Here is a 44820-nt window from a genome sequence, read left to right on the forward strand (position 1 = left end):
GCGGGCGGCGACCCGGAACCGGCGCCGCACCTCGGCGCGGGTGATGCGCAGGCGTGACCACAGCAGGTCGGTGAGCTTGGTGTCGGCCGGCAGTCGAGGGTCGTCGGGGCCGTCGGGTGGGTCGGCCAGTTCGCCGAACATGCGGAAGGACAGGCCGCGGTTGACCCGATGCTGGGTTTCGAGGCGCTCGGCGATCTCGACGCGGAACGCATTGCCCACGATGTCGGTGTCGGCCGCCCGCAGCCGGGACTGGGCGTCATCGATCAAGGCCAGCTCCGCCCGGATGGCCGCGCGGGCCGCCGCGGCGGGAGGCAGGACCTGATCGGTGGCGGACACCCCTCCAACGTATCGAACATACGTTCGCATACGGCGGCGTCGGGCGACCATCTGTGGATGAACCGGCAATTGTGGATAACGCCCGTCCAGCGGCCTGCAGACAGCTGCTCGCCACCTGTGTGGGGCGGCATCGTAGCCAGCCTGCGCGCACCCGATAACCACGCCGTGCCGCACCCGGGACCTGTCCGCGGCGTTCGGTAGGGTCCGTCGGCGTGACAGCGAACGTAACCCTGAAACCGGTAAACGCCCGTCTCGCCGAGGAACTCGCGGTGGCCGAACGACAGGTCGCGGCCGCTGTGGCGCTGCTCGACGAGGGGGCCACGGTGCCGTTCATCGCGCGCTACCGCAAAGAGGCCACCGGCAGCCTCGACGACGGTCAGCTGCGCACCCTCGAAGAACGGCTGCGCTACCTGCGCGAGCTCGACGACCGCCGGGCCGCCGTGCTGTCCTCGATCGAGGAGCAGGGCAAGCTCACCGACGAGCTCAAAGCCGCGCTGCTGTCGGCCGAGACCAAGGCCCGGGTCGAAGACATCTACCTGCCCTACAAGCCCAAGCGCCGCACCAAGGCGCAGATCGCGCGCGAGGCCGGCCTCGAGCCGCTTGCCGACCGGCTGCTCGCCGACCCCACGCTCGACCCCCAGCAGGTCGCCACGGAGTACACCGGCGAGGAGGTCGCCGACGCCGCGGCAGCACTGGAGGGCGCCCGCGCGATCCTGGTCGAGCGGGCCGCCGAGGACGCCGAGCTGGTGGGCGCGGTGCGGGAGAAGTTCTGGTCGGCGGGCTCGTTGCGAACCATGCCGCGCTCGGAGGATGCTGCGAAAAGTCCCTCGGCACAGAAGTTCCGGGACTACTTCGAGTTCAGCGAAGCCCTGGAGACCATGCCGTCGCACCGGGTGCTGGCGGTGTTGCGCGGCGAGAAGGAGGACGCCCTGGCGCTGGCCTTCGACGGCGGCGAGAACGAGTTCTACCACGCCATGATCGCCCGGTCGCTCGGCGTGGACATGGGCGCAGCGGGGCCGGCCACGCCCTGGCTGGCCGACACGGTGCGGTGGGCCTGGGACACCCGGCTGGCTTTCTCCGCGGCGGTCGATGCCCGGATGCGGCTGCGTCAGCGTGCCGAGCAGGACGCGGTGGCGGTGTTCGCCAAGAACCTCAAGGACCTGCTGCTGGCGGCGCCGGCGGGCAACCGCACCACGCTGGGACTCGACCCGGGCTTTCGCACCGGGGTGAAGGTCGCCGTCGTCGACGGCACCGGCAAGGTCGTCGACACCTGTGCGATCTTCCCGCACCAGCCGCAGAAGCAGTGGGATCAGGCCAAGGCGGTGCTGGCCGCGCTGGTCGCCCGCCACGGTGTGGACCTGATTGCCGTCGGCAATGGCACCGCGTCGCGTGAGACCGACGCCCTAGCAGCCGAACTGATCGCCGACCTCACCAGCGCCGGCGCCCCCGCGCCGGTCAAAGCGATGGTCAGCGAGGCCGGGGCGTCGGTGTACTCGGCGTCGGCGTATGCCGCACACGAACTTCCCGATCTGGACGTCACGCTGCGCGGCGCGGTGTCGATCGCGCGGCGGCTGCAGGATCCGCTGGCCGAACTGGTCAAGATCGAGCCGAAGTCCATCGGGGTCGGCCAGTACCAGCACGACGTGACGCCGGGCATCCTGGCGCGCAGCCTCGACGCCGTGGTCGAAGATGCGGTGAACGCCGTGGGTGTGGACCTCAACACCGCCTCGGCCCCGCTGTTGGCCAAGGTGTCGGGGGTGTCGGAATCGCTGGCCGAAGCCATCGTGGGGCACCGCGACCAGAACGGGCCGTTCCGCAGCCGGGCCGCCCTGCTCGACGTGCCACGCCTGGGGCCCAAGGCCTTCGAACAGTGCGCCGGGTTCCTGCGCATCCGCGACGGCGATGACCCGCTGGACTCCTCCGGCGTGCATCCCGAGGCCTACCCGGTGGTGCGGCGCATCCTGGACCGCTCCGGAGTCTCGCTGGCCGAGATCATCGGCGACGAGCGACTCCTGCGGTCGCTGCAGCCCGGCGATTTCGCCGACGACCGGTTCGGGGTCCCGACCGTCACCGACATCCTGGCCGAACTGGAGAAGCCGGGACGCGATCCCCGGCCGGCGTTCTCCACGGCGACGTTCGCCGCAGGCGTCGAGAAGGTGGCCGACCTCAAGGTGGGCATGATCCTCGAGGGCGTGGTGACCAATGTCGCCGCGTTCGGAGCCTTCGTCGACGTCGGTGTGCACCAGGACGGCCTCGTGCACGTCTCGGCCATGGCGGACCGCTTCGTCTCCGACCCACACGAGGTGGTCCGTTCCGGTCAGGTGGTGAAGGTCAAAGTCATCGACGTCGATGTCGAACGCCAGCGCATCGGGCTGACCCTGCGGCTGGGGGACAAGCCCGGCGACAAGCCCGCGCGGGGTGGGGCGGCCAAACCGGCTGCACGCGGCGGCAACGCCAAGCAGAATCGTGGGAGGGGTCCCGGCAACGGGACGGGGCGCCGGGACGCGGCACCGGCTGGCGGGTCGATGGCCCAGGCGCTACGGGACGCCGGATTCGGAAAGTGAGGGCCGGCATGGGCACCACGGAGGGCGCACCCGACGACATAGCAGCACGCTTCAGCAAGATCGTGGGGGAGACCGGGCTGCTGACCGGCGACCAGATCAGTCCCGACTACGGCCACGACGAGGCGCTGGTCGGTGCGCCGGTCACGCCGCGCTATGTGGCCCGCCCCGAGACCGCCGAGCACGTCGCCGCCCTGCTGGCCGCGGCGACCGAAGCCAAGGTCGCGGTGACCGCACGCGGGTCCGGCACCGGGTTGTCGGCGGCCGCACGCCCGTGTCCCGACGGTCTGCTGATCTCCTTTGAGCGGATGAACGCGATTCTGGAGGTCGACACCGAGAATCAGGTCGCGGTGGTGCAGCCCGGCGTCACGCTGAGCGATCTCGACGCCGCGACGGCCGATGCGGGTCTGATGTACACCGTCTTCCCCGGGGAGTTGTCCGCCAGTGTCGGGGGCAACGTCGGTACCAACGCCGGGGGTATGCGCGCGGTCAAGTACGGGGTGACCCGGCACAACGTGCTCGGGCTGCAGGCCGCCCTGCCCACCGGCGAGCTGATCCGCACCGGCGGCCGAATCAGCAAGCTGTCCACCGGTTATGACCTGACGCAGCTGATCATCGGCTCGGAGGGCACCTGCGCCCTGGCCACCGAGGTCACCGTGCGGCTCTACCCGCGGCTGGGGCACTCCACCACGTTGCTGGCGCCGTTCGCCGACCTGCCCGCGGTGATGCGCGCGGTGCCGGCGGTGGTGCGCAGCGGTGTGAACCCGGTGATTCTGGAGTACGTCGACAAGCTCACGCTGGCGGCGATCAGCTACTCGCAGAAGCTGAACCTGGGCATCCCCGACTCGGTGCGTGACTCCGCGGAGGCATACCTGGTCGTGGGGGTGGAGGATCGCGACCGCGACCGCCTCGACGGCGACGTGGCCATGCTGGGCGAGCTGCTGGCCTCGCTCGGGGCCGTTGATGTCTATGTGCTGGAGGGTAATTCGGCGCATGCCCTGATCGAGGCCCGCGAGAAGGCGTTCTGGACGGCCAAGGCCGCCGGTGCCCACGATGTCATCGATACCGTGGTTCCTCGCGCGGCGATGGATCAATTCCTCACCAAAGCACACGAATTGGCCCAGGCGGTGGGTGCCGGCGTGGTGGGCTGCGGGCACGCCGGCGACGGCAACGTGCACCTGGCGGTGTTCTGCGCCGACGACGACGTCCGGCACCGGCTGCTGCACGACATCTTCGCGGCGGCGATGGCACTGGGCGGAGCCATCTCCGGAGAGCACGGCCTGGGACGGGTCAAGACCCAGCATTTCCTGGAACTCGAGGATCCGGTCAAGATCGCCCTGATGCGACGAATCAAGGACGCCTTCGACCCCGCCGGGATTCTCAATCCGGGCGTGCTTCTATAGGCAGCGGATCGCGCGCGACACCCATACCCCGGTGCCCGGCAAGAAAGGCAGCCACATGACCAACGGAGCACAGGCCCTGATCGCCACCCTGGTCGACAGCGGAGTTCAGGTCTGCTTCGCCAACCCCGGCACGTCCGAGATGCACTTCGTGGCCGCCCTGGACTCGGTGCCGCAGATGCGGGGGGTGCTGTGCCTGTTCGAAGGGGTGGTGACCGGTGCCGCCGACGGCTACGCCCGGGTGGCCGGCAAGCCGGCCGCCACCTTGCTGCACCTGGGGCCCGGGCTCAGCAACGGCCTGGCCAACCTGCACAACGCCCGCCGCGCGCACGTGCCGGTGGTCAACGTCATCGGGGATCACGCGACCTACCACAAGAAGTACGACGCCCCGCTGGAATCCGACATCGAACCGCTGACCGACTGGACCCACGGCTGGGTGCGCCGTACCGGCGCCGGCCGTGACGTCGGCCGGGATGCCGCCGAAGCCGTCGCGGCCTCAATGGCCAGTCCGGCGGTAGTGGCCAATCTGATTCTGCCCGCCGACATCTCCTGGGAAGACGGCGCGCAGGCGGCCGGCCCGGTCGAACCCGTCCCGGCCGCCGCCCCCGACGCCCGGGCCGTCGCCGATATCGCCGCCATACTGGGCAGCGGCGAACCGGCGGCCCTGCTGATCGGCGGCCCGGCCGCCGGCGCGGTGCGCGCCCTGGAGGCTACCGACCGGATCGCCGCCGCCACCGGCGCGCGCGCCCTGGTCGAGACGTTCCCGACCCGGCTCGTCCGCGGCGCCGGGGTCCCGGCGATCGACCGGCTCGGTTACCTGGCCGAGCAGGCCGCCTACCAACTCGACGGCATCAAGCACCTGGTGGTGGCGGGCACCCGGGCGCCGGTGTCGTTCTTCGCCTACCCCGGCAAGCCCAGCGACCTGGTTCCCGAGGGCTGCGTCGTGCACAACCTCGCCGGCCTCGAGACCGACGTCGTGGCCGCACTGGAACAACTGGCCGACGCGGTGGCCGCCGGCGTGCCGTCGCGGCCCGCACCGGCCGCCGTCCCGGCCCTGCCGAGCGGGCAGCTCACTCCGCAGAACTGGGTGCAGGTGATCGGGGCGCTGCTGCCGGAGAACGCGATCATCTCCGACGAGTCGAACACTTCGGGACTGATGCTGCCCGCGGCCACCGCCGGCTCTCCCCGCCACGACGTGCTCACGCTCACCGGCGGCGCCATCGGGCAGGGCCTCCCGGTCGCCGTCGGTGCGGCCGTGGCCGCTCCGGACCGGCCGGTGATCGCGCTGGAGGCCGACGGCAGCGCGGCGTACACCATTTCCGCGTTGTGGACCATGGCACGCGAGAACCTGAACGTGACCACGGTGCTGATCAACAACAGCGCCTACGCGATCCTGCGCCTGGAACTGGCCCGGGTGGGCGCCGAGGACGAGGGCGGCGGCCACGGCCCCAAGGCGGAGGCGCTGCTGGACCTGTCGCGGCCGAACATGGATTTCGCGAAGATCGCCGAGGGGTTCGGGGTGCCGGCGACGGTCGCCACCACCTGCGAGGAACTCGCCGAACAATTCGGCAGGGCACTGGCCGAACCGGGCCCGCACCTGATCGACGCGCGGATTCCGACCCTGTTCTGAGGCGGCTCGTTGGAGCCGTGACCGGCGGGCGCCGCAGCGTCAGTTGACGCTCTGGCCGCCCGTCACCCGATTCGCCGCGAACGTCGCGGCCTCCACGGCCTTGCCGTCCTGGACGTACATCAGGTGCGGGACGACGCTTCCGCTGTCCTCGCAGTAGATGTCGCCGGCCAGGCAGAAGTCGATGGTCTTCGGCTGGTAGGACGATGCCAGGACCGGCAGCGGACCGCCCCACAGCGACATGGAGTAGGGGCTCGACGGCGGACCGAACAGCGCCACGGCAACCACATGGTTGGCGGCCGAAGCCGGCAAGGCGTTGCTGGACATCGCGATGACGCTGGCTCCCTGGGAGTAGCCGCCGAGCACCAGCTTGGTCGTGGGGCAGTTGGCCATCGTCGCCTGAATGTGGGCGGTGGCGTCCGCCTCGCCGAGGACTGCGCTGTTGCGGTAGTCGGTGCTCGCCGGGTAGTTCACCGGGTACACGCTGACGTCCCGATCGGCCAGCTGGTCGCGGAGCGCCCCGACGAACGCATCGCCGACGTCGCCCAGGCCCGCGGGTTGACCCGAGCCGCGGGCGAAGACCACCTCGGTGTCCGGGCACGGCTCTGCGGCAGCCGACGGAATACCCGCCGGCGCGGCCACCAGGGCTCCGGTCAGCATGGCCGCGGCGGCGAAGGTGCGAACAGCGTCACGCGAAGTCATCCCTAAATGCTGACACGTCCCGGTGACGCCGGTGGCCCGCGGGTGGGGCAGCGACGCCCCACCTGGCCGTCGGTGTGGGGTGAACGCCGTGCTCAGAGCCGGTTTGCGGCGTAAGCCGCGCCCTCGTCCGCGATGCCGTCGTAGGCGCCGGGTGCGTGCGCGGAGAAGTTCAGTCCTTCCGAACAGACCGGGTCTTCGGGCGCGCACAACTGGATCGTCTTGGCGGCATAACCGGGCCCGATCGTCAGGGGCGGCTGGCCCAGGAAGCTCATGGCGCGGTCGTTCGGCGTTCCGAAGAGCACCACGGCGGCGACGTGGTCGGCCACCTCCGGGGGCATCGGCCGCGGAACGTCATTGCCGTCCACCCCATCGGGGATTGCGTTGGCGGTGGCGAAGCCCATCACCGCGGCGCCCTGCGAGAAGCCGCCGAGCACCATCTTGGTCTCGGGGCAGTTCGCCGCGGTGCCCTCGATGTGGGCGGCGGCGTCGCGGATGCCCTGAATGCCGGTCGGCCAGTCATTGGTGGCCGGGTAGTCGATCGCGTAGACATCCACCGGCCGATCCGGCAATCGGTTCCGCAGCGCGTTGACGAATGCGTCCCCGGTCGGCCCGAGTCCGGGTAGCTCGCCGGTGCCTCTAGCAAACAAAACTTGAACATCGGGACACGGTTCGGCGAAGGCGGGTGCAGGGGTGGTGGCGGTGCTGTGCAGCAGCCAGGTGAGGGCGAGAACAACACCGAGGGAGCGAAGGATCCGACGTGGGTTCATCGCTACATGGTGGCATAAGAACCCGTATCTCGCGACGCAGACAGCCTGGCAGAGGCCATTTTCAACGGATGTTAACCGGGCTGCTGGCGGCACGCTGAGTAGGTCATGTTGAGCATCTGAACGACGGCTGAGATGTGCGGGGAACCGCTCGGTTTCGTGAATATTTCCGAATTGTGTCAGTCAGATGGCCGCGCGTGATGGCTCGCAGAGCAAACTCGCAAGGGCTGGTCGAATGGCCCTGACGGGCCACCGTTCGGTGTCGCTGCGTCGCGCGCCGGCAACGCTGAACCCAGCGATCTCCCGGCCACCCGGTGAGCGGTGCGCACGGTTGGGCGCGGTCGGCATCGGTGGGCGCCGGACCGTTCCCACCGCCGCCGGGGGAGTTCTCCGGCGCACCAACGGTGCTGCAATGCGAGGTATATCGGATGGTCCTCGATAAAATTGCGCGACCGGTGCGTTCTGATGGCCGGCAACACCGGGGATGGGACACGATGGCGCAAGAGACAGGCCCAGCGTTGGGGATGTCCGTGGGGGCGACCACATTGGCGGCCGTCACCGCCGATCACGCGATCACCCGCCGGCCCGTGCTGACACTGTTTCGGGACCGGCCGTCCCAGGTCGGTATGCCGTCGGAGAACCCCTCGGCGAGTTCCGAACTTCGCGACCGCGGCCTGGTGGTCAGCGACTTCGTGGATCGCGTCGGCGGCGACGGCCCGGTGGTGGCGAGCGACGGCTCCACCCACCGCCCCGAGCAGTTGCTCGCCGACGCTCTGCACGCCCTGGCCTATGCCGTGACCGAGGGTCGTCCGATACCGCCCGCCGTGGCCGTCACCCACCCCGCGCACTGGTCGCCCGAAGCGGTCGCGGCACTGCGCACCGCGCTGGGACGGGTTTCCCAGTTCGCGCAGCATCAGGTGACACTGATGTCGGATGCTGCAGCGGCTCTCACTGCGCTACAAGCGAATCCGGGCTTGCCGGAGCAGGGGATCATCGCGGTGTGCGACTTCGGGGGCAGTGGAACCAACCTCACCCTCGTCGACGCCGGCCGCGATTTCGCGCCGATCGGCACCACTCGGCGCGTCACCGTCTTCTCCGGCGACGTGGTCGATCAGGCACTGCTGGACCATGTGGTGGCCGACCTCGGTGGCAACGGCGACGGTCCTCCGACGGTGGGGTCGCTGACCCGGCTGCGCAGTCAGTGCCGGGACGCCAAGGAGCAGCTCTCCGCCGAGACAGTGGCCGAGCTTGCCGGCTTTCACGGCGGGGCGTGGCTGACCCGCGTGGAACTCGACGAGGCCCTGCGGCAACCGCTGGAGGGCATGTTCACAGCGTTGCAGAGCGCCCTGGACGACAACGAGATCGGGCCGGATTCGCTGTCTGCCATCGTGTCGGTGGGCGGTGGGGCGAACATGCCCGCGGTCACGACCGGCCTGGCGCAACGCTTCGGGGTGCCCGTCATCAGCTCGCCGCGACCGCAGTTGACCGCGGCCATCGGCGCTGCGCTCAGCGTCGCCGGCAACGTTGTGGCCCTTCCGAAGAAGACGCCGCCGCCGCAGGCGCCGCACCAGTTCCCCGAGCCGGTCCCGCCCCCGGCCGCCGAGCCGCCGCCGGTGGCCGTCGACACGGCCCCGGACCCCGGACCGCAGGCGTGGGCACCGCCGCAGCCACCGCAATCGTCACCGCCGCCGCCTCCTGTGGCACCGGTCCACTCGGCTGCCGTTGCACCGCGCCCACCCGCGGTGGCCGAGCCCGAGCTGCCGGCCAGTCCCCATGACGCGCAGTGGTATCGGCGGCCGGTCCCGGTGGTGATCCTGGCCGCGCTGGCCGCCATGGTGCTGGGCACGGTCGCGGTGCTGGTCCTGCGGCACGCCGCCGACACCGGACCCGCCCCCAGCGAGCTCAGCACCACGGTGTCGTCCACCACCACCACCGCACCCCCGCCGGCATACGAGCCGCCGCCGGCATTCGCGCCCAGCCCCGAAGCCGTCGTGCCGCCCCTGCCGGAGCTACCGCCGCCGCCGCCCGAATCCAGCGAGAACCCGCTGGTTCCCTAACGCTGCTTGGCCAGGACCACCAGCGCCAACGGAATCTGCACCTGCTGAGGGCTGTTCGCGAGTCGAGCGGCAAGGCAGGCCTGGAGGTGCCGCAGCACCTCGGCCGTCGCCGGGTCGCCGGCCCGCCCGGTCACCGCCGCGGCCAGTGCCGGCGCGATCGCGGCGCTGATGAGCGCGGCCCAGCGGGCGCCGAGCGCGCCGGCATTCCCGTCGAGCAGATACTGGTCCCAGAACCGGTCCTCGGCGTCGAATATCTCCAGGTGCTCGATGGTCAGGGACTCGAACCGGCCGGCGGGGGCAAACGGCGCGCGCAGTTCCTTCTCGGTGCGGCCGAGCGCTGGGATCGACACCCGGGCGATCTCGTCGGCAGTCAGCCGCCCCTCGGCCATGTGCTCATCGAGAACCTCGGCGATCCCGTCGAGCAGCGGCCGGTATCCCGAGCGGCCCGCGGCGTCGACCGCCGGTGTCAACACCAGCAGCTTGCCGCCCGGACTCAGTTCCCGGCCCCGGAACGCCACGAAGTCATGCCAGTCCTGCGCCGCCTGCCGCCCATAGGAGCGCCGCGCGGCGTCGTCGGTGTGCTCGGAGAATGCGGGCAGCCCCGCGACGGGCCGGACCAGCCACATCGTCGTCCAGGACGACCAGCCCAGGGTGACGCTCTGCGAGGGCATGATCTGCGCGAAATATGACCGGCCGATCGCCGAGGGGAAGCTGGCGGTGTCCGTGCGGGCGTAGCTGTCGGGATCTTCGGCCAGCGTGGTGAACAGTGCGCTGAAGTCGTTGTCCGGCAGGTCCGTATGGGCCACCAGTACGGCATGGTCGGCCCGGGTGCGCCGGCGCAACGCCGCGATCGCGGCGCCGATCGGCAACAGTGAGTTGGCGCCGGTGGCCGCGCCGTAATCGGTGATGACGATCGGCCGGGGTGCGGCGGGCAGCGGCACGGTCGACGCGAGCTGCTCGAACACTCCGGTGGCATGGGCCAGCCCGGCCGCCTGCAACCTGCCCGAGGGTGTACCGCCGGGCTCGGGGCGGACGACGATGCGCGACTCTGGCATGGCCACCTCCGCCCCGGCGAACTGTGTATCGATAACCGTAGTGGCAACGACAATTCGTGGCACACTTCCGACGTGAGCACGAGCGGACGGCTCCGGGCCGGGGCGGCCGGGCTGATGACCATCGGGGTGATCGGTTTTGTGGTCACGCTGCTTCTCACCGTCTTCCTGCTGGACCGTTTCGACGCCTACGGCGAGGTCCCGATCCCAGGAACGGGCAGCCTGCACCTGCCGGCCGGCGAGGTGACGGTGAGCCTGCATACCCAGGTCATTTCCAGCCCCACCGGCGGAGGGCTACCGGTGCCCCCGATCAGCGTGTCGGTGACGCCGCCGGACGGTGTCGCCAATCCGGAGTTCGAGGAAAGCGTCGGGATGACCACCACCGTCAACAACGACACGCGACGCAGGCTGTGGCGGGTGCAGGTGGCCGAAGCCGGCGACTATCAGATCGCCACCGACGGGCAGGTCGGCGCGTACATCGCGCCGAAGCTGGCCTTCGGCAAGCCCGCGGGACGCCCGGCGGCGCTCTGGGTGTTCCCGGTGATGTTCGTGCTCGGTCTAGCGGGCCTGGTCGCACCGCTGCTGGCAGGCCGCCGGCGGCGCCCGAAGATGCAGACGGCCGGCACCGTCGCAGACGTGGACGACCAGCAGTTCGTGCCCGACGGGCAGGCGATCCGGATTCAGCAGCTCAAAACCATTACGGCACTGCGTGATTCCGGAGCGCTGACCGAGGCGGAGTTCGCCGAAGAGAAGCGAAGGATTCTGCGCGGGCACTGAGGGCGTCAGTGGCCGGGTCTTTGGGCCGCTTCCTCCTCGCCGCTCGTTCCTCGCGGCGCATCGTCAGTGGCCGGGTCTTTGGGCCGCTTCCTCCTCGCCGCTCGTTCCTCGCGGCGCATCGTCAGTGGCCGCGGGCCACCCACTCGTCGTAATGGACCAGCTCGTCACCGATACGGGTGCTGTCGCCGTGCCCGGTGTAGACCACGGTGTCGGCGGGCAGCTTGCCGAGCCGCCCGGAGATCGATTCCAGAATCGTCGGGAAGTCCGAGAACGAGCGGCCGGTCGCGCCCGGCCCGCCGCAGAACAGGGTGTCGCCGCTGAACACCGCACCGGCCTCCGGTGCGTGCCAGCACACCGAGCCCGGCGAGTGCCCGGGGGTGTGCAGGGCCCGCAACTCCAGGCCACCGACGGTGAGGGTGTCGCCGTCGGCAACGGCGCGAAAGTCGCTGTCCGGGTGGGTCATCTGCCACAGCATGTCGTCGCCGGGGTGCAGCAGCACCGGGGCGTCGAGGAGCCGGCCCAGTTCGGGAGCCACCGTGATGTGGTCATTGTGGCCGTGCGTGCACACCACCGCCACCACGTTGCGCCCGGCGACGGCCTCGACGATCGGGGCGGCGACGTGGGCGGCGTCGAAGACCACCACATCGGAGTCGTCGCCGACGATCCAGATGTTGTTGTCGACTTCCCAACTGCCGCCGTCGAGTTCGAAGGTGCCGTGGGTGACCACCCGCTGAATCGGGCTGCCGGTGCTCATAGCACCACGACCGAGCGCAGCACCTCGCCGCCGTGCATGCGGTGGAAGGCCTTCTCGACGTCGTCGAGTCCGATGCGCTCGGAGACGAACTTCTCCAGCGGCAGCCGGCCCTGCAGATAGAGGCTGATCAGGGTGGGGAAGTCACGTTCCGGCAGGCAGTCGCCGTACCACGAGGACTTCAGCGAACCACCGCGGGAGAAGAAGTCGATCAGCGGCATCTCCAGGGTCATGTCCGGGGTGGGAACACCTACCAGCACAACGGTTCCGGCCAGATCGCGGGCGTAGAACGCCTGCTTCCAGGTCTCGGGGCGGCCGACGGCGTCGATCACCACGTCGGCGCCGAAGCCGTCGGTGAGCTCCTGAATGGTCTCGACCGGGTCTTGGGTGCGGGCGTTGACGGTGTGCGTCGCGCCGAACTCACGCGCCCAGGTGAGCTTGGTGTCGTCGGTGTCGACGGCGATGATCCGCCGGGCCCCCACCAGTGCCGCGCCGGCGATAGCCGCGTCGCCCACACCGCCGCAGCCGATCACCGCCACGGTGTCATCGCGGGTGACGCCGCCGGTGTTGACGGCCGCACCCAGGCCGGCCATCACCCCGCAGCCCAACAGCCCCGCCACCGCCGGGTCGGCGCTGGGATCCACCTTGGTGCACTGCCCCTCGTGGACGAGGGTCTTGTCGGCGAATGCCCCGATCCCCAGCGCCGGCGTGAGCTCGGTGCCGTCGGTCAGGGTCATCGGACGCGAGGCGTTGAACGTGTCGAAGCACAGGTGCGGGCGGCCGCGCTTGCAGGCCCGGCACTGTCCACACACCGCACGCCAGTTCAGGATCACGAAGTCGCCGGGTGCCACCGCGGTGACCTCCGACCCGACCGACTCGACGGTGCCGGAGGCCTCGTGGCCCAGCAGGAACGGGTAGCTGTCGTTGATGCCGCCGTCCCGATAGGTCAGGTCGGTGTGGCACACCCCGCAGGCGGTGATCGCGACGACGACGTCGTGGGCGCCCGGCTCGGGGATGACGATGTCGGTCAGCTCGACCGGCTTGCCCTTTTCACGGGAGATCACCCCGCGCACTGTCTGACTCATGGGCTCAACCTTATGTTGCCGCCTGTGCGCCCGGTGCGCTGGCTTGCGCGGCCTGCGCCCCCGGGGCGGGGGTGCGGGTATCGGCCCGCAGGAAGCTTCCGGTGCGTTGCGTGCCGAGCACGCTGGTGGGCTGACCGTCGAGAACCACTGCGCGGCCGGACACCAGGACGGCGGTGACGGTTTCGTCGTTGCGGTTGACCATGCGCGACATCCCGCCGTAGGCGGCGAAGGACTCCTCGGCGTAGGCGTCGAGGGTGTCGTCCAGATGGGCGGGGTCGATCACCACGATGTCGGCGCGGTCGCCGATACGCAGGTGCCCGGCGTCGATCCGGTACCAGTCGGCCAGTTCACCGGTCAGCCGGTGCACGGCCTGTTCGACCGACAGGAACGGCTGTCCGGCCTGCTGGGCGTCCAGCACGTGGCGCAGCAACCGCAGGCCCATGTTGTAGAACGCCATATTGCGCAGGTGCGCGCCGGCATCCGAGAAGCCCATCTGGATACCTGGCTCGGCGGCGAGCTCCTTGAGCACGTCGGGGCGGTGGTTGGAGATCGTGGTGTGCCAGCGCAGCGCGGTGCCGTGCTCGAGCACCAGGTCGAGGAAGGCGTCGACGGGGTGCACGCCACCACGGTCGATGCCGACCTGGCCGAAGGACTTTCCGACCACCGAGGCATCGGGGCATGCGACGATCTCGGCGTCGAAGAAGTCGCGGTGCCAGACCCGCGGCCCGTACTTGTTTGCGTAGTCCTTGCGGAAGCGGCGCCGGTAGGACTCGTCGCGCATCAATGCGTCCCGCTCGAGCGACTCCCGCAGGTGCAGCGCCTCGGCGCCCGCCCCGAACTCCTCGAAGATCACCAGATCGATGCCGTCGGCGTAGACCTCGAACGGCACCGGCAGGTGCTGCCAGCGGAAATCGGCGCCCAGCCGGCTCAGCATCCGCGACGCCTTGACCATGGCCGGTATGGCCAGGCGGTTGCTCTTGACGTCGGCCGCGGCCAGCAGAGTGGTCTTGAGCGGCCGGCGGAAGATCCCCAGGGACTGGGCCAGCTGCGACACCACGTCGAACGGGTTCTTGACGTCCGGGCCTGCCTGCAGAATGCGCCCCGCGCGGCGCAGCTTCGCCTTGAGCCGGCGCAGTTCCCTGGGCTTGGCGTAGGTCGAGGGCAGCGTGCGCGAGCGGCAGACGTCGCCGTCCATCTTGTCGAAAAGCAACTGCTGGGAACTCATCCCGACGAATCCCGCCTGCAACGCCTCGTCGAGCATCTGCTCCATGCGGGCCTGTTCGGCCGCGGTCGGACGGGCGTCGGCGCGGGTGGCGCGGTCCAGTCCCATGGTCGCGGCGCGCATGTCGGAATGTCCGATGAACGCCGTCACGTTCGGGCCAAGCGGCAGCTTCTCGAGGCTGGCGATGTAGTCCGCACAACTCGACCAGGTCTTGTGCGCATCGATGGTGTCGACCACGTACTGGCGCGGGATGGCCTCCACCCGGCCGAACAGGTCCCCGGCGTCGGGGCCGTCGACATGGATGGTCGACAGCGAGCACGATCCGACCAGCACCGTGGTCACGCCGTGCCGTACCGACTCCGACAGCGCGGGACTCAGCAGAATTTCGACGTCGTAGTGGGTGTGGATGTCGAGCAGCCCGGGCAGCACCCATTTGCCGGCCGCGTCGATCACCTGGCTGCAGCCCGCCTCGTCGAGTGGTTCGGCGGAGATGGCGGCGACGTGCCCGTCGCGGATACCGATGTTGCGGATCGCCGACGGTGCGCCGGTGCCGTCGAACCACCGGCCGCCCCGGATCACGATGTCAAAACTCACAGGTGTTTCCTTTCCGACCGATACCGCTCCCAGCATGGCCTGCAACGCCGGCGAAGTCTCGACATCTGCCGACATTTCTCTACCCGGCCCGGCTGCGTCGCCGCCGCGGAGTCGCCCGGGCTCGCCGCTGTGCCTAGGCTGACTGCCGATGCCCGCCGCACAAGATCCCCTCGCCGCCCTTGCCGACTGGCCGGTCGGCCATGCGGCCGCCGCCGTCATCGCCCCCTCGGGGGTGCTGGCCACCCACGGGGACATCGCCCGGCCGTTCTACCTCGCCTCGGTGACCAAGCCCCTGGTGGCGCGGGCGGTGCAGGTCGCCGTGGAGGAGGGGGCGGTGGAACTGGACACCCCGGCCGGGCCGCCGGGCGCCACCGTGCGGCATCTGCTGGCGCACGCCTCGGGGCTCGCGCCGGACTCCGACCGGATCCTGGCCAAGCCCGGCACCCGGCGGGTGTACTCCAATCACGGGTTCGCGGTGCTGGCCGACGCCGTGGAGCGGGCGGCCGGCATCGAGTTCGGCCGCTATCTGAGCGAGGCGGTGTTCGAGCCGCTGGGCATGTCGGCCAGCCGGTTGGACGGGGGAGCGGCGGCCGCCGGCTACGGGGGCACCTCCACCGTCGCCGATCTGGCCGCCTTCGCCGGCGACCTGCTGAGGCCGATCACGGTGTCGCCGCAACTGCACGCCGAGGCCACCCGTGTGCAGTTCCCCGGCCTGGACGGCGTGCTGCCGGGCTACGGGCCGCAGCGGCCGAACGACTGGGGGCTGGGCTTCGAGATCCGCGACGGCAAGACACCGCACTGGACCGGGGCCGACAACTCGTCGCGCACCTTCGGTCACTTCGGGCAGTCCGGCACCCTGATCTGGGTCGATCCGGCGATTGAGCGGGCGCTGGTGGTGCTCACCGACCGCGACTTCGGGGACTGGGTCACCGGGCGCTGGCCGGCGGTGTCCGACGCCGTGGTGGCGGTCTACGGCCGGGACTAGCCAACAGGCGTCACACAAGGCACAATAGACACATACAACACTAAATACTCAGCTGCATCACCGCTCGGTTCGGTCCGCCAGGTCGTTGGGGAAGACGTCCCTCGTGGAGCCGAAGGAGCAATTGATGCGCGCGACGAATCAATTCGCCGACGTGACGAGCGGCGTGGTGTACATCCACGCCTCGCCCGCGGCGGTGTGCCCGCATGTCGAGTGGGCGTTGACCTCGGCGTTGGGTGCTCGCAACGGTCAGGCGAAGCTCAACTGGACGCCGCAGCCGGCCATGCCCGGACAACTGCGCGCGGTGGTCAACTGGGTCGGCCCCGTGGGCACCGGCGCTGTCCTGGCCAGCGCGCTGCGCTCCTGGTCGGTGTTGCGGTTCGAGGTCACCGAAGATCCCAGTGCCGGAGTGGACGGCCAGCGCTTCAGCCACACCCCGCAGCTCGGTCTGTGGAGCGGGACGATGAGCGCCAACGGCGACGTGATGGTCGGGGAGAACCGGCTGCGCGCCCTGATGGCCGGCGGTGCCGACGCGCTGGCAGCGGACCTGGAAACGGTGCTGGGCACCGCCTGGGACGAGGCCCTGGAGCCCTATCGGGACGGCGGCGATTCCGCGGAGGTCTCCTGGCTCAGCCGCGGGGTCGGCTGAGCGAGAGGCCGCGGCGGGCTAGGGCTGGGCGGCAGGATTGGGGGCCGGGCGCAGAATCGCCAGCGCAGCCGGCTCCGCCGACACCGTCACCGGCAGCGGGCCCACATAGTCGCCGTCGGCGTAGGCGTTGATGCCGGGGCACTCCACGCGCACCGATGCCGCCCGCCGGGTGCTCACCTCATCGAGATCCACGTGGGTGCCCTTGAACACGGTGGGGAACAGCCGGATCAGCTTGGTCCGCGAGCCGGAGTGCACCATGGTGACGTCCAGCAGACCGTCGGCGTGGTCGGCGCCCGGGCAGATCAGCATGCCGCCGCCGTAGCTGCGCGTGTTGCCGAACGCCGCCAGCGTCAGCGCCACGTCCACCGGATCGTCGTCGTCGAACGTCAACCGGAACGGCAGCAGGCGCAGCTGCGAAATCTCCGCCACCATGGCGAGGTTGTAGCGCATGCGCCCGTGCGGCCAGCGCATCCGGTTGACGCGGTCGCTGACCAGCGAATCGAAACCGGCCGCCATCACCGTGCCGAACCAGGTCACCGAACCGTCGTCGTGGGCGACCCGGCCCAGGTCGACGGTGTCGGCCCAGCCCTGGGCCACCACGTCCGCGGCCGCCTCGGGGTCGCCGGTGGGCAGGCCGTATTCGCGCGCGTGATCGTTGCCGGTGCCGGCGGGGATGATTCCCAACGGCACGTCGCCGCCGGCCAGCGCCTGCAGCGCCAGCGAGATCACGCCGTCACCGCCGGCCACCACCACGGCGTCGGTGTCGTCGGCCAGCGCATCGTCGAGCAACCGCCGCGCGTGGGCGGGGTCGGCTCCGACAAGGTGCGCCACGTCGATGCCGCGCCGCTGGAACTGCGCCAGCGCCCGCTCGGCGGCATGCCGGGCGTTGCCGTGCCCGGCTGCCGGGTTGGTCAGCAGCGTGATCCGGTGGATCTCACGGTTCATCGGGGCCCGCCCCTCCTCGTCGCTGCGCATCGCATCGTCGCGGCGCGGCATCACGGAATGAGTTTGCCCGGGTTGAGGATTCCGGCCGGATCCAAGGTGTCCTTGACCGCCCGCAGCACCTGCACCCCGAGCTCGCCCACCTCGTCGCGCATCCACGGCCGGTGATCGGCGCCGACGGCGTGGTGATGGGTGATGGTTCCGCCGGTCCGCATGATCGCCTCGGCTGCAGCGGCTTTGGCGGTGCGCCACTGCTCGATGGGGTTGCCGCGCTGACCGGCGACCACCGTGAAGTACAGCGATGCGCCGGTCGGGTAGACGTGCGAGATGTGGCAGAGCACCAGCGCGGGTGTGCCGCTGTCGCCCAGTGCGGTGGTCAGCGCCTCGGTCACCGCTTCCTTGAGGGCGGGCACGCCCGCCCAGTCGGTGGCGGTCTCCAACGTTTCGCAGAGCGCGCCGGCGGCCAGCAGGGCGTCGCGCAGGTAGGGCGCGGAGAACCGCCCGTGCTCCCAGGCGCGTGCCGGCTCTTCGCCCAGGGATGTGCCGCCGTGCGCGGCCAGCAGGGCCCGGGTTTCGGCGTGCCGGCTTTCGGTGTGCTCGGCGGTCCCCTCGAACAGCGTGATCGCCAGGCAGCCGCCGGTGATCTGCTGCTCGCCGATCTGCTCGGTGGTGGCCAGGTTCACCCCCGTCTCGGCTTCGTCGGACAACCGGATGACGGTCGGGCCGGTGCCGGTCTGGGTGACCGCGCGCAGGGCCGCGGCGCCGGTGGCGAAGTCCGGAAACGACCACGCCTCATAGCGGGTGGTCGCGGGTACCGGATGAACCCGCACCCGCACCCGGGTGATGAGCCCGAACGTGCCCTCGGATCCCAGCAGCAGTTGCCGCAGGTCCGGGCCGGCGGCCGAGGCCGGGGCGCGGCCCAGGTCCAGCACGCCGGCCGGGGTGATCATGCGCAGCCCGCGCACCATGTCGTCGAAGCGGCCGTACCCGGCCGAGTCCTGGCCCGAGGAACGGGTGGCGGCGAAACCGCCGAGGGTGGCGAACTGGAAGCTCTGGGGGAAGTGGCCCAGCGAGAATCCGCGTGCCCCGAGCAGTCGTTCGGCGTCCGGACCGGTGACGCCGGCACCGAACTCCGCCTCGCCGGACACCTCGTCGAGGTGCAGCAGCTCATCGAAGCGGCGCAGGTCCACGCAGACCACGGCCGCGAAGTCGCCGCGGATGGGGTCCAGGCCCCCGACCACGCTGGTTCCGCCGCCGAAGGGGACGACGGCGATGCCGCGCCGGCTGCACAGGTCCAAGATGGCCGCGAGCTGGTCTTCGCCGTCGGGGCCGCCGGGCAGCAGCACCGCGTCGGGAGCATCCTGCGGTCCGTCACCGTTGCGCCGCAACAGGTCCAGGGTGGACTTGCCGCCGGCGTGCAACAGCCGGGCGGTGTGGTCGGTGCGGCAGAACTCGGCTCCGACGATCGCCGCCAGGTCCGCGTGGTCGGCCTCCGACAGTGCCGACGGTGTCAGCGGCACCTGCGCGGGATCGGCTTCCGGTGCGCCGGTGCCCTCGACGCCGAGGGCCGCTTTGAGCAGGTTGCGGATGCCCTCGGACAGCGGTTTGGCCGCGGCCGGATCGCCCCAGGCGTTCCATTTCATCGGCGGGGTCAGGGCGTCCTGGGCGTCGGCCGGCGTCATGCGTTACAGTATTACATATGCTGTCAACCAGTAATGACGAGCAGGGGGAAGTCGGGGAGCGGATCCTCGACGCCGCCGCGGACTGCCTCCTGGCGCTCGGCGTCGAGCGGGTGACGCTGGCGGCCATTGCCCGTCGGGCCGGGGTGAGCCGTCCCACCGTCTACCGGCGCTGGCCGGACAGCCGCTCGGTGATCGCCGCGCTGCTGACATCGCGGGTCACCGCGGCCTGGACGGAACTGGCCGCCGCGCTACCGGGAACCGGGCGCGAGGCGCTGGTCGGCCGGATCGTGGCGACCGCCGACCGGCTGCGCCACGACGAGGTGGTGATGCAGGTGCTGCACCACGCACCCGATCTGGCGATGGTCTACATCGCGCAACGGATGGGGGCCAGCCAGCGGCGGCTGATCGACCTGGTGGCCGCAGAGCTGAGCACCGCGCAGAGCGCCGGCAGCGTCCGCGCGGGCGACCCGCGCCGGCTCGCCGCGATGTGTCTGCTGATCACCCAGTCGGCCATCCAGTCCGCGCAGCTCGTCGCGCCGATCCTGGACGAGGCCGCGCTCTCCGCCGAACTGGCCTACACCCTGAACAGGTACCTCTCGTGATGTTCTCCACCGCCGCACTCAACGCCGCCCGGCGCACCGCTGAACTCAACGCACTGGCCGACGGCCCGCCCGTCGACGTCGTCGTGATCGGCGGGGGCATCACCGGTGCCGGCATCGCCCTGGACGCGGCCGCGCGGGGACTGCGGGTGGTGTGCATGGACAAGCACGACCTGGCGTTCGGGACCAGCCGGTGGAGCTCCAAGCTCGTGCACGGCGGACTGCGTTACCTGGCCACCGGCAACGTGGGCATCGCGCGGCGCAGTGCCATCGAACGCGGCATCCTGATGACCCGCACCGCACCCCACCTGGTCCGGGCGATGCCGCAACTGGTGCCCCTGCTGAAAGCCATGCGCCCGCGCGACCGGGCCCTGGTCCGCACCGGGTTCCTCGCCGGCGACGCCCTGCGCCGCCTGGCCGGCACCCCGGCGACGGTGCTGCCCCGTTCGCGGCGAGTCTCGCCGGCGCAGGTCGCCGAACTGGCACCGACGGTGCGCCGCGACGGCCTCGACGGCGGCCTGCTGGCCTACGACGGGCAACTGATCGACGACGCACGACTGGTCGCGGCGGTGGCCCGCACCGCGGCCCAGTACGGCGCGGCCATCCTGACCTATGTGGCGGCGTCGCACGCCACCGGCGACACCGTCACGCTGACCGACCAGTTCTCCGGGGAGTCGCTGCAGTTGTCCGCCCGGGCGGTCATCAACGCCACCGGCGTGTGGGCCGCCGACATCGACCCCGCCTTGCGGCTGCGGCCCAGCCGCGGCACCCACCTGGTGTTCGACGCGGCGGCGTTCGGCAACCCGGCCGCCGCGCTGACGGTACCGATCCCCGGGGAACTCAACCGGTTCGTGTTCGCCATGCCCGAGCAGCTCGGCCGGGTGTACCTCGGTCTCACCGACGAGGAGGCCCCCGGGCCCATCCCCGACGTTCCGCAGCCGACCTCGGCCGAAGTCGCCTTCCTGCTGGACACGGTCAACACCGCGCTGGGGACCGCCCTGGACGCCGGCGACGTGCGCGGCGCCTACGCCGGGCTGCGGCCGCTGATCGACACCGGATCAGGGCATACCGCCGACGTCTCGCGCAACCACGCCGTAGTGGAATCCGGCAGCGGGGTGTTCAGCGTGATCGGCGGCAAGCTCACCGAATACCGGCACATGGCGCAAGACGTGCTGGACCGCGCCGTGCGGCAGCGGGCACTGGCGGCCACACCGTGCCGCACCCGCGACCTGCCGTTGATCGGCGCGCCCCGCAATCCCGGATCGCCGGTGTCGCGGGCCGGCCTGCCCGCGTCGCTGGTCTTGCGTTACGGCGCCGAGGCGGCCAATGTGCTGGCCGCCGCCACCTGCCGGCGGCCGGACGAACCGGTGGCCGAGGGGATCGACGTGCTGCGTGCGGAATTCGAGTACGCGGTCAGTCACGAGGGCGCGCTGACCGTGGCCGACATCGTGGACCGCCGCACCCGGATCGGGCTGGTGGCCCAAGACCGGGAACGGGTGCTCGACGTCGCCCGGGAATTCGTGAGCGACTAGAGCGGGATGTTCTTGTGGCGGCCGCGGCGGGCGGGCGCCTCGGCCAGCGCCTGAGTGATCTTGCCGCGGGTGTGGGACGGGTCGATCTTCTCGTCGACCACGCCGATGTCGATGGCGCTGTCCACTCCGCCGGCGATCCGCTCGTGCTCGGCGGCCAGCTCCTCGTGCAGCGCCTCCCGCTCGTCGTCGGGCGCGGCGGCCAGCTTCTTCTTGTGCAGGATGCCCACCGCGGCCTTGGCGCCCATCACCGCGACCTCGGCGTCCGGCCAGGCGAAGACCTTGGTGGCGCCCAACGACCGCGAGTTCATCGCGATGTAGGCCCCGCCGTAGGTCTTGCGGGTGACCAGCGTGACGCGGGGGACGGTGGCCTCGCCGAACGCGTGCAGCAGCTTGGCGCCGCGGCGCACCACGCCGCCCCATTCCTGCCCGACGCCGGGCAGGTAGCCCGGCACGTCGACGATCACGATCAGCGGAATGCCGAATGCGTCGCACAGCCGCACGAACCGTGCCGCCTTCTCCGCGCTTTCGGAGTTCAGGCAGCCGCCCAGCCGCAGCGGGTTGTTGGCCAGCACGCCGACCGTGCGGCCCGAGAGCCGGCCCAGCCCGACCACCATCGACGGCGCCCACTTGGCCTGGAACTCATCGAAGGGGGCGTCGGAGTCGAGCAGCCCGAGCACCAGCGGGTGCACGTCATAGGCGCGGCGCGCGGATTCCGGCAGCAGCGCGTGCAGGTCGATCTCGCCCGCCTCGGCCTTGTTGCGGTCGAAATGACCCTGCTGGCAGAACAACCCGACCAGGCGTCGGCCACGCTCGTAGGCGTCCAGCTCGTCGTCGGCGACGATGTGGCACACCCCGGACTTCTTGTGGTGGGTGTCGGGGCCGCCGAGCGCGGCCATGTCGACGTCCTCACCGGTGACGCTGCGCACCACGTCGGGCCCGGTGACGAACACCCGGCCCTCCGGCGCCATCACGATGACGTCGGTCAGCGCCGGACCGTAGGCGGCGCCGCCGGCGGCGAAACCGACCACCACCGAGATCTGCGGGACGAACCCCGAGGCCCGGATCATGGCCTCGAACACCCGCCCCACCGCGTGCAGGGCTCGCACGCCCTCGGCCAGCCGGGCGCCGCCGGAGTGCCACAGCCCCACGATGGGGCTCTGTTCGGCGATCGCGGTGTCGTAGGCGTTGACGATGTGGTCGCAGCCCTCGATGCCCATCGCACCGCCCATCACGGTGCCGTCGGTGCAGAACGCGATGGTGCGCACCCCGTTGACGGTGCCTCCGGCGGCCAGCACCCCGGAGCGGTCACGCTCGTGCAGCAACTCCACGGTGCCGTCGTCGAAGAACGTCGACAGACGCAACAGGGGATCGCGCGGGTCGAGCGATTCGCCCACCGTTTCGGGAGCCATGGTCGTCATCGCGCCTCTCCTTGCATTGTTTGATCGCGGGTGTGTCTTCGGCCGGTCAGTACCGGCCGAAGACGATTGCGACGTTGTGTCCGCCGAACCCGAACGAGTTGTTGATCGCGTACTCGTAGTTGCCCGGCCGCGGTTCCCCGGACACCACGTCCAGGTCGATCTCCGGGTCGAGATTCTCCAAGTTACGCGTCGGCGGGATGACCTGGTCACGCAAGGCCATCACCGTCAGAATGGATTCGACCGCGCCCACCGCGCCCACCGAGTGGCCCAGTGCCGCTTTGGGTGCGTACACCGCGGCGTTGCCGCCGTGCGGCCCCAAGGCGAGGTTGATGGCGTGGCCTTCTGCCACGTCGCCCGCCGAGGTTCCGGTGGCATGGGCGTTGACGTGGCTGATGTCGCCGGGAGTCAGGCCGCCGATCTGGATGGCCCGCGTCATCGCCCGGCCGGCGGACTGGCCGTCGGGATCCGGCGCGACGATGTGGTAGCCGTCCGAGGTGATCGACGCACCCATGATCCGGGCGATGATGTTGGCGCCGCGCGCCTTGGCGTGCTCCTCGGTCTCGATCACCATCAGCGCGCCGCCCTCGCCGAACACGAACCCGTTGCGGTCGCGGTCGAAGGGGCGACAGGCCCCCTCCGGGTCGTCGTTGCTGGTGGACAGCACGATGCGCATCTGGGCGAACCCGGCGATCGGCACCGCTTCGATCCGGGTCTCCACGCCGCCGCAGATCGCCATGTCGGCTTCGCCGAGCACGATCTGCTGCCAGGCGTGCGCAATACCTTCGGAACCGGATGCGCAGGCCGAGACCGGGGTGATCACCCCGGCCTTGGCCTGGCGGTCCAGTCCGACGGTCGCGGCCGCACCGTTGGGCATGTACTTCTGCACGACCAGCGGTGAGACCGCCTTGAGGCCGCGCTCGCGCATCCCGTCATAGGACCAGACGAGTTCCTCGCTGGATCCCATCCCGGTGCCGATCGACACCATGAGGCGCCGGGTGTCGACTTCGGGTGAGCCGGCGTGCTCCCAGGCACGCCGGCTCAGCGCCAAAGCCATCTTCTGCAGGTAGGAAAGCCGACGCAGCTCGGTCCGACTCAACCCTTCGTCGAAGGACTCCGGGGTCTCGATGAGATGCCCGCCGATACGAACCGGCAGGTCATACTCCTCGATGAACGAGTCGGTGAGCTTGCGAATGCCGCTCTGGCCGTCCAGTAGCTTCTTCCAGGTGTCCTCCCCGTCCGCGGCCAATGCCGTCGTCATGGCGAAGCCGGTGACGACGACGTTGGGGAGACCCTTTCCCGTTGCCAGCGTTGACATGGCTGTTGCGAACTTCCCTCTCTTGGTACTGCTCTAGTACCGCCCGAAGGCGAGCGCGACGTTGTGCCCACCGAAACCGAATGAGTTGTTGATGGCGTAGGAGTAATCGCCGTAGCGAGGTGCTCCGGCCACGACGTCGAGGTTGATCTCCGGGTCCGGTGTCTCGTAGTTCAGCGTCGGCGGGATGACCCCGTCACGCAGCGAGAGCACCGTGAGCACCGACTCCAGCGCACCGACCGCTCCGATGGAGTGGCCCAACGCCGACTTGGGTGCGTAGACCGCGGCGTGGTCGCATCCGGCTTCCCGGATGGCGTTCGCCTCGGCGGTGTCACCGATCGGGGTGGCTGTTCCGTGCGCGTTGATGTGGTCGACGTCCTTGGGGGACAGGCCCGCCAATTCCAGCGCCCGGGTCATCGCACGGCCGGCCCGCTTGCCGTCGGGACCGGGAGCCACCATGTGGTAGGCGTCGGAGGTGATGCCGGCGCCCATCAACCGGGCCAGCGGCTTGGCGCCGCGTGCCTTGGCGTGCTCTTCGGTCTCGATGATCATCAGCGCGCCGGCTTCACCGAACACGAAGCCGTCCCGGTCCTTGTCGAACGGCCGCGAGGCACCCTCGGGGTCGTCGTTGCGGGTGGACATCGCGCGCATCATCGAGAACGTTGCGATCGGCAACGCCTCGATACCGCCTTCGACACCGCCGCAGACCGCGAAGTCCGCATCGCCCATGACGATCTGGCGCCAGGCGTGGGCGATCGCCTCCGAACCCGAGGAGCAGGCCGAGACCGGGGTGATGACCCCGGCGCGAGCGCCGAGCTGCAGACCGACCACGGCGGCCGCACCGTTGGGCATGATCATCTGAACGGCCAGCGGCGACACCTTGCGGGGGCCGCCCTCGTTCATCAGGTCATAGGTCTCGACGATCTTCTCGCCGCCGCCCAGCCCGGTGCCGACGACGACCGTGAAGCGGTCGGGGTCGACCTCTGGCGATCCGGCGTTCTCCCACAACCGTCCGGCGAGCAGCTTGGCCATCCGCTGGACGTAGGACATCCGTCGCAGGTCCAGCCGGCCCATGTGGTCGTCGACCGGGTCCTTGAGGTGTCCGCCGATGCGGACCGGCAAGTCCCACTTGGTGACGAACTCGTCCTCGAGCACGTGGATGCCGCTCTCACCGGCGAGCAGGCCCTTCCACGTGCTCTCGATGTCCCCGCTGATTGAAGTGGTGGCCTCAACGGCGGTTACCACGACACTCGGGTAACCGCCGTTGGCCGTAGAAGGCTGCGAGGACACGATTAGCTCTCGGAACCGAACTTCTCGCGCAGCGCGGCGGCAGCCTCGGGGTTCTCGGCCTCGAGCTTCTGGATGTACGCCACCACGTCACCGACGGTGCGCAGACCGGCGAGGTCCTCGTCCGGGATCTTCACGCCGTACTTGTCTTCGGTCTGCACGGCGATCTCCACCATCGACAGCGAGTCGATGTCCAGGTCGTCGACGAAGGACTTCTCGACGGTGACCTCGCTCGGCTCGATACCGGTGACCTCTTCGATGATCTCGGCGAGACCGGCGATGATTTCTTCCTGGCTGGCAGCCACTGTGTTTCCCTTCGGTTGGATCCGCACGGGGGTGTGCGGCTTGATTACTGCATATCTGGTTGTGCAGCTTTTGGAGCGGGCGTCAGAACTCGGGCAGCCCGTCCAGATCTGCGGGGGACTTGACGGCGTGCGTCGGCGTCCCCCGAAGTTCGCGCTTCGCGATGCCGGCAAGGGTGCCGGCGGGCGGGAACTCCACGATTGCCGTGACCTCACGGGCGCGGAGCGTTTCGGTGCACAGGTCCCAGCGCACCGGGCGGGTCAGCTGGGCGACCAGGTAGTCCAGCGCCTGGGCCGCGGACGCCACCGGCTGCCCGTCGCGGTTGGACAGCAGGGTGGCGGTGGGTTCGGAGACGCCGGCCGCCTTGACCTGCTCGACGGCGGCGGCGTAGGCCTCCAGGGCCGGAGCCATGTACTGGGTGTGGAAGGCGCCGGCGGTGGCCAGCTTGCGGACCCGGGCCTTGGCGGGCGGGTCTTCGGCGAGCTTGTCCAGCGCGGGCAGCGGGCCCGCCGCCACGATCTGCCCGACGGCGTTGCGGTTGGCCGGGGTGAGGTCGAGCTGCTCGAGGCGCGTCAGCACCTCGGCCTCGTCGCCACCGAGCACCGCGGCCATGCCGGTCGGCTCCAGGGCGCAGGCCTTGGCCATCTCGCGGCCGCGGGTGGCGGCCAGCATGACGGCGTCGTCGGGGGAGATGACGCCGGCGATGGCGTAGGCGGCGATCTCACCGACCGAGTGGCCGGCCACGATGACATCGCTGCCGACGGGCCGGCGCTTGGTCAGCTCCGCGTGGGCCAGCAGCGTCGCCGCCACCACCAGCGGCTGGGTGACCGCCGTGTCGGTGATCTCCTCGGCGGTTGCGGTGGTGCCGAGGGCGACCAAGTCCAGATCGCTGATCTGCGACCAGGCGGCCAACTGCGCGCGGGCAGCGTCAGCACCGGGCCCCTCGAGCCACGGCGACAGCATGCCGGGGGTCTGAGATCCCTGTCCGGGAGCGAGCAACGCAATCACATCTTTAAGAGAACATTGTGAAGCGCTGTTTGCAGGATGTCCTAGATTATGAACATTGTCTTATGTTTTTGTGGAGACCCTACAAAACTGCCGGTTGCTGCGATGTCATCGATACCGAAATGCGACAACGGGGTCCGCTGTGGCGCCGCTGCCGGTGCCCCGGGCGGCCAGATCACGCCTGCGGGCCGGCCTGGGCGGGTTCGGCAGGGTCGGTGCCGGACGCCCGATCGGGGGAGTAAGGCGTGGCGGCGCTGCTGAAGCTGGCATGCTGCGCCTGATTCGCCAGCCGCCCCACGGTGGCGGCGACCCGCAGCACGTAGGCATCGCGCGGTACGGCCGGGTCGCGTCCGGTGAAGTCCGCGATTCGCTTGAGCCGGTAGCGGACCGTGTTTGGATGAACGAACAACTTCCGGGCGCAGGCCTCGACCGCGCCGCCGCAGTCCAAAAAGGCGTCCAGCGTCTCGGTGAGCGTCGGCCCGGCCTCGGCCAGCGGCCGCATCACATCGGTGTGCAGCGCCGCGATCGCCGACGGGTCGCCGATCAGGGCGCGCTCGGGAAGCAGTTCACGCGCCAGCACCGGCCGGGGTGCCCCGGTCCAGCCCACGACGGCGTTCATTCCCGAAATCGCCTCCGTGGCGCTGTGGTAGGCGGCGGTCAGCGACGGTGCGGTGGGGCCGATCACCACTGGGCCGTCGGAGAAGGCGCCGAGCAGGTCGGCGAAGAACTTCTGGGTGGGCGACAGCGGACCCGACACGATGGCCACCAGCCAGGTGCCGTGCACATCGGTCAGGGCGGCGCGGCCATGGCGGCCGGCGATGTCGCGGATGTCCTGGCTGGCCTGCTGTCCGGCGAAGCCGTCCGGGCCGGGCGGTGCGGTGCCCACCACGACCGTCGCCGGAGCGGTGGTGTCCCAGTTCAGCGCGGCGGCGCGGCTCAACAACTCCGGTCCGGTGTCGCCGCGCACGACGGCGTCCACCACGCTGGCCTCCATCCGGGAGTCCCAGGTGCCCCGGGCCTCGGCCGCGTCGGCGTAGGCCGAGGCCGCGGTGAAGGCCAGGTCGCGGCTGTATTTGAGGATGCCCACGGTCAGGGCTGTCACCTGTTCCTCGGAGCGCGCCAGCAGCGGCACCACCTCTTCGAAGAACTCCATGGTGACCCGCACCATGTCCACGGTGTGCCGCAGCGCGATGTGGCGCGTCAGGTCCTGGGGCACCAACTCGAACGCCTGGGCGGTATGGCTGACATTGCCGTGCGGGTCGCGCATCCACTCGGCGAAGTTGACCACCGCGGTCTGCACCACCAGGGCCACGCTGGCGCGTTGGGCCGCCTCCAACTCCGCGAAGAACGGCAGCCGCTCGCCCATCATGGACACCGCCTCGGTGGCCAGCCGGCCGGAGTAGTGCTTGAGGCGGCGCAGCAGCGTGTCCGGGACGGCGCTCAGCTGATCCAGGGTGGAGCGTGGCAGGGCCGGGGCGCCCGGACCGGCCGCAGTGGCGTTGTCAACCATCCCTAAAAGCTACGCCTGTTTTCTGGCTACTTTCGACAACAGGTGTCAGGCGACCCCGGGATCCGACGTCTGCTCCGGGGCGGCCAGCACGTCGTCGATCTGATAGCGCTCGGCAGCGGTGACCGCGACGGAGGCGTCGATGGCGCCGTCGCGGGCCAGCGCGGCCAGCACCGCCACCACCACCGACTCGGCGTCGGTGTTGAAGTAGCGGCGCGCCGCCGGCCGGGTGTCGGAGAACCCGAACCCGTCGGTGCCCAGGGTGACGTAGGTACCCGGCACCCACGGCCGGATCTGCTCGGGCACCGCACGCATCCAGTCCGACACCGCCACCACCGGGCCGGTGGCCTCGGCCAGCGCCTGCGTCACGTAGGCGACCCCGGCCGGACGATCCGGATGACGCAGCCGCTCGCGTTCGAGCGCCACGCCGTCGCGGTTGAGTTCGCCCCAGCTGGTCACCGACCAGACGTCGGCGGCCACATCCCAGTCGGCGGCCAGCAGGTCGGCGGCGCGCAGCGCCTCGGGCACCGCCACCCCCGATGCCAGGATCTGCGCGGTGTTCGACCGGGCTTCGCCGGCCGCCCGGAAGCGGTAGATGCCGCGCAGCAGGCCCTCGGGGTCGAAACCCTCGGGCTCTGAGGGCTGCACGTAGGGCTCGTTGTAGAGCGTCACGTAGAAGTAGACGTTCTCCGGGTCCTCCCCGTACATCCGCTGCAGGCCGCTTTCGACGATGTGGGCGACCTCGTAGGCGAACGCCGGATCGTAGGAGACCACCGCCGGATTGGTGCTGGCCAGCAACAGCGAATGGCCGTCGGCGTGCTGCAGTCCCTCACCGGTCAGCGTGGTGCGCCCCGCGGTGGCTCCCAGGACGAAGCCGCGCGCCATCTGATCGGCCGCTGCCCACAACCCGTCGCCGGTGCGCTGGAAGCCGAACATCGAATAGAAGATGTAGATCGGCACCATCGGCTCGCCGTGGGTGGCGTAGGACGTCCCGACCGCGGTGAACGAGGCCGTCGAACCGGCCTCGTTGATGCCCTCGTGCAGGATCTGGCCGACTTCGCTTTCCTTGTAGGCCAGCATCAGGTCGGCATCCACCGAGGTGTACAGCTGGCCGTTGCGGTTGTAGATCTTCAGGCTGGGGAACCAGGAGTCCATCCCGAACGTGCGCGCCTCGTCGGGGATGATCGGCACCAGGCGCGGACCTAACTGCTTGTCCCGCAACAACTCTTTGAACACCCGCACGGCCGCCATGGTGGTGGCGACCTCCTGGTTGCCCGATCCCTTCTTGACCGCGGCATAGGTCTTCGATTCCGGCAGCGGCAACGGCCGGGATTCGGTGCGGCGGTGCGGCAGGAAGCCGCCCAGCGCGCGCCGCCGCTCCACCAGGTAGCGGATCTCGGGTGCCTGCTCGCCCGGGTGGTAATACGGCGGCAGGTACGGGTCCGACTCCAGTTCGGAGTCCGGGATCGGAATCCGCATCTCGTCGCGGAAGTCCTTGAGGTCCTGGAGCCGGAACTTCTTCATCTGGTGGGTGGCATTACGGCCGGCGAAGTAGCTGCCCAGGCTGTAGCCCTTGATGGTCTTGGCCAGGATGACCGTCGGCTGGCCCTTGTGCTCGATGGCCGCGCGGTAGGCGGCGTGCACCTTGCGGTAGTCATGCCCGCCCCGCTTGAGATGCCAGATTTCCTGATCGGACAGGTTCTCGACCAGTGCCTTGGTCCGGGGGTCGCGGCCGAAGAAGTGTTCGCGCACATAGCCGCCGTCGTTGGCCTTGTAGGTCTGATAGTCCCCGTCGGGAGTGACGTTCATCAGGTTCACCAGGGCCCCGTCCCGGTCGGCGTGCAGCAGGGCATCCCATTCGCGGCCCCACACCACCTTGATGACGTTCCAGCCCGCGCCGCGGAAGAACGACTCCAGCTCCTGAATGATCTTGCCGTTGCCGCGCACCGGGCCGTCCAGGCGCTGCAGGTTGCAGTTGACCACGAACGTCAGATTGTCCAGGCCTTCCAGCGCCCCGACGTGCAGCAGCCCACGGCTTTCCGGCTCGTCCATCTCGCCGTCGCCCAAAAAGCACCACACGTGCTGGTCGGAGGTGTCGCGGATTCCGCGGTCGTGCAGGTAGTGGTTGAACCGCGCCTGGTAGATGGCGTTCATCGGGCCCAGCCCCATCGACACCGTGGGGAACTCCCAGAAGTCCGGCATCAGCCGCGGGTGCGGGTAGGACGGCAGGCCGCCGCCCGGATGGCTGTGCTCCTGGCGGAAACCGTCGAGGTCGTGCGTGCTCAGCCGGCCTTCCAGGAAGGCGCGGGCGTAGATGCCGGGGGAGGCGTGGCCCTGGATGAACACCTGATCGCCACCGCCGGGGTGGTTCTTGCCGCGGAAGAAGTGGTTGAACCCGACCTCATAGAGCGTCGAGGACGACGCGTAGGTCGAGATATGCCCGCCGACTCCCACCCCGGGGCGCTGGGCGCGATGCACCATCACCGCGGCGTTCCAGCGGATCCAGCTGCGGTAGCGGCGCTCGGTCTCCTCGTCGCCGGGGAACCAGGGTTCCAGTTCCGTCGGGATGGTGTTGACGTAGTCGGTGGAGGTGAGCGCCGGGATCGCCACCCGCTGCTCGCCGGCGCGCTCGAGCAACCGCAACATCAGGTAGCGGGCGCGGGCCGGCCCGGAGCGGGCCAGCAGCTCGTCGAAGGACTCCAGCCATTCGGAGGTCTCGTCGGGGTCGATGTCGGGAAGGTAGGAGGCCACCCCTTCGCGGATCACCCGGACCCGGTCGGAATCTCCTGTGTTGCTTGGCTTTTTGGCCAGATCCTGATGTTGGGCCTCAGTGGTCAACGCATTGCTCCTTGGTTCGGAGGTCAAGATGTGCCTCCCGGCTTGTGGCCAGGACGGGCACCGACCGATCGAATTGCCGGTCCGGTCTTTTCTATCCTGCCCCACCTGGCGCGCGGGCGGCGGAGGGTGAGTGCCCGTCGGGTGGGCTGATATCGGTCTGATTGCGGTTACGCGGTAACGTTTGAAGTTGTGCTTACCCGATGGCGGATTGCCTCGCGCGCCCAGGCGCGGCGACACGCTCGGATAGGCGCGTCGGTCGCCGGTTTCGCCGCGGCGCTGGCGATGGGCGTCGTGGGCTGTACCAACATCATCGGGGGCACCCCGCAGGCCGACACCGCCGAGGCTCCGGCCTACCGCTCCTCGGTGTCGGCGTCGGTTTCGGCCTCGGAAGCCACCTCCAGCCTGCGCGAGACCCAGCGTCAGCAGTCGATGACCACCCAGGCGGTCCGCGGCGCGTGCGGCCGGTTCGCCTCCAGCAGCAGTGACGCTGTTGACGTGGTGAACAAGTACGTGGAGGCGTTCAACAACGGCGGCGACATCTCCGGGACCGCCGGGCCGGCGGTGGAGGCCCTCAATCGCAGTGCCGATGAAGTCATTGCGGCCATCAACGAGAAGCTGTCGAAGGAGCTGACCGACGCTTTCACCACTTATGCCGAGGCGGCGCGCGGAGTCGCCACTGCGATTTCGTCAAAGGCGCCGGTCGCGGTTTACAACGCCCGTAAAGATGAACTCAATCGGGCCCGGGACAGGGGGATGCAGCTGTGCAAAGCCTTCTGAGCCCATCCGGACCCGGATAACCGGGGGATTCGCCCCCAATTAACTCACACAACTGTGCAACGATGATTCACAATTCATGGCGCGTTGACGACGGAAGGAGGTCGCACGGTGGTCGCGGCGGATAACGCCCCGAACTTCGCCCGCAAATTGGGCATTGAGAGCGAGCAGCTGGTCCAGGAGTTCGGCTGGGATGAGGACGCCGACGACGACATCCGTGCCGACGTCGAAGAGGCCTGCGGCAGCGAGCTGCTCGACGAAGACACCGACGAGGTGGTCGACGTGGTGCTGCTGTGGTGGCGTGACGGTGACGGCGATCTGGTCGACACCTTGATGGATGCCATCACTGCGCTGGCCGATGACGGGGTGATCTGGGTGCTGACACCCAAGACCGGCCGCTCGGGCCATGTGCAGCCCGCGGAGATCGCCGAAGCGGCGCCCACGGCCGGCCTGATGCCCACGTCGTCGGTCAACCTGGGGGACTGGAGTGCCAGTCGCCTGGTCCAGCCCAAGTCCCGGGCAGGCAAGCGCTGATGCTGCCGGTCGGTGCGCAAGCCCCGGACTTCACCCTCAAGGATCAGAATCAGCAGCAGGTGAGCCTGAGCGGATTCCGGGGCGAGAAAAACGTCCTGGTGGTGTTCTTCCCGCTGGCGTTCACCGGTATCTGCCAGGGCGAGCTGGATCAGCTGCGCGATCAGCTGCCCAGCTATGTCAACGACGACAGCGTGGCGCTGGCGATCTCGGTCGGCCCGCCGCCCACCCACAAGATCTGGGCGACCCAGAGCGGGTTCCTGTTCCCGGTGCTGTCGGATTTCTGGCCGCACGGCGCCGTGAGCCAGGCCTACGGGGTGTTCAACGCCGACACCGGCTTTCCCAACCGGGGCACGTTCGTCATCGACAAGTCCGGCATCATCCGCTTCGCCGAGATGAAGCAACCCGGGGAGGCTCGAGACCAGCAACTGTGGCTCGACGCCCTGGGGGCGCTCAAGGAGTAGCCCACACCGCTCGTCGCCGGTCGGGGGGCGTTTTGGGTCTGCGGTACCGATCCGGGTAACCTGCCCGAGGCAGGGGCGCGTAGCTCAGTGGTAGAGCTCTGGTTTTACACACCAGCGGTCGGCGGTTCGATACCGTCCGCGCCCACCATTAAAAGTCCTGTTCAATCCTTGCGTTTCCGAACTTGAAGGCGATTCTAAGAACCCCCTCTTCGCGACAGGTAGCCGACCGCGCGGCGCATCACCTCGGCTTCCTGCTCGAGGAGGTTGATCCGCTTGTGTGCCTCGCGCGGCTGCACCGACAGATCACTGTCGACAGATGCAGACCCAGGCCGGTTGACACCCTCGTCTCGGTCGGCGATCTTGAGCCAGCGATGCAGGCAGGCCTTGGAGATCCCGAAGTCTTACGCGATCTGGCGCAACGGGGCCTGTCCTTGCGGGCCACTGCGATCACGTCGGCACGGAACTCGGCAGGAAACGGCCTCGGCACGACATTGATCCTTCCAGCAAGGACGAATCCTCACAGTTCAAGAAGTCAACCAAACCGGGGGCAGTCCCGTTCGTCACCAGCGCCAGGGCTGCGGCGGCGTTACCCCAGAGCAGGCCCGCGGCCACCTCAGCGATCGAATTCAGCGCGATGTGCACTGAGGTCAACCTATCGATGACGCGGCCGGCGACGAGCCCCGCAGTCTTTGCCGGCGTGGAGTCCGGGCATTCGAGGGCTGTGGGGGTGGGTAGGTGAAGTCTGATCCGCCCCGATAGTGGACCTTGCGTAATTCACGGCGGTCAGGTCGGGTAGCAGGCCGCCTGTCACCCAGCATCCTAAAGTGACCGCCCAAAAGCGTTTCGCGAGTTCGTATTCCAATGAGGGGTCAAGTCCCGGGAAGTGGTGTAGTGCTGCGTGATCCGGTGTGTTAAGCGGTGAGTGCGGGCATGTCGTCGGCTCCTATTTCGGGGTTGTCGTTGGTGATGGTGGTTAGGCGGCAGCGGGCCAGGATGTCGAGGCCGAGGTAGCGGCGGCCTTCGGCCCATTCATCGTTCTGTTCGGCCAAGACGGCGCCGACGAGGCGGACGATGGCGTCGCGGTTGGGGAAGATGCCGACCGCATCGGTGCGGCGGCGGATCTCTTTGTTGAGTCGTTCTGCGGGGTTGTTGGACCAGATCTGGGTCCAGATGTCTTTGGGGAATGCGGTGAAGGCCAGGATGTCTTCGCGTGCAGCGGCCAGGTGTTCGGCCACGGCGGGCAGTTTGTCGGTGACGTAGTCGATGAGCCGGTCGAACTGCGCGGCCACCGCGGGTGCGTCCGGTGGGTCATAGACGCTGTGCAGCATGGCTTTGACCGCTGGCCACATGCTCTTGGGGCAGATGCTCATCAGGTTGGCCGCGTAGTGGGTACGACACCGCTGCCAGGCCGCTCCGGGCAGATTGGCCGCGATGGCCTCGCGTAGCCCGGCGTGGGCGTCGCTGGTGACCAGTCGTACGCCGGCCAGTCCGCGGGCGACCAGGTCGGCGAAGAACTCGTTCCAGGCGGGGCCGGTCTCGCTGGTGACCACGCGCATGCCCAGGACTTCGCGGTGTCCGTCACCGTTGACTCCAGTGGCCAAAAGCACCACCGCGTTGACGACCCGGCCGCCTTCGCGCACCTTCATCGTCAACGCATCAGCGGCGACGAAGGTGAACGGGCCGGCCTGATCAAGTGGGCGGTGGCGGAACTGCTCGACGTGTTCGTCGAGGTCGGTGGCCATGCGGCTGACCTGCGATTTGCTCAGCGAATCGATGCCCAGCGTCTTGACCAGCTTGTCCATCCGCCGCGTGCTCACCCCGGCCAGATAGCAGTCGGCGACCACGGTGATCAACGCCGACTCGGCCCGCTTGCGTCGCTCCAACAGCCAGTCGGGAAAGTAGGTTCCCTTGCGCAGCTTGGGAACCGCGACATCGATGGTCCCGACCCGGGTGTCCAGGCCGCGGTGGCGGTACCCGTTGCGCTGGGCACGGCGTCCCGGTGTGGGCTGGCCCCATTCAGCGCCCACCACGGCATCAGCATCCGCCGACAGCAGGGCGTTGATCACGGTCTGCAGCAGCGAGCGCATCAGATCCGGTGATGCTTCTGACAGGGCCTCGCCAAGAAGACCCGCAGGGTCGACAATGTGGGGTGCGGTCATCGTGATGCTCCTCGAGGATTCTGTGGAAGGTTGACTCGAAGGATCACGCGGTGGCCGCTTTACGTCCATCACCAACACGATGACGAACCCAGCAACCGCGCTACACCACTATGCGGGACTCAACTCAATGAGGACACCGCAACGCGCGGCCCCGTTGTGTCCAGCGGTCGCGCTACGTGATCGATAAGACGCGCAATTGGGGCTCCGAATAGAACTCCACGGCAGTGACTCCGGGGGAAGATTGGTCAAGGCGCGTCACGAAATTCGGACCGATGCCGCCGGTGGCGCTCAGTGCTCTGCGCGGCCGATCGTCGCTGACCGCTTCCCAGCCGCCGACCTAATCGCCGGGTTGCGTTGAGGGCGAGCGTTGATCCAGCCACGCGGCGAGGGAACGGCCGGCCTCCAACACGTGGCGCTCGGCGATGGTGCGGGCGTTCGCCGGGTCTTGATAGGCGAAGGCGTCCAACAGTTCCTCATGCTCACTGAGGGAATGCCGCTCGTGGTCGGGAAACACCGTGAGGAAGTTCGACGGCACCACCCGCGCAGCCTGCCGGATTTGAGTCATGAGCCTGGGGGAGTGGGCGGCGCGGTGGATCTCCTGGTGGAACCGCCAGTTGGCTTCACCGATGCTGTCACTCCCGGAACGGGCGGCCACATCGGCGGCGAGTTCGCGCAGATGGTCGAGTTCAGGTGCGGTGATGCGTTGCGCGGCCCATGCCGCTGCTTGCCCAGTGAGCACACCCAGGATCGTGAAACTGTCTAGAACGTCCTCGGGTTGGATGCCGATCACCGTGATTCCACTGCGGGGAGCCACCCGGACCAATCCCTCGTAGGACAACTCCAACAGTGCCTCGCGGACGGGCGTGCGGCTGGTCGCGAACTCAGCGGTAATGGCGTCGAGGTCGATGCGGGCACCGGCCGGCAACGCGCCGGTCAGGATGCGGTCCCGCAGCTCGCGGGCGGCGCGTTCCCGCACCGTACCGGCGATGTCAACCGTCATAGCCGCACTCTAGCGTGTGCTGCACATCAAAGTTGAAATCTGACATATCAGATGTTAGATTCCGAACATGGCGAAGTCAGGGCGGTGCGACCAGATGTCGCTGGTCGCATTCATGCAGGCCGGAAGCACTTCGGTGTACGCGGGCTCGTGGCGGCATCCCGCCACCGAGCACCGGTACCTCGATGCGAGTTACTACGCGAAGATCGGCCGGCAGCTCGAAGAGGGCTGCTTCGATCTGGTGTTCTTCGACGATCGGCTGGCGATGCCCGGCATCTACGGAGGGTCGGTCGCCGAGGCTGCCCGCTACGGCGCGCGTCCGGTCAAACTCGACCTCAGCGTGATCCTGGGCGTGCTGGCGCAGACCACCTCGCACATCGGTTTGGGCGCGACGTATTCGACGACCTACTACGCGCCGTTCCATGTGGCGCGGATGTTCGCGACCCTGGATCACCTGTCCGGCGGCCGGGCCGCGTGGAATGTGGTCACCTCGGTCAATGACAGTGAGGCGCAGAATTTCGGGCTGGAATCGCATCTGGGCCACGATGAGCGGTATGACCGCGCCGATGAGTTCCTCGACGTCGTCGCGGGTCTGTGGGACACCTGGGAGGACGACGCGATCGTGCACGACCGTGCCACGGGTGTCTACGCCGATCCCGGTAAGATCCACGAGCTCGGTCATGTGGGTCAATACTTTTCGGCCCGTGGACCGCTCACGGTGCCGCGTACACCCCAGGGTCGGCCGGTTATCATCCAGGCCGGCTCGTCGGGTCGTGGACGTGAATTTGCGTCTCGCTGGGCCGATCTGATCTTCACCGGAGACCCTGGCCTGCAGGTCGCGCTCGATCACTATCGTGACCAGAAGCAACGCATCGCCGACGCGGGCCGAGACCCGGCATCGGTGCGCATCTGCCCGATGGCCTACGCCGTGGTCGGCGAATCCGAGGCGCACGCCAAAGAGCGTGAGGAGATGCTCCTCAACGACCTCGTGCATCCGACGGCATCGTTGACACTCCTGTCGGAGCTGATGAATTACAACTTCGCCCAACATGATCTCGACGATCCTGTCACCGATGAGCTGATCGCTTCGGTCTCCGGAATCCGGGGGCTGGTGCAGAACCTGCGGGTTCACATCGGCGGGGATACCGTCACTGTTCGGGATCTCGCCGAGCATCGCGCGACCCTGCTACAGGGCCCACGGTTTGTCGGCACGGGGCCCGAGGTGGCCGATCAGATGGCGGAGTGGTTCGAAGCGGGCGCGTGCGACGGGTTCGTCCTTGCGGCAACACATTTCCCCGGTGCCTTCGAAGACGTTGTACGCATGGTCATCCCTGAGTTGCAGCGCCGCGGGTTGGCACGCACCGAATACCAAGGTAAGACGTTGCGCGACAATCTTGGACTTGAGCGTCCGTTGCCTCAGACCGCCGGGTCGGCGTCGTAGATGGCGACACCGACCAGTAACCGTGCGCTGCTCGACGGTGTCCGGGTGCTCGACTTCGCGACCCTGGCCGCTGCGCCGTTGGTGGCCACCTATCTCGGTGAGTTCGGCGCCGACGTCATCAAGGTCGAGGACCCCAATGGCGGCGACCCGATCCGCGGCTGGGGCTACCAGCGCAACGGCATCGGGCTCATGTGGAAGTCGATCTCCCGCAACAAGCGATCAGTGACTCTGAACCTGCGTCAGGCCGAAGGCCAGGAATTGGCGCGCAGCCTGGTTGCCCAGGCCGATGTGGCGATCGTCAACACCCGCCCGCACACCCTGCGCAAATGGGGTCTCGACTACGAGCGGTTGCGTGCTGTCAACGACAAGATCGTGATGCTGCACATCACCGGGTTCGGGCTGTCCGGTCCCAAGAGTGAGCGCCCCGGCTTCGGCACGCTGGGGGAGGCGATGAGCGGATTCGCGCATCTCACCGGCGAAGCCGACGGGCCGCCGACGCTGCCGCCGTTCATGCTGGCCGACGGGGTCGCCTCCCTCAACGCGGCGTACGCCGTCATGATGGCGCTGTATCACCGCGACGTGCACGACGCGCCAGGGCAATTGATCGACGTCAACCTCATAGACCCGCTGGCGCGCCTGCTCGAACAGACGCTGTTGTCGCACGACCAGCTCGGCCTGGTGCCGCGGCGCGCCGGCAATCGGTGGGATATTTCCGCGCCGCGAAACACCTATCGGACCTCCGATGACAAGTGGCTGGCGATGTCGGGTAGCTCGCCGACGCTGGCGCTCAGGGTGTTCCAGGCTATCGGCCGTGCCGATCTGGTCGCCGATGCCGACTTCTCCGACCCGCAGCGCAGATTAGCTCGAGCCGCCGAGATCGATGCAATGGTCGCAGAATGGGTTGCCGGGCAGACGCTCGCGGATGCCATGGCGATCCTCGATGCGCATGAGGTCGCAGCGGCCCCGGTCTACGACATCGCCGACCTGCTGGCCGACGAGCAACTCAAGCACCGCGAGGTCTTCGTCGCCGTCGACGATGACGAACTCGGTCCGATGACCGTGCAAGCTCCGGTACCGCGGTTCTCGTCGGCTGCGGCACTCCTCGAACATCTTGGTCCCCGCCTCGGCGAGCACAACACGGCGGTCTACCGCGACCTGCTCGGATTGAGCGAAGCCGATATTGACAAACTGCGCACCAACGATGTGCTGTAACCGAAAGGGAATACGCGTCAATGACCGACCTGCTGCGCCGCTCCGAACTCGCCCTACCTGCCTGCAACGACCATATGTTCGCCAAGGGTGTGACGTGCGGGGCCGACCTCGTGTTCCTGGACCTTGAGGACGCCACCCCGGTGAGCCTGAAGGTGGAGTCCCGCGCCAAGGCTATCCAGGCGCTGACCCAGCTCGACTGGGGCCGCACCGCCCGCGCTGTTCGCATCAACGGACTGGACACACCGTGGTGCCATGACGACATCATCGACGTCGTCACACGCGCCGGCGCCGCACTGGACACCATCGTCGTCCCGAAGGCCAAGACGGCCAAGGACGTCTGGTGGGTAGAGGTGCTGCTCGACCAACTTGAGGAGAAACTCGGACTGGACAAGAAGATTCGGCTGGAGGTTCTCATCGAGGATGTCGAGGGGCTGGCCAACGCCGCGGAAATCGCACGGTCCAGCAGGCGGATCGACGCGGTGATCTTCGGCGTTGGCGACTTCTCGCTATCGCAGGGTGCGCGGGTCGATACCAACTTCGTTCCGCTGGGCGAGTACCCAGGTGACTTCTGGGCCTACGCTCGCAACAAGATTATGGTCGCGGCACGCATCGCCGGAATCGATGCCATCGACTCGCCCTACCCGGATTACGGCGACACCGCGGGGTACGAGGCTGAGGCTCGCCGTTCGTCGCTGTACGGCTACACCGGCAAGTGGGCCATCCACCCCGCCCAGGTGCCGATCGCCAACGCGGTGTTCGCTCCGACCGCCGAGGAAATCGCACTGGCACAACGGAACTTGTCGGCCTACCGGGAGGCAGAGGCCAAGGGGCGCGGCGCCGTCGGTGTTGAAGGTGTTCTCGTCGACGCCGCTCATGTGAAGAAGGCGCGAGAGGTGCTCGCGCGGGCCGCGCTGATCGATGGCGACGCTCAGCTGGTGGCGGCCGAGGGGTAGGGCAGGTCGGTGCTGGCGTGCGGATCGACGTGTACCGGTCTGCCGATATCCGGACACCGACACCGACACCGGCACAGCACCGGGCCGGGTGGATTCACCGCTGATGTCGACCCCCACGCGCCGTCGTCGAACATCTGCCGGCCCGCGGTCACCGCCCGTTCCAGCGTCTCGACTCTGCTGTTGGCCCAGAAGGAACAGGGAGTGACGTTCAAGATCCCCATCACCCGCAGGGGCGTGTTTCGATATCGGCTCGAATTCATGCTTGTGGCGCCCAGTAGTCGAGCATCTCGGCGAAGGTGTCAAACGCTGGCTTAGAGACACCGTAGGGCGCCTCGAAGTGGAGACTCAACGGATAGCCCAATCCGGCGACACCATCGATAACCCGCTGGTACAGGTCGAGCAGCAGGCGGCGTTTGACATTCGGTTCGCTTGCGGCAAGGGCTCGCACGAACTCCTGCTCCGCCGCGACTGCCTCGTTGCCGGGATCCTGGATCAGCCAATCGATCAGGCCGACCGTGCTTTCCAGCTTGGGCACAAAGCCGAAGGACAGCAGGATCTCGGGCCGGTGGTGGCTGATTCTCGAGAATTCGGAGAGGAACTCGACGATCGCATCGGAATACAGCAGCTGCGTCATCCCGAAGGTGGCGCCTCGATCGCATTTGAAATCGAAACGCCCCTTCTCGTCGTCGCGCGTGGGGATCAAGATGACTCCCCTGTTCTCGACGAGATCGTCGAATTTCGACAAGGCGTCGGTGGGCGCGACACCGCCGCCTTCCCCGTCGTTCATCGTGCGGGGGACACCGACGAAGATGATGCCGTCGAACCCCGCTTCGCCGAGACCGGTGAGCCTGGTGCGCAGTGCCGATTGGTCGAGGAACGAGGTGACCTGGGTGCACAGGCCACGGACGCCGGGAAGTGCCGGATGGATGGCCGACCAGAAGTCCGCGACGTCCAGTTTGGGTTTCATCTCGATGGGCCGGTCATCGTCCTCCGGGATCATCCCGGGGATCATGACGTGACCGATGCGGCCCGCCATGCCGGCTTCGGCTGACAGCCGCAGGACCTTGTGTGCCTCGTCGCGGGCGTGCTGGGCGCCGCGGTCGGTATTGGGTGGCACCAGTTCCAGCGCGATGGTGTTCAGGGGCACCAGGCGTCTCCGATTTCCGTTGGGTGGACACGTTGCGCCCCAGGGCTGCTGGGGCGCAACGTGTCACGTGATCAGGCGTTGGCGCGGACCTGCTTGGCGGCCTCGACCATGTTGCGCAGCGCGGCCTCGACCTCGTCGGTCTTGCGGGTCTTCAAACCGCAGTCCGGGTTGACCCAGAGGCGGTCGGGGCCGACGGCGGACAGCGCTGCGCGTAACCCCTCGACGATCTCGCTGGTTTCGGGCACTCGGGGTGAGTGGATGTCGTAAACACCGGGGCCGATGCTGTTGGCGAATCCCGCGGCCGTCAGATCGCCGACGATCTCCATGTGCGAGCGGGCAGCTTCCACCGAGGTCACATCGGCATCCAGGTCGGCAATCGCTCCGATCACCTCACCGAATTCCGAGTAGCACAGGTGCGTGTGGATCTGCGTCGAGTCCGCGACACCAGATGTCGACAACCGGAACGCGGACACCGCCCAGTCCAGATAGGCGTTCTTATCCTTGCGTCGCAACGGAAGCAGCTCACGCAGTGCCGGTTCGTCGACCTGGATGATGGCGATACCGGCGGCTTCCAGGTCCACCGTCTCGTCCCGGATCGCCAATGCCACCTGATTGGCGGAATCGGCCAACGGCTGATCGTCGCGGACGAACGACCACGCCAGAATGGTCACCGGACCGGTCAGCATGCCCTTCACGGGTTTGTCCGTCAAAGATTGGGCATAGGTGGCCCAGTCGACCGTCATCGGCTTGGTCCGGGCGACATCGCCGTACAGAATCGGGGGACGAACACACCGGGTGCCGTAGGACTGTACCCAGCCGTTGGCCGTGGCGAAGAACCCGTCGAGTTGCTCGGCGAAGTACTGCACCATGTCGTTGCGTTCCGGCTCGCCGTGCACCAGCACGTCGAGGCCGAGCTGCTCCTGCAGCCGGATCACCGACTCCACTTCGGCTTTCATCCGGTTGGTGTACTCGACCTTGTCGATCTCGCGGGCCACCAACGCCGCACGGGCCTTGCGGATCTCGACGGTCTGGGGGTACGAACCGATGGTTGTGGTCGGCAGCGCGGGAAGATTGAGCCGCGCGTCCTGGCTCTTACGGCGCTCCGCCGCGGGGCCACGGCTGTGACCGGAGGCCATGATCGATGCCAGTCGCTCCCGGACATCGCTGTTGTGTAGGCGTAGGTCGGCTTTGCGCGACGCTACCGCGGCGTTGGACGCCGCCACCTCACCGGCAATCGCCTCCCTGCCGTGCGTAAGCCCCTTGGCCAGAGCGACGACCTCGGTCACCTTCTCGAAACCGAAGGCCAGCCAACTCCGCAGCACTGCGTCGATGTCGGGCTCCGCGTCGAGCGTATAGGGGACATGCAGCGTCGAGCACGATGTCGACACAGCGAGCCGACCCACTGAGCCGCGCAGTGATGCCAGCGTGCCGAGTGCCGACTGAAGGTCGGTGCGCCAAATGTTGCGCCCATCGACGATGCCGGCGACGACGGTCTTGTCTGCCAATTCCGGCGTGGCGGCAATCGCGGACGCGGAACCGGCTACCAGGTCGACGCCGATCGCCTCAACCGGAGTTGCGGCCAACGCCGGCAACGCGTCGGTGAGTTCGCCGAAGTAGGTCGCCACGAAGATGGCCGGGCGGTACGACAGGTCGCCGAGGACACCGTAGGTGTGCCGGGCGAGATCGGCGGCATTGTCGAGCACGTCGGTGGCCAGTATCGGCTCGTCGATCTGCACCCACTCGGCGCCGTGGTTCGCCAACGTCGCGAGCAGGGTCGCGTACACCGCGATGAGTTCGTCCAGCCGACCGATCGGCGGCTCGGCGCCGTCGACTGCCTTCGACAGCGCGAGAAACGTGATGGGTCCGATGATGACCGGCCGGGCCGCGGTGCCGAGCTTCTGTGCTTCTTCCACCTCACCGAGGACCTTCGCCGGATTGAGCGCAAACTGCGTTGCGGGACCGATCTCGGGGACGATGTAGTGGTAGTTGGTGTCGAACCATTTGGTCATCTCCAGCGGCGCGATCGCGGCGGTGCCCCGCGCGGCCGCGAAGTAACGGTCCAGCTCGTCGGGGACCACGTCATACCGAGCCGGCACGGCGCCAAGCAGCACCGCGGTGTCCAGCACCTGGTCGTAGTAGGAGAACGTGTTGACGGGAATCGAGTCCAGGCCGGCCGCGGACAGTTGATTCCAGGTTTGGGTGCGCACGTCGGCAGCAACCGACTCGAGCCGGGCCTTGTCGATCCTGCCAGCCCAATAGCCTTCGATGGCACGTTTGAGTTCGCGGTTGGGACCGACACGTGGCGTTCCCAATATTGTTGCGGTTAAAGATGAAACGGTACGAGGCACGTACAGCGTCCTTCGAACGATGGGATGCTCATCGCCATAGGACGTCTGCCAGTGCGGTCGTGTGACCGCAGGTTGACCTCCGCCCATTCCACGAGGCGATGCGCCGCTGGGCGCGGCGCACCCAGCACGACTGGCAGGTCTTCGGACTCGCAGGCACGCACCGGATCGGTGCACCTAATGGCCGTCGCTTCCCAGTCATGATGACCAGTGCCGTTGACGGCGGTCGTTCCTACATACCGCTGCGGGACAGTCCCGGATTCTCACCGGGTTCCCTCTCACGTCACACCTGGATCAGCGTGTGCCGTTCGATGTGGCGACCAGAGGCCACCACAGACCAGTTGCGCTGCTGAATATACTCTGCTGGCGATTACGCAGCAGAGACACCGGCCTGTAGTTAGACCTCTGTGGTGGGCGGAGTCCCGAGGCGACAGTTCGAAGGTGAACTTCGCGATGTCCTGCAGGATGGTCGTCGCGTCCGTACCGGACAGCTGCTCGACCTCGGTCAGCAACATGGTGGACAGGTTGATGAATCCCACGGCGAGCTTCATCGCGCCGTCGGGTTCCTGGCTGGCGTATGTCGCTACCCGCTTAGCGGCGAACCGGGAGTCGCAGTGGCCTACCGACCACGTCGTCATGGCCCGACGAGTCCACTCGGCCTTCTCATTCATGGCGCCATGGAGTCATTGAACTGGGCCCACGCCGCGTAGATACCCATGCCAGCGACTTCCTCCGGGGACCGCGCGTCCCCAAATGTGGATTACGAGTGCTTGTAGCGCAGTATCTGACTCACAGGGACTGCCCCCGGTTTGGTTGACTCCTGACCTGTGAGGATTCGTCCTTGCTGGAAGGATCAATCTCGTGCCGAAGCCGTTTCCTGCCGAGTTCCGTGCTGACGTGATCGCTGTAGCCCGCAAGGGCGAGGCACCCTTGCGCCAGATCGCGAAAGACTTCGGGATCTCCGAGGCCTGCCTGCATCGCTGGCTCAAGATCGCCGACCGTGACGATGGCGTCGACCGGCCCGGGTCTACGGCATCCGATGGCGAGCTGTCAGCGCAGCTACGCGAGGCGCACAAGCGGATCAAACTCCTCGAACAGGAAGCCGAAGTGATGCGCCGCGCGGTCGGCTACCTTTCCCGGGATGCGAACCCAAAATGATGTACCCGCTGGTCCTTGACCTTGCCGCTGACGGCGTGCCCGTCACGGTGACCTGCCGGGTCCTGAGGTTCTCCACCCAGGCGTTCTACAAATGGCGTAAAGCGCCGTTGACACAGCGTGATTGGGACGATGCCCACCTGATCAACGCCGCCCGCGACATCCATGCCGATGATCCCGCGTTCGGATATCGGTTCATCGCCGACGAGCTGCCCGGGCGCGGGATCACTGCTGGGGAGAACCGTGTCGCTCGACTGTGCTCCCAGGAGCGCATCTGGTCGATCTTCGCCAAGAAGCGTGGATTGAACCGCCGCTCCGGCCCACCGGTCCACGACGACCTCGTGGACCGCCAGTTCAGCGCCCCGGCCGCCGACCAGGTATGGCTGACCGACATCACCGAGCACCGGACCGATGAAGGCAAGCTCTACCTCTGCGCCATCAAAGACGTGTACTCCAACCGGATTGTCGGCTATTCAATGGACTCGCGGATGAAGTCCTCACTGGCGCTGGCCGCGCTCGACCATGCCGTCGCGTCACGCTCACCCGTGGCGACGATCGTGCATTCCGACAGGGGCAGTCAAGGCGGATTCAACTGGTCGTCGCAACGCCTTGACTGTGGAGGTGTTCAACAGTGGCGACGAAGGATTGGGCTGCGAAG

36 protein-coding genes, 1 tRNA gene, 2 pseudogenes and 1 riboswitch (1 of these 40 cut by a window edge) are annotated in these 44820 nt (G+C 68.5%); of the genes and pseudogenes, 17 read left to right on the top strand and 22 right to left on the bottom strand.

The window, feature by feature from the left end:
- Positions 1–336, bottom strand: partial view of an HNH endonuclease signature motif containing protein gene (locus tag AWC02_RS09920; RefSeq protein ID WP_237160411.1) — the 5' portion only. Its footprint begins 1083 nt before the window's first position; only the first 336 of its 1419 coding nucleotides appear in the window; its start codon is at positions 334–336; the stop codon falls past the left edge of the window.
- Between the two features lie 212 nt (positions 337–548).
- On the opposite strand from AWC02_RS09920, the gene AWC02_RS09925 reads away from it, so the two are divergent.
- From AWC02_RS09925 to AWC02_RS09935, 3 genes are read left to right on the top strand one after another with little or no spacing between them, the layout of a single operon-like run.
- A complete protein-coding gene (locus AWC02_RS09925) occupies positions 549–2900 on the top strand; it encodes a Tex family protein (protein WP_085128614.1) in 2352 nt (783 codons plus the stop codon).
- Between the two features lie 8 nt (positions 2901–2908).
- Positions 2909–4300 carry an FAD-binding oxidoreductase gene (locus AWC02_RS09930; RefSeq protein ID WP_085128615.1) on the top strand — a complete coding sequence of 464 codons (1392 nt, stop codon included), beginning with the start codon at positions 2909–2911 and terminating at the stop codon, positions 4298–4300.
- Between the two features lie 55 nt (positions 4301–4355).
- Complete coding sequence (locus AWC02_RS09935; protein ID WP_085128646.1) at positions 4356–5927, top strand: acetolactate synthase large subunit; 1572 nt, start codon at positions 4356–4358, stop codon at positions 5925–5927.
- Positions 5928–5966: 39 nt separating this feature from the next.
- On the opposite strand, the gene AWC02_RS09940 is transcribed toward AWC02_RS09935, so the two are convergent.
- Together AWC02_RS09940 and AWC02_RS09945 are read right to left on the bottom strand one after the other, a co-directional pair.
- Positions 5967–6626: a cutinase family protein gene (locus AWC02_RS09940; protein WP_109560953.1), complete on the bottom strand. Its 660-nt coding sequence runs from the start codon at positions 6624–6626 to the stop codon at positions 5967–5969.
- A 92-nt stretch (positions 6627–6718) separates the two neighbouring features.
- A complete protein-coding gene (locus AWC02_RS09945; RefSeq protein ID WP_085128616.1) occupies positions 6719–7393 on the bottom strand; it encodes a cutinase family protein in 675 nt (224 codons plus the stop codon).
- Between the two features lie 491 nt (positions 7394–7884).
- Here AWC02_RS09945 and AWC02_RS22870 point away from each other — a divergent pair, with 491 nt between their 5' ends.
- Positions 7885–9447, top strand: coding sequence for an Hsp70 family protein (locus tag AWC02_RS22870; protein WP_165757882.1), 1563 nt, complete (start codon positions 7885–7887; stop codon positions 9445–9447).
- Here AWC02_RS22870 and AWC02_RS09955 read toward each other — a convergent pair.
- Positions 9444–10502 (bottom strand): class I SAM-dependent methyltransferase, encoded by a 1059-nt coding sequence (locus AWC02_RS09955; protein ID WP_085128648.1) that lies wholly within the window; start codon positions 10500–10502, stop codon positions 9444–9446. The two genes, AWC02_RS22870 and AWC02_RS09955, sit on opposite strands and share 4 nt — an antisense overlap.
- A 114-nt stretch (positions 10503–10616) precedes the next feature.
- Between AWC02_RS09955 and AWC02_RS09960 the strand changes: the two genes are divergently transcribed.
- Positions 10617–11276, top strand: a complete 660-nt coding sequence (locus AWC02_RS09960; RefSeq protein WP_085128649.1) for an SHOCT domain-containing protein — start codon at positions 10617–10619, stop codon at positions 11274–11276.
- A 121-nt stretch (positions 11277–11397) separates the two neighbouring features.
- Here the strand turns inward: AWC02_RS09960 and AWC02_RS09965 are convergent, their stop codons facing one another.
- Genes AWC02_RS09965 through AWC02_RS09975 form a run of 3 tightly spaced genes read right to left on the bottom strand, consistent with a single transcriptional unit; the run spans position 11398 to position 14964 of the window.
- Positions 11398–12030 carry an MBL fold metallo-hydrolase gene (locus tag AWC02_RS09965; protein WP_085128618.1) on the bottom strand — a complete coding sequence of 211 codons (633 nt, stop codon included), beginning with the start codon at positions 12028–12030 and terminating at the stop codon, positions 11398–11400.
- Complete coding sequence (locus tag AWC02_RS09970; RefSeq protein ID WP_085128619.1) at positions 12027–13112, bottom strand: S-(hydroxymethyl)mycothiol dehydrogenase; 1086 nt, start codon at positions 13110–13112, stop codon at positions 12027–12029. The genes AWC02_RS09965 and AWC02_RS09970 overlap by 4 nt, the downstream gene beginning before the upstream one ends.
- Positions 13113–13122: 10 nt before the next feature.
- Entirely contained in the window at positions 13123–14964 is a 1842-nt protein-coding gene (locus tag AWC02_RS09975; RefSeq protein ID WP_085128650.1) for an N-acyl-D-amino-acid deacylase family protein, read from the bottom strand.
- Between the two features lie 112 nt (positions 14965–15076).
- On the opposite strand from AWC02_RS09975, the gene AWC02_RS09980 reads away from it, so the two are divergent.
- Both AWC02_RS09980 and AWC02_RS09985 read left to right on the top strand, forming a co-directional pair.
- Positions 15077–15913, top strand: coding sequence for a serine hydrolase domain-containing protein (locus AWC02_RS09980; protein ID WP_085128621.1), 837 nt, complete (start codon positions 15077–15079; stop codon positions 15911–15913).
- Positions 15914–16037: 124 nt separating this feature from the next.
- On the top strand, positions 16038–16559 hold the full coding sequence (locus AWC02_RS09985) for a DUF3145 domain-containing protein (protein WP_085128651.1): 522 nt from the start codon (positions 16038–16040) through the stop codon (positions 16557–16559).
- An 18-nt stretch (positions 16560–16577) separates the two neighbouring features.
- On the opposite strand, the gene AWC02_RS09990 is transcribed toward AWC02_RS09985, so the two are convergent.
- Both AWC02_RS09990 and AWC02_RS09995 read right to left on the bottom strand, forming a co-directional pair.
- The gene (locus tag AWC02_RS09990; RefSeq protein ID WP_085128652.1) at positions 16578–17504 is read right to left on the bottom strand and encodes a diacylglycerol kinase; all 927 of its coding nucleotides are present in this window, start codon (positions 17502–17504) and stop codon (positions 16578–16580) included.
- Between the two features lie 50 nt (positions 17505–17554).
- Positions 17555–19144, bottom strand: coding sequence for an FAD-binding oxidoreductase (locus AWC02_RS09995; RefSeq protein WP_109560957.1), 1590 nt, complete (start codon positions 19142–19144; stop codon positions 17555–17557).
- Between the two features lie 56 nt (positions 19145–19200).
- Here AWC02_RS09995 and AWC02_RS10000 point away from each other — a divergent pair, with 56 nt between their 5' ends.
- Both AWC02_RS10000 and AWC02_RS10005 read left to right on the top strand, forming a co-directional pair.
- On the top strand, positions 19201–19785 hold the full coding sequence (locus AWC02_RS10000) for a TetR/AcrR family transcriptional regulator (RefSeq protein ID WP_085128624.1): 585 nt from the start codon (positions 19201–19203) through the stop codon (positions 19783–19785).
- Positions 19785–21314, top strand: coding sequence for a glycerol-3-phosphate dehydrogenase/oxidase (locus AWC02_RS10005; protein ID WP_085128625.1), 1530 nt, complete (start codon positions 19785–19787; stop codon positions 21312–21314). The genes AWC02_RS10000 and AWC02_RS10005 overlap by 1 nt, the downstream gene beginning before the upstream one ends.
- On the opposite strand, the gene AWC02_RS10010 is transcribed toward AWC02_RS10005, so the two are convergent.
- The 7 genes from AWC02_RS10010 to aceE form a co-directional block, all read right to left on the bottom strand.
- On the bottom strand, positions 21311–22732 hold the full coding sequence (locus AWC02_RS10010; RefSeq protein ID WP_085128626.1) for an acyl-CoA carboxylase subunit beta: 1422 nt from the start codon (positions 22730–22732) through the stop codon (positions 21311–21313). The two genes, AWC02_RS10005 and AWC02_RS10010, sit on opposite strands and share 4 nt — an antisense overlap.
- A 46-nt stretch (positions 22733–22778) precedes the next feature.
- Entirely contained in the window at positions 22779–24047 is a 1269-nt protein-coding gene (kasB, locus tag AWC02_RS10015) for a 3-oxoacyl-ACP synthase KasB (RefSeq protein WP_085128627.1), read from the bottom strand.
- Between the two features lie 33 nt (positions 24048–24080).
- Entirely contained in the window at positions 24081–25334 is a 1254-nt protein-coding gene (gene kasA, locus AWC02_RS10020; protein WP_085128628.1) for a 3-oxoacyl-ACP synthase KasA, read from the bottom strand.
- A 2-nt stretch (positions 25335–25336) separates the two neighbouring features.
- A complete protein-coding gene (acpM, locus tag AWC02_RS10025) occupies positions 25337–25636 on the bottom strand; it encodes a meromycolate extension acyl carrier protein AcpM (protein ID WP_046320207.1) in 300 nt (99 codons plus the stop codon).
- Positions 25637–25718: 82 nt separating this feature from the next.
- Positions 25719–26642, bottom strand: coding sequence for an ACP S-malonyltransferase (locus AWC02_RS10030; protein ID WP_085128629.1), 924 nt, complete (start codon positions 26640–26642; stop codon positions 25719–25721).
- Positions 26643–26814: 172 nt separating this feature from the next.
- Positions 26815–28149, bottom strand: a complete 1335-nt coding sequence (locus tag AWC02_RS10035) for a PucR family transcriptional regulator (protein ID WP_085128630.1) — start codon at positions 28147–28149, stop codon at positions 26815–26817.
- A gap of 45 nt (positions 28150–28194) precedes the next feature.
- On the bottom strand, positions 28195–30984 hold the full coding sequence (gene aceE, locus AWC02_RS10040) for a pyruvate dehydrogenase (acetyl-transferring), homodimeric type (protein WP_085128631.1): 2790 nt from the start codon (positions 30982–30984) through the stop codon (positions 28195–28197).
- Positions 30985–31173: 189 nt separating this feature from the next.
- Between aceE and AWC02_RS10045 the strand changes: the two genes are divergently transcribed.
- The 4 genes from AWC02_RS10045 to AWC02_RS10060 all read left to right on the top strand — a co-directional run bounded on the left by AWC02_RS10045 (position 31174) and on the right by AWC02_RS10060 (position 32901).
- The gene (locus AWC02_RS10045; RefSeq protein ID WP_237160412.1) at positions 31174–31761 is read left to right on the top strand and encodes a hypothetical protein; all 588 of its coding nucleotides are present in this window, start codon (positions 31174–31176) and stop codon (positions 31759–31761) included.
- A 108-nt stretch (positions 31762–31869) separates the two neighbouring features.
- Positions 31870–32292, top strand: coding sequence for a DUF3052 domain-containing protein (locus AWC02_RS10050; RefSeq protein ID WP_046321365.1), 423 nt, complete (start codon positions 31870–31872; stop codon positions 32290–32292).
- Positions 32292–32753: a peroxiredoxin gene (locus AWC02_RS10055; protein ID WP_085128632.1), complete on the top strand. Its 462-nt coding sequence runs from the start codon at positions 32292–32294 to the stop codon at positions 32751–32753. Before AWC02_RS10050 ends, AWC02_RS10055 begins: the two co-directional genes overlap by 1 nt.
- Before the next feature lie 73 nt (positions 32754–32826).
- Positions 32827–32901: transfer RNA gene (locus tag AWC02_RS10060), tRNA-Val, on the top strand.
- A gap of 61 nt (positions 32902–32962) precedes the next feature.
- Here the strand turns inward: AWC02_RS10060 and AWC02_RS10065 are convergent.
- The 4 genes and pseudogenes from AWC02_RS10065 to AWC02_RS10075 all read right to left on the bottom strand — a co-directional run.
- Positions 32963–33240, bottom strand: a pseudogene (locus AWC02_RS10065) (transposase); the annotation flags it as partial.
- Complete coding sequence (locus tag AWC02_RS21900) at positions 33201–33395, bottom strand: hypothetical protein (protein WP_165757880.1); 195 nt, start codon at positions 33393–33395, stop codon at positions 33201–33203. The pseudogene AWC02_RS10065 and the gene AWC02_RS21900, both read right to left, overlap by 40 nt.
- A gap of 269 nt (positions 33396–33664) precedes the next feature.
- A complete protein-coding gene (locus AWC02_RS10070; protein ID WP_085128633.1) occupies positions 33665–34912 on the bottom strand; it encodes an IS256 family transposase in 1248 nt (415 codons plus the stop codon).
- 337 nt (positions 34913–35249) lie between these two features.
- A complete protein-coding gene (locus tag AWC02_RS10075; protein WP_085128634.1) occupies positions 35250–35912 on the bottom strand; it encodes a GntR family transcriptional regulator in 663 nt (220 codons plus the stop codon).
- A gap of 67 nt (positions 35913–35979) precedes the next feature.
- Here AWC02_RS10075 and AWC02_RS10080 point away from each other — a divergent pair, with 67 nt between their 5' ends.
- The 3 genes from AWC02_RS10080 to AWC02_RS10090 are packed head-to-tail and all read left to right on the top strand — an operon-like array spanning position 35980 to position 39515.
- Entirely contained in the window at positions 35980–37350 is a 1371-nt protein-coding gene (locus tag AWC02_RS10080; protein ID WP_085128635.1) for an LLM class flavin-dependent oxidoreductase, read from the top strand.
- A 27-nt stretch (positions 37351–37377) separates the two neighbouring features.
- Entirely contained in the window at positions 37378–38562 is a 1185-nt protein-coding gene (locus AWC02_RS10085; RefSeq protein WP_207568035.1) for a CaiB/BaiF CoA transferase family protein, read from the top strand.
- A gap of 20 nt (positions 38563–38582) precedes the next feature.
- On the top strand, positions 38583–39515 hold the full coding sequence (locus AWC02_RS10090) for an HpcH/HpaI aldolase/citrate lyase family protein (protein ID WP_085128637.1): 933 nt from the start codon (positions 38583–38585) through the stop codon (positions 39513–39515).
- Between the two features lie 256 nt (positions 39516–39771).
- Here the strand turns inward: AWC02_RS10090 and AWC02_RS10100 are convergent, their stop codons facing one another.
- Both AWC02_RS10100 and metE read right to left on the bottom strand, forming a co-directional pair.
- Entirely contained in the window at positions 39772–40662 is an 891-nt protein-coding gene (locus tag AWC02_RS10100; RefSeq protein WP_085128638.1) for a mycobacterial-type methylenetetrahydrofolate reductase, read from the bottom strand.
- Positions 40663–40733: 71 nt separating this feature from the next.
- Entirely contained in the window at positions 40734–43010 is a 2277-nt protein-coding gene (gene metE / locus AWC02_RS10105; protein ID WP_085128639.1) for a 5-methyltetrahydropteroyltriglutamate--homocysteine S-methyltransferase, read from the bottom strand.
- A gap of 115 nt (positions 43011–43125) precedes the next feature.
- Positions 43126–43347: riboswitch (cobalamin riboswitch) on the bottom strand.
- A gap of 521 nt (positions 43348–43868) precedes the next feature.
- On the opposite strand from metE, the pseudogene AWC02_RS10115 reads away from it, so the two are divergent.
- Positions 43869–44743 (top strand): annotated as a pseudogene (locus AWC02_RS10115) (IS3 family transposase); the annotation flags it as partial.
- Positions 44744–44820: the final 77 nt, after the last annotated feature.

Source organism: Mycolicibacter engbaekii (assembly GCF_002101585.1).
Taxonomy (GTDB): domain Bacteria; phylum Actinomycetota; class Actinomycetes; order Mycobacteriales; family Mycobacteriaceae; genus Mycobacterium; species Mycobacterium engbaekii.

Excerpts from the sequence above, each read along its gene's own strand:
- AWC02_RS09970 (WP_085128619.1), bottom strand. The coding sequence starts at position 13,112 with ATGAGTCAGACAGTGCGCGGGGTGATCTCCCGTGAAAAGGGCAAGCCG.
- AWC02_RS10010 (WP_085128626.1), bottom strand. The coding sequence starts at position 22,732 with ATGACGACCATGGCTCCCGAAACGGTGGGCGAATCGCTCGACCCGCGC.
- AWC02_RS09975 (WP_085128650.1), bottom strand. The coding sequence starts at position 14,964 with ATGCTGGGAGCGGTATCGGTCGGAAAGGAAACACCTGTGAGTTTTGAC.
- AWC02_RS09995 (WP_109560957.1), bottom strand. The coding sequence starts at position 19,144 with ATGAAATGGAACGCCTGGGGCGATCCGGCCGCGGCCAAACCGCTGTCC.
- AWC02_RS10055 (WP_085128632.1), top strand. The coding sequence starts at position 32,292 with ATGCTGCCGGTCGGTGCGCAAGCCCCGGACTTCACCCTCAAGGATCAG.
- AWC02_RS10080 (WP_085128635.1), top strand. The coding sequence starts at position 35,980 with ATGGCGAAGTCAGGGCGGTGCGACCAGATGTCGCTGGTCGCATTCATG.
- AWC02_RS09980 (WP_085128621.1), top strand. The coding sequence starts at position 15,077 with ATGCCCGCCGCACAAGATCCCCTCGCCGCCCTTGCCGACTGGCCGGTC.
- kasB (WP_085128627.1), bottom strand. The coding sequence starts at position 24,047 with ATGTCAACGCTGGCAACGGGAAAGGGTCTCCCCAACGTCGTCGTCACC.
- AWC02_RS09960 (WP_085128649.1), top strand. The coding sequence starts at position 10,617 with ATGACCATCGGGGTGATCGGTTTTGTGGTCACGCTGCTTCTCACCGTC.
- AWC02_RS10005 (WP_085128625.1), top strand. The coding sequence starts at position 19,785 with ATGTTCTCCACCGCCGCACTCAACGCCGCCCGGCGCACCGCTGAACTC.
- AWC02_RS10075 (WP_085128634.1), bottom strand. The coding sequence starts at position 35,912 with ATGACGGTTGACATCGCCGGTACGGTGCGGGAACGCGCCGCCCGCGAG.
- AWC02_RS09940 (WP_109560953.1), bottom strand. The coding sequence starts at position 6,626 with ATGACTTCGCGTGACGCTGTTCGCACCTTCGCCGCCGCGGCCATGCTG.
- AWC02_RS10070 (WP_085128633.1), bottom strand. The coding sequence starts at position 34,912 with ATGACCGCACCCCACATTGTCGACCCTGCGGGTCTTCTTGGCGAGGCC.
- AWC02_RS09935 (WP_085128646.1), top strand. The coding sequence starts at position 4,356 with ATGACCAACGGAGCACAGGCCCTGATCGCCACCCTGGTCGACAGCGGA.
- AWC02_RS09965 (WP_085128618.1), bottom strand. The coding sequence starts at position 12,030 with ATGAGCACCGGCAGCCCGATTCAGCGGGTGGTCACCCACGGCACCTTC.
- AWC02_RS09945 (WP_085128616.1), bottom strand. The coding sequence starts at position 7,393 with ATGAACCCACGTCGGATCCTTCGCTCCCTCGGTGTTGTTCTCGCCCTC.
- AWC02_RS09955 (WP_085128648.1), bottom strand. The coding sequence starts at position 10,502 with ATGCCAGAGTCGCGCATCGTCGTCCGCCCCGAGCCCGGCGGTACACCC.
- AWC02_RS09990 (WP_085128652.1), bottom strand. The coding sequence starts at position 17,504 with ATGAACCGTGAGATCCACCGGATCACGCTGCTGACCAACCCGGCAGCC.
- AWC02_RS10000 (WP_085128624.1), top strand. The coding sequence starts at position 19,201 with ATGCTGTCAACCAGTAATGACGAGCAGGGGGAAGTCGGGGAGCGGATC.
- AWC02_RS22870 (WP_165757882.1), top strand. The coding sequence starts at position 7,885 with ATGGCGCAAGAGACAGGCCCAGCGTTGGGGATGTCCGTGGGGGCGACC.
- AWC02_RS10035 (WP_085128630.1), bottom strand. The coding sequence starts at position 28,149 with ATGGTTGACAACGCCACTGCGGCCGGTCCGGGCGCCCCGGCCCTGCCA.
- AWC02_RS09930 (WP_085128615.1), top strand. The coding sequence starts at position 2,909 with ATGGGCACCACGGAGGGCGCACCCGACGACATAGCAGCACGCTTCAGC.
- AWC02_RS10090 (WP_085128637.1), top strand. The coding sequence starts at position 38,583 with ATGACCGACCTGCTGCGCCGCTCCGAACTCGCCCTACCTGCCTGCAAC.
- AWC02_RS09985 (WP_085128651.1), top strand. The coding sequence starts at position 16,038 with ATGCGCGCGACGAATCAATTCGCCGACGTGACGAGCGGCGTGGTGTAC.